Source organism: Kitasatospora sp. NPDC096140 (assembly GCF_040303045.1).
Taxonomy (GTDB): Bacteria; Actinomycetota; Actinomycetes; order Streptomycetales; family Streptomycetaceae; genus Kitasatospora.
This window is the reverse complement of sequence record NZ_JBEOUW010000051.1, coordinates 1-56,787: the sequence shown is the minus strand read 5'-3', so window position 1 is coordinate 56,787 and position 56,787 is coordinate 1. Positions and strand designations below refer to the sequence as shown.

Sequence of the window (56,787 nt, the reverse complement as noted above, 5' to 3'; positions counted from 1 at the left end):
GGGCGGTGACGATGGCGCCGTCCATCAGCAGGGCGAACTCCCGGGCGCGGGAGGCCGGTTCGGGGATGTCGGCGTTCCGCATGAGCTGCTCCACCAGTTCGACGACGCGCCGCTTGTGCAGCGCCGCCATCTCGCGCGCCGGGCTGGCGGGGTCGGCGATCTCGGTCATCGTGTTGATCGCGACGCAGCCGCGGTAGTCCTGCGCCGCGAACCGTTCGGCGAGCGCGTCGAAGACGTGCAGCGGGTGGCCGCCGTGGGCCGCGACCCGCTCGGCGAGCCAGGCCCGGAACCGTTCGTCACGGCCCTCCAGGACCGCCGTCACCAGGGCCTCCTTGCCGGCGAAGTGCCGGTAGAAGGACGCCCGGCCCACGCCGGACTCGGACAGGATGCGCTCCACCCCGACCGCGTGGATCCCGTTGGCGTAGAAGAGGGACTCTGCCGTGTTCAGCAGGCGCGCCCGTGCGTTGACTGCCATGCCACCGATCCTAACCGCCCTTGACGCCAAACGGCACCGATCGGTACCGTTTTCGGCGTCAGAACGGAACCGATCGGTACCGTTTCACCGGGACAGTCGTACAGCGGGGGGACGCATGAACGAGGACTGGGCCGAGGCCAGTGTCGAACTGGTCGACGGCTACACGGTGATGAACGGCGACGGCGGGACGGTCTCCTCGGTGCCCCGGGCGCTGGTGTCGTTCCAGGGCGGGTTCGTCAAGCTGCGAATCCCCGGCACCGGGACGGTGCAGGTGGTCTCCGCCCCCGCCGTCCGGCTGATCACCCTCACCACCTGGTGACCCCGGCGGTCGGACACCCGACCGCCCCCACGGACCGGCGGCTGCACGGCCGCCCGCGCCGGGACGCCACGCCACCTGCACCCGGCGCGGCCGCCCGACCCGGGACGCCGAGCAGCCGCACAGGCCTTTCCGGACCCCCGCGTCGTCCCGGCACCCCGCGCCCTCCGGACGCACCGGCCCGGCGCTACGCGCCCGCGGCGGCCGCCTCGGCGAGGGCGTCGAGGACCGGGCGGATCAGCGGGTGCCCGTCGGCGCCGGCCCGGACGGCGGCGAAGACCCTACGGGTGGCGAGCTCGCTGTCCACCGGGCGGACCGCCACCCGGGAGAGGTCCACCCCGCGCAGCGCCGAGCGCGGGACGAGCGCGACCCCGGCGCCCGCCGAGGCCAGCGCCACCACGGCGCGGAAGTCGTCGGAGGAGTGCAGCAGCCGGGGCTGGAACCCGGCGTTCTCGCAGGCCAGCAGGACCACGTCGTGGCAGGGGTTGCCCGGGTAGGGGCCGATCCAGGGCTCGTCGGCGAGCTCGGCGACGGCGAGCGGGCCGGACTCGCCGGCCAGCCGGTGGCCGAGCGGCAGGACGGCCTCGAAGGGCTCGGCGTACAGCGGCACCCGGGTCAGCCGGGCGTCGTCGGCGCGCGGTGCGCCGCGGTACTCGACGGCCACCGCGAGGTCGGCCCGGCCGTCCAGGACCATCGGCAGGCTGGCGTCGCCCTCCGCGTCCAGCACCTTGAGCCGCACGCCCGGCGCGCGCTCGCCGAGCAGCCCGATGGCGGGGGCGAGCACCAGCCCGATGCCGGTGGCGAAGGAGGCTACGGTGACCTCCCCGGAGACGCCCGCGCTGTAGGCGGCGAGGTCGGCCTCGGCCCGCTCCAGCTGGGCGAGCACGACGTCGGCGTGGCCGAGCAGGATCTCCCCGGCGGCGGTCAGCCGCACGCCGCGGCCCTCGCGGGCGAGCAGGTGGTGCCCGGTCTCCTGCTCCAGGGCGGCCAGCTGCTGGGAGACCGCGGAGGGGGTCAGGTAGAGGGCGGCCGCCGCGGCGGTCACGGTGCGGTGGTCCGCCACGGCCCGCAGGGTCCGCAGCCGTCGTGCGTCGATCACAGGCCAATTCTGCCAGCGCGGCGGAGTGCACCGGGCGCCCCGGACCGAACCCGGCACATCGGACCGGCCCCGGCGCGGCGGCCGGGCGCGGCGAGCACCCTCACCGAACCACCGCAGCGGACCGGCACCGCACCGCCGCACGGCCCGCACGGCCCGCTTCCGGCCGGAGGTACAGCCGGTGGCGTATTTCCGGACGAGATCGCTTCCGTTCGTTGACCACCGGCGCCGCCCGGCGCTTGGCTCGTGCCGAACCGGGCCGCGGGGGTCGAGCGGGCCCGGCACCGACATCTGGGGAGGATGATCGATGACCACCGCACGCACCCGTCGCCGGCTGGCCCGCACCGCCTGCGTCCTGGCCGTCGTGACCGCGGTCGGCGCCGCGATGCCCGCCGCCGAGGCCCGGCCGCCCAAGGGCGACACCGCCCGGGTCAGCGAGGGGCCCAAGGGCGAGGGGCTCGACCGCGAGTCCCTCGCGCTCGGTCTGAGCGGCGACGGCCGTCTCGCCCTGTTCTCGTCCTCGGCGAGCAACCTGCTGCCCGGCGGCGCGGGCGCCGGGGGCGACGTCTACGTCCGCGACCTGCGCAACGGGCACCTCCAGCGGGTCAGCGTCACCGACGACGGCGCCTCGCTGGACGCGGGCACCGGCGAGGCGGCGATCAGCGGCGACGGCCGGTACGTGGTGTTCGCCACCGCCGCGACCAACCTGCTGCCCGGGCTGCCGAAGCACGCCGGCGACGTCTACCTCCGGGACCTGTGGACCGGCCGCACCGAGCTGGTCACCGCCGCCGACGGCACCTCCGGCACCGGCGACGACCAGAGCATCCGCAGCGCCCACGACCCGGCGGTCAGCTGGGACGGGCGCTACGTGACCTACTCCTCCGACCGCACCGACCTCGCCCCCGGCGTGCGCCGCGGCAAGTCCAACGTCTTCGTCACCGACCGCTGGACCCACACCACCAAGGTGGTCTCCACCGGCGCCGACGGCGGCCCGGCCGACAACAGCTCCTACAGCCCGACGATCAGCGCCGACGGCAGCCGGATCGCGTTCAACTCCCGGGCCGGCAACCTGCTCCCGTCGGCCGAGACGCCACCGGCCGCCGAGGCCGCGACCGCCGACACCGCGACGGCCGACAGCCCCGAGGAACCCGACGCCGCCCGCACGACCGCCCGCACGACCGGCCGCACGACCGCCCGCAGCGCCGTCGGCGGCGCGAGCCCCCGGCTCGCCGGGCTGCGCGCCTACCCGGACTACGTGTGGGACGCCCGCACCGGCAGGATCACCGGCGCCAGCCTCGACGAGAGCGGGGCGTTGCAGGGCGGCGGCGCGGACGGGCAGATCAGCCCCTCCGGCCGGTACGTCGTCTACAACCTCTTCCAGCCGGGCGGCCGCCCCGGCTCGCACGGCCGGCACTCGGACGTCTTCCTGCACGAGCTGGCCACCGGCAGGGTCACCAAGGTCAGCACCCCGCCGCCCGGCACCACCGACCTCAGGGACTCCTTCAACGCCACGATGACCCTCGACGACCGGGTCTTCTTCGCCTCCGACGCCGACGGCCTGGTGCCGGGCGACACCAACGAGCAGACCGACGTCTTCCGCTACGACCCGCGGACCGGGCACACCGACCGCGTCTCCCTCACCCGGGACGGCACGCAGAGCACCGCCTCGTCCTACTTCCCGAGGGTCGACGCCTTCGGCACGACGCTGCTGTTCACCGCCGACGACGGCAACCTCGTCCCGGGCGACGACAACCAGAACGCGGACGTCTTCCGGCGCCTCCTCTGAGATGGCCTGATCCGTTGCCCCCGATGGCCTGACTCCCGTGCGGTTTACGTCCGTTGACGTACTTTTCCGCCGAGATCACCCGGGGGCGTTGACCGCCGTTCCCTCCCGGCGCTTGGCTCTCCCCGAGCCCGTCGCCGGGAGGGAGCCCGGCGCAGCGCCGCATCCCAGGGGAGGGCAACGCCCATGTCCGGCACCACCCGCACCACCCGTACCGTCTCCGGCACCCGCACCACCCGCACCCGCCGGTCGGCCGGCGCCGCCGGCCTCCTGGCGGCCGCCGCCGTGCTGGCCGCGACCGCCGCACCGGCCCAGGCCGCGCCCGTGCCGCGCGGCACCGTCCAGGTCAGCGTCGGCGTGAACGGCGCGGCGCCGGACAACCAGTCCCAGAGCAAGGGGATCAGCGCCGACGGCCGCTACGCCCTGTTCACCTCGTGGGCCACGAACCTGGTGGAGCAGCCCGCGAAGAGCGCCCGCGACGCCTACGTCCGCGACCTGCGCACGGGCCGCACCGAGCGGGTCAACCTGGCCGACGACGGCTCGGCGCTGAACGGCTTCACCGACTACGCCGCGATCAACGCCGACGGCCGCTACGTCGCCTTCGAGAGCGACGCCGAGAACGTGCTGCCCGGCATGCAGGTCCAGGGGCGCACCGAGGTGTACGTCCGCGACCGCAGGACCGGCCGCACCGAGCTGGTCAGCGGCGGGCTCACCAGCGGTGACACCGACCGGTTCCACGCCTCGTACGCGCCCTCGATCAGCGCGGACGGCCGCTACGTGGCGTTCGTGTCCGCCCGGACCGACCTCGTCCCCGGCCTCGTTCCCGACCGAGCCCCCGACCGCGTCCCCGGCGTGCGGCCCGGCGCCCCCTCGCTCGCCCGGCCGTACACCTGGGACTACAACATCTACGTCACCGACCGCTGGACCGGCAGGACCCGCCTGGTCTCGCTCGGCGTGGACGGCAAGCCGGGCGACAGCATGTCCCTCAACCCGACGATCAGCGCGGACGGCCGCACCGTCGGCTTCACCTCCTTCGCGTCCAACCTGGTGCCCGCCGGACAGTCCCCCGCCGCCCGGGCCGCCACCGCGCAGGCGGCCGCCGCCGACGTCGAGCCGGCCCCGGGCACCGCCCCCGCCCTGCCCCGCAGCGCCCGCGAGGGCCTGGCCGGCCCGAACCTGGCCCTGCCGACCACCGGCGCCTACTACACGTACGACGTGGACTCCGGCCGCATCTCCGCCGCGAGCCTCGACCTCGACGGCAAGCTCGGCTTCGCGAGCTTCGACGCGACGATCAGCCCGGACGGGCGGCGCGCGGTCTACGCCCTGCCCGAGCCCGGCGGGTCGACCAACGGCCACCGGTACCACCTGGTGCTGTACGTCCGGGATCTCCGGAAGGGCACCGTGACGAAGGTCAGCGGCGGCCTGCCCGGCACCACCTCGGTCGGCACCTCCGACCACGGCAGCATCACCGCCGACAACCGCTGGATCTACTTCTCCTCCGCCGCCGACAACCTGGTGGCCGGCCCGCAGCACCCGGGCTGGGAGGTCTACCGCCAGGACCTGCGCACCGGCCGCACCGAGCGGGTCGCCACCGCGCCGGACGGCTCGTTCGGCAACGGCTCCTCGACGGACCCCTTCGTGGACGCCGCGGGCGACGCCGTGGTCTTCGGCTCGACCAGCGGCAACCTGGTCGCCGGCACCGCCGGCCCGGCGACCGCGGACGCCCAGGTCTTCGCCCGCACCTCCGGCCACCACGGCGGCGACGACGACCAGGGGCAGGACCAGGGCCAGGGCCAGGACGACGACTGACCCCCGAGCACGGAGCCTCCCGGGCCGGGCCCGGGAACCGCGAACGGGGGCGGGACGTCGGCCGGGCCGGCGTCCCGCCCCCGTCACGGGAGGGTGGGGCAGGTGGTTGGGGGCCGTGCGGCGGAGAGGCATCGACGCGCCTCCGCCGCACGGCGGTCATGAGCCCGCGGGCCGGTCCGGTTCCGAGCGGACCGGCCCGCGGGCAGTCTGTGCGGGCCCCTGCCGGGCCCGCCGGGGTGCGGCTCCCGGGGTGCCGCACGCACCCGGGCACCGTCCCGGGGTGCTACTCGCCCATCGCGGCGCGCGCGTCCACGAAGGCCGCGACGGCGCGCTCGACGTCCTCGGTGGAGTGCGCGGCGGACAGCTGGACCCGGATCCGGGCCTGGCCGTGCGGGACGACCGGGTAGGAGAACCCGATCACGTACACGCCGCGCTCCAGCAGCAGCTCGGCGAGCTTGCCGGCCTCGGCCGCGTCGCCGATCATCACCGGGGCGATCGGGTGGTCGCCGGGCAGGATCTCGAAGCCGGCCTCGGTCATCTTCGTGCGGAACAGCGCCGTGTTGGCCGCCAGCCGCTCGCGCAGCTCGTTGGACTGCTCGACGAGGTCGAGCACCTTCAGCGAGGCGGCCGCGATCACCGGGGCGAGCGAGTTGGAGAACAGGTACGGCCGGGAGCGCTGGCGCAGCAGGGCGACGATCTCCCGGCGGGCGGCGACGTAGCCGCCGGACGCGCCGCCGAGGGCCTTGCCGAGGGTGCCGGTGATGATGTCCACGCGGTCCATCACGCCGTGCAGCTCGGGGGTGCCGCGGCCGCCCGCGCCGACGAAGCCGACGGCGTGCGAGTCGTCGACCATGACCATGGCGCCGTAGCGGTCGGCCAGGTCGCAGATCTCCTGCAGCGGGGCGACGTAGCCGTCCATGGAGAAGACGCCGTCGGTGACGATCAGGCGGCGGCGGGCGTCCTGGGTGTCCTGGAGCTGCTTCTCCAGGTCGGCCATGTCGCGGTTGGCGTAGCGGTGGCGGCGGGCCTTGCTGAGCCGGATGCCGTCGATGATGCTCGCGTGGTTCAGCGCGTCGGAGATGACGGCGTCGTTCGCGTCGAGGAGGGTCTCGAAGACACCGCCGTTGGCGTCGAAGCACGAGGAGTAGAGGATCGTGTCCTCCTGGCCGAGGAACGCCGAGAGGCGGTCCTCCAGCTCCTTGTGGACGTCCTGGGTGCCGCAGATGAAGCGGACCGAGGCCATGCCGTAGCCCCAGCGGTCCAGGGCGTCCTTGGCGGCGGCCAGCACCTCGGGGTGGTCGGCCAGTCCGAGGTAGTTGTTGGCGCAGAAGTTCAGCACCTCGCCCGGCTTGCCGCCGCCGGTGACGGTGACGGCGGCGCTCTGCGGGGTGCCGATCACCCGCTCGGGCTTGAACAGGCCGGCCTCGCGGATCTCGTCGAGGGTGGCGGCGACGTCGGCGCGCACGTTGTCGAACACAACAGGCTCCTTTTGCGTGGGCGGGGTGGCTCAGGCGGTCCAGTCGAGGATGATCTTGCCGCAGTTGCCGCTCGCGGCGTCGTCGAACGCGGCCTCGAAGTCGGTGGCGGCGTAGCGACCGGTGATCACCGGGCTGAGGTCCAGGCCGCCCTCCAGCAGCACGGACATCGCGTACCAGGTCTCGAACATCTCGCGGCCGTAGATGCCCTTGATGGTGATCATCGAGGTGACGACCGAGGCCCAGTCCACCGGGAACTGCTCAGCGGGCAGGCCGAGCATGGCGATCTTCCCGCCGTGGGTCATGTTGGCGATCATCGACTGCATCGCCTCGGGGCGGCCGGACATCTCCAGGCCGACGTCGAAGCCCTCGCGCAGGCCGAGCTTCTGCTGGCCCTCCTCGATGGTGTGCTCGGCGACGTTGAGCGCCAGCGTGACACCGACCTCGCGGGCCAGGTCGAGGCGGTACGGGGAGACGTCGGTGATCATCACGTTGCGGGCGCCGGCGTGCTTGGCGACGGCGGCGGCCATGATGCCGATCGGGCCGGCGCCGGTGACCAGCACGTCCTCGCCGACCAGCGGGAAGGACAGCGCGGTGTGCACGGCGTTGCCGAAGGGGTCGAAGATCGCGGCCACGTCCAGGTCGACCGGCACCCGGTGCACCCAGACGTTGGAGGCCGGCAGCGCCACGTACTCGGCGAAGGCGCCGTCGCGGTTGACGCCCAGGCCGACGGTGTTGCGGCACAGGTGGCGGCGGCCGGCCAGGCAGTTGCGGCACTTGCCGCAGACCAGGTGACCCTCGCCGCTGACCAGGTCGCCGATCGCGATGTCCGCGACGCCGGCGCCGAGCTCGGCGACCTCGCCGACGAACTCGTGGCCGAGCACCAGCGGGGTCCGGATGGTCTGCTGCGCCCAGCCGTCCCACTTGCGGATGTGCAGGTCGGTGCCGCAGATGCCGGTCCGCAGCACCTTGATCAGCACCTCGCCGGGGCCGATCTCGGGCTTCGGGACATCGATCATCCAGAGGCCGGGCTCGGCCTGCTGCTTGACGAGTGCCTTCACGGGCGGCGGCTCCTGACGTGCGGGGGGACGGCCTTCGGGGGTCGGGCAGGCCGGGGCGGCCCGGTTCGGCCGGTCCTGACGGACGCACTCCGGGCAGGCAGAAATCTGCCTGGTGGGAGGGGGTGCGGTCCATCGAGGAATTCTTAACGGCGGCCACAGCTGGGCTGAACGATCGTGCCCGAGCAGCGGCCGACGGCGGGTGCGGCGTGCCGGTGCTCACCCTTCCGGCCGAGCGCGGAGCTCCTCGCACGACACCAACCGACGCGCGGGCCCCGGTACTTGACAGCGCCTGGGCGCCGGCGAAGCCACCGCCCCGCCACTCGGGTGGGGTTTGGTCCGTTCGGGCCAGCCCGGCCGCAGCCGACGCGCGGGCGTTCGAGTGCGGTGCTTACGGTGGCGACGCTTCCCCGCGGCCCCGTGGAGCAGCGCTCCGGGCCCGGGCCCCGTCGCCCCGGAGGACCGCCCGGAGGACCACCCAGAGAATCGCCCAGAGAGGCGCGTCGACACATGACCGAGACCCGACGGCCGCGCCCGGCCGCTCCCCGCTCCGCCGGCCGCGCGACCGCCGCCCTGGCCCTCGCCGGGCTGCTGGCCGTCTCCGCCTGCTCCGGGGACCCCGGGCCCGCCCGGCAGGCCGGCGATCCCGCCGTCACCGCCGAACCGGCCGCGCTCAGCCCGACCGCGACCGGCACCGGCGGAGCGCGCGGCACCGCCGCCGCGACCGCGTCCGGGGGCGTGGTGCCGATCACCCCCGCCGTCGCCGCCCACCTCGACGCCGCGATCAAGCAGGTGATGAACGAGGTCAACATCCCCGGGGTGATCGTCGGCTACACCACCCCCGACGACAGCTACGTGCGCTCGTTCGGCACCGCCGACAAGGTCGCCGACACCCCGATGTCGCCGGACCTCTACATGCGGATCGGCAGCGTCACCAAGACCTTCACGACCACGGGCGTCCTGCGGCTGGTGGACCAGGGCAAGGTGGGCCTGGACGACCCGATCTCCAAGTACATCCCGGGCGTGCCCGGCGGCGACAACATCACCATCCGCGAGCTCGGCGACATGCGCAGCGGCCTGTACAACTACACCCTGGACCCGGACTTCCAGCAGGCGTTCTTCAACAACCCGGACCGCCCCTTCACCCCGGAGGAGCTGCTCGCGTACTCGTTCAAGCACCCGGCGAACTTCGCGCCGAACGCGAAGTTCGAGTACTCCAACACCAACCTGATCCTGCTCGGCCTGGTCGTCGAGAAGGTCGGCGGGCAGCCGCTCCAGGACTTCCTGGAGCAGCAGGTGTTCACCCCGGCCGGGCTGGACCGGACGAGCCTGCCGACCGACGCGGCCTTCCCGACCCCGCACGCCCACGGCTACACCAACCAGACGCTCAGCGGCGCGGTCGAGGACTCCACCGACTGGAACCCGTCCTGGGCCTGGGCCGCCGGTGCCGTGATCTCCAACCTCCCCAACCTGCAGACCTGGTCGAAGGTGCTGGCCACCGGCGTGCCGCTGATCAGCGCCGCCACCCAGGCGGAGCGGCTGAAGACCGTGAGCGTCGGCACCCCCGACCTCGGCTACGGCTTCGGGGTGTTCACCACGCACGGGTGGGTCGGCCACAACGGCTCGCTGCCCGGGTACGAGAGCGTGGTGATCTACCTGCCGCCCGCGCAGGCCAGCCTGGTCCTCCTGCTCAACACCGACATCCTGCACGACGGTTCGGAGCCGTCGACGTTCCTCGCGCGGGCGATCACGCAGATCGTCTCGCCGAACAACGTCTACACCCTGCCCACCCCGCCCGGGTCGGGATCGCCCTCGGCGTCCGCCCCGACCACCGGGGCCACGGGCTCGCCGACCTCACCCACCTCGCCGACCTCTCCCGCGTCCCCCACCTCGCCGACCGGGACGACGCCGGCCGGCGGTGCCACGCTGCACATCTCCTGACCGCGCCCGGCCCGAGCCGGCACACGTGACGCAGGTCCGACCCGGACGTCCGGGTCGGACCTGCGGTGTTCCGAAGGAGCCCCCCTCGGCTCCCCGCCGCTCAGATCCCCAGCACCTTGCCGAGGTCGTACGACACCGGCTCCTCCAGCTGCTCGTAGGTGCAGCTCTCCGGGGTGCGGTCCGGCCGCCAGCGGCGGAACTGCGCGGTGTGCCGGAACCGGGTGCCCTCCATGTGGTCGTATGCGACCTCGACCACCCGCTCCGGGCGCAGCGCGATCCAGGACAGGTCCTTGCCGCCGGTCCAGCGGCTGACCGCGCCGGGCAGCCGGCCCTCGGCGTGCGCGGCCTCCTCCGCCCAGGCGCCCCACGGGTGCCGGGAGAGGTCGTCCATCCGCAACGGGGCCAGTTCCTCGGCGAGTTCGCGGCGGCGGGCCATCGAGAAGGCGGCGCAGACGCCGACGTGCTGGAGCTTGCGGTCGGCGTCGAAGATGCCGAGCAGGAGGGAGCCGACCACCGGGCCGCTCTTGTGCTCGCGGTAGCCGGCCACCACGCAGTCGGCGGTGCGCTCGTGCTTGATCTTGTACATGGTCCGCTCCCCCGGCCGGTACGGCTGGTCCAGCGGCTTGGCGACCACCCCGTCCAGCCCGGCGCCCTCGAACTCGGCGAACCAGGTCCGCGCGAGGTCCCGGTCGGTGGCGGCGGGGGCGGTGAACACCGGGTCGGCGGCGTCGGCGAGCGCCGCCTCCAGAGCCGGGCGGCGCACCGACAGCGGCTCGTCCAGCAGGGACTCGTCCCCGAGGGCGAGCAGGTCGAAGGCGACGAAGGAGGCCGGGGTCCGCTCGGCGAGGAGCTTCACCCGGCTCGCGGCGGGGTGGATGCGCTCCAGCAGTTCCTCGAAGCGCAGCCGGCCGTCGCGGGCGATGACCACCTCGCCGTCCAGCACGCAGCGCGGCGGCAGCTCACGCCGCAGGGCCTCGACCAGTTCGGGGAAGTACCTGGTCAGCGGCTTGCCGGTGCGGCTGCCGAGCTCCACCTCCGCGCCGTCGCGGAACACGATGGTGCGGAAGCCGTCCCACTTGGCCTCGTACTGCATCCCGGGCGGGATCTCGGCCACCGACTTGGCGAGCATCGGCGACACCGGCGGCATCACGGGCAGGTCCATGCGTCCGATCCTCGCCCCGATGGTCTCGGGGCGCGCGCCGGGCCCCGCGCGCTTAGCGTGAGGGGCATGGGCTCAGCCGTGGAACTGGAAGTCGCCGGGCGCACCGTCCGGCTGTCGAACCCGGACAAGGTGTACTACCCGGAGCGCGGCTTCACCAAGCTGGACGTCGCGCAGTACTACCTCGCCGTGGCCGACGGGGTGCTGCGCGGCCTGCGCGACCGCCCGACCACGCTGCAGCGCTTCCCGGACGGCGTCGACGGCGAGTTCTTCTACCAGAAGCGCGCCCCCAAGGGCCTGCCGGACTGGCTGCCCACCGCCCGGATCGAGTTCCCCAGCGGCCGCTCCGCCGACGAGATCTGCCCCACCGAGCCCGCCGCCGTCCTGTGGGCCGCCAACCTGGGCTGCCTCACCTTCCACCCCTGGCCGGTCCGGCGCTCCGACACCGATCACGTCGACGAGCTGCGCATCGACCTCGACCCGCAGCCCGGCACCGACTTCCACGACGCCGCCCGCGTCGCCCACGAGCTGCGCGCCCTGCTGGAGGAGCACGGGCTGCGCGGCTGGCCCAAGTCCTCCGGTGGGCGCGGCCTGCACGTCTACGTGCCGCTGGTGCCGGAGTGGACCTTCACCGACGGACGGCACGCGGTGATCGCCCTCGGCCGGGTCCTGGAGCAGCGGATGCCGGGGCAGGTCACCACCGCGTGGTGGAAGGAGGAACGCGGCGAGCGGATCTTCGTCGACTACAACCAGATGGCCCGCGACCGCACCATCGCCTCCGCCTACTCGCTGCGCGCCCGCCCCCGCGCCACCGCCTCCACCCCGCTGCGCTGGGACGAGGTCGACGACGCCTCGCCCGAGGACTTCGACCTGCGCACCGTCCCCGCCCGCTTCGCCGAACTCGGCGACCTCAACGCGGAGATGGAGGGCCAGGCGTTCCGCCTGGACGGCCTGCTGGAGCTCTACGAGAAGCAGCTGCACGACGAGGGCCTCGGCGAACTGCCCTACCCGCCCGACCACCCCAAGGCCGCGGGCGAGCCCACCCGCGTCCAGCCGAGCCGGGCCCGCAAGAAGTAGGGACGGCGTACCCTGACGGTCTTCAAGGGGTTGGGGGCACCGGTGGGTGTGCGGGGGCTGGCGGGGATCCTGGCGGACGCGGCGGGCGGGGTGTTCCCGCCGCCGGACGGATCGGTGACGGTGCTGCCGCAGCCGTCGCCGCGCGAGGCCGGGGTGATCGCCTTCGCCGCGCACACGGTCGTCTTCACCGACGAGGACCCGGCCTGGGTGCGCGCCGCGGTCGCCGCCGCCCCGGGCGACCCGCTGTCCGCGCCGCTCTGCCCGCCCTTCCTGACCGCCTTCACCGGACGCACCGGGCGCACCGTCAACAACATCGACCTGCTGACCGCCGCCGACCGCCTCCCGGGCGGGCCGCCGCTGCCGCTCTCCGAGGTGCGCGACCGCGAGCACCCGCGGGTGGTCCGGGCCCTGCGCTACCGCGAGGACGTCCGGGTGTTCACCGCCGACGGCGGCGTCCTGATCCTCGGCCGCGGCGTGGCCGGCCGCTGGGAGTGCGCCGTCGAGGTCGACCCGATCGCCCAGGGCCGCGGCCTCGGCCGCGCCCTCGCCACCGCCGCCCGCCACCTCGTCCCCGAGGGCGGCGCCCTCTGGGCCCAGCAGGCCCCCGGCAACGCCCCCAGCGTCCGCGCCTTCCAGGCCGCCGGCTACCGCCCGGTCGGCGCGGAGGCCCTCCTGGTGACGGGCCGGCCGTAGCGCTCCCCGGTCACCCGTCCACCGCCGTCCACAGCACCCGGACGCCGTCGGCCTCGACGTCGTACCCGAGGAACGGCGCGCCCGTGTCGCCCTCGAAGTACATCGGCACCGGCTTGCCCAGCCGGCGCCCGATCGCGGCCAAGAACCCGCACAGCACGTCGAGCCGTTCCTGGCCCTGCAGCTCCCACAGCGAGACGTCGAAGTCGATCTGCTCGTCCCCGAGGAACCGGAAGATCGCGCACACCTCGGCGACCGGCCACACGCGCAGGTTCGGGCACTCCGCGTCGGCCGGGCGCGACAGTACCGCCGCGGCCCTCGGGAGCGGGAGGACGGTGCGCCCCTCGGAGTACTCGTACGACCAGCCCCGCTCGACGACGAGGTCGAGCACCGCCTGCCAGTCCGCGGCCGTGGTGTCGGCGATGTAGACGTCCGGCAGCGTGTCCCCGCCCGAGGGGTCGAGCAGCCGGGCGACGTCGTCCCACAGCGGATCCGGCAGGTCGCCGTCCGGCCCGCCCGTCCTCGCCCGCCGGGCGGTCATCCGCGCCGGGCGCCTGCCGGGGCCAGGTCCGCGATGATCCGGACCGCCTCGGCGATCTGCCCGTCGGTGAGGTCGCCGCGGGCGGTCAGGCGCAGGCGGGAGATGCCGTCCGGGACGGACGGGGGGCGGAAGCAGCCGACGGCGAGGCCGGCGCGGCGGCAGTCGGCGGCCCAGGCGACGGCGGCCTCGGGGCCCGGGGCGCGGACCGAGACCACGGCGGCGTCCGGCTCGCAGGCGTGCAGGCCGGTGGCGGTGAGCTGCCGGGCGAGGGTGCGGGCCACCTCGCGGGCGCGCTCGGCCCGGGCGGGTTCGGCGCGCAGCAGCCGCAGGGCGGCGAGGGCGGCGCCGGCGGCGGCCGGGGCGAGGCCGGTGTCGAAGATGAAGGTGCGGGCGGTCTCGGTGAGGTGGCGGATCACCCGGCGCGGCCCGAGGACGGCGCCGCCCTGGGAGCCGAGGGACTTGGAGAGCGTCACGGTGGCGACGGTGTCCGGCCGCCCGGCGAGCCCGGCGGCGGCGAGGGCGCCGGTGCCGCCGGGGCCGAGCACGCCCAGCCCGTGCGCGTCGTCCACCAGCAGGGCCGCCCCGTGTGCGCGGACGGCCTCGGACAGCGCGGCCAGCGGGGCGGCGTCGCCGTCCACCGAGAACACCGAGTCGGTGACCACCAGCGCCCGGCGCCGGGCCCGGCCGGCGAGCACCTCGGCCACGGCCGCCGGGTCGCTGTGCGGGGCGCGGTGGACGTCGGAGCGGGAGAGCCGGCAGCCGTCGATCAGCGAGGCGTGGTTGTAGGCGTCGGACACGATCAGGGTGTCCGGGTCGGTGAGCGCGGTGAGCGCGGCCAGGTTGGCGGTGTAGCCGGAGGAGAACACCAGCGCCGCCTCGGCCCCGTAGAACTCGGCCAGCTCCTCCTCCAGTTCGGTGTGCAGCGCGGTCGTGCCGGTCACCAGCCGCGAGCCCGTCGACCCGCCGCCCCAGCGCAGTGCCGCCTCCGCGGCGGCCTGCGTCACCACCGGGTGCCTGGTCAGCCCGAGGTAGTCGTTCCCCGCGAGGTCCAGCACCGGGTCCTCCGCCGGCCGGCTGCGCAGCGTCCGGGTCAGCCCGGCGTCGGCCCGCAGCGCGGCGGCCTCGTCGAGCCAGTCGAAGACGGCCTCGGGGGCGAGGACGGAGGGGCACGGTTCGGAGGCGAGGGGCTGGCTCATGCCCGGCACTGTCGCACGCCGTCCGAAGCGGGATCAATGTGCCGCTCGGCACATGATCGGCAGGTGTTCGGCGCGCCGGGCCGGACGGTCTGCGCGCGAGGGGGCCGTCCGCCGGGCGGCGGGCTTTGCCCGGGGTGGCGGCGAGCAGGCAAGATAGCCGGGTGACCCTCCTTGATCTGATGCCGAAGCCCGCCACGCCCGACGCGCTGTACGAGACGTTCGCCGCCTGGGCGGAGGAGCGGGGGATCACGCTGTACCCGGCGCAGGAGGAGGCGCTGATCGAGCTGGTCTCGGGGAACAACGTGATCCTGGCGACGCCGACCGGGTCGGGCAAGAGCCTGGTGGCGGCCGGGGCGCACTTCGCGGCGCTGGCGGAGGGGCAGCGGACCTTCTACACCGCGCCGATCAAGGCGCTGGTGTCGGAGAAGTTCTTCGACCTGGTGAAGATGTTCGGCACCGAGCAGGTCGGCATGATGACCGGCGACGCGAGCGTGAACCCGACCGCGCCGATCATCTGCTGCACCGCCGAGGTGCTCGCCCAGATCGCGCTGCGCGACGGCGCCCGGGCGGACATCGGCCAGGTGGTCATGGACGAGTTCCACTTCTACGCCGAGCCGGACCGCGGCTGGGCCTGGCAGATCCCGCTGCTGGAGCTGCCGCAGGCGCAGTTCCTGCTGATGTCGGCGACGCTGGGCGACGTCCGCCGCTTCGAGGAGGACCTGACCCGCCGGACCGGCCGTCCGACGACGGTGGTCCGCAACGCGACCCGGCCGGTGCCGCTGTTCTACGACTACCGCCGCACCAGCATGCACGACACGCTGGAGGAGCTGCTGCAGACCGGCCAGGCGCCGGTCTACGTCGTGCACTTCACGCAGAAGGAGGCGGTGGAGCGGGCGCAGTCGCTGATGAGCATCAACATGTGCTCGAAGGCGGAGAAGGAGGCCATCGCCGACCTGATCGGCAACTTCCGCTTCACCACCAAGTTCGGCCGCAACCTGTCCCGGTTCGTGCGCCACGGCATCGGCGTGCACCACGCGGGCATGCTGCCGAAGTACCGCCGGCTGGTCGAGCGCCTCGCCCAGGCGGGCCTGTTGAAGGTGATCTGCGGGACGGACACGCTCGGCGTCGGTGTCAACGTGCCGATCCGCACGGTGCTGTTCACGGCCCTGTCCAAGTACGACGGACAGCGTGTGCGCATCCTGCGCGCCCGTGAGTTCCACCAGATCGCCGGTCGCGCGGGCCGGGCCGGCTTCGACACCGTCGGCCAGGTGGTGGCGCAGGCGCCGGAGCACGTGATCGAGAACGACAAGGCGATCGCGAAGGCCGGGGACGACCCGAAGAAGAAGCGCAAGGTGGTGCGCAAGAAGGCGCCGGAGGGCTTCGTCGGCTGGACCGAGGAGACCTTCGAGAAGCTGATCGGCGCCGACCCGGAGCCGCTGGTCTCCCGGTTCAAGGTGAGCCACGCGATGCTGCTGTCGGTCATCGGCCGCCCGGGCAACGCCTTCGAGGCGATGCGCAAGCTGCTCACCGACAACCACGAGGACAGGACCGCGCAGCGCCGGCACATCCGCACCGCGATCGCCATCTACCGTTCGCTGCTGGAGGGCGGCGTGGTGGAGCGTCTGCCGGAGCCGGACGCCGAGGGCCGGATCGTGCGCCTCACGCTGGACCTCCAGGAGAACTTCGCGCTCAACCAGCCGCTGTCGACCTTCGCGCTGGCCGCCTTCGAACTCCTCGACCCGACCTCGCCCTCGTACGCGATGGACGTGATCTCGGTCGTCGAGGCGACCCTCGACGACCCGCGCCAGATCCTCGCCGCGCAGCAGAACAAGGCGCGCGGCGAGGCCGTCGGCGAGATGAAGCGGGACGGCATCGAGTACGAGGAGCGGATGGAGCGGCTCCAGGAGATCACCTACCCGAAGCCGCTGGAGGAGCTGCTCACCCACGCGTACGAGGTGTACCGCCGGGCGCACCCGTGGATCGGCGACCACCAGCTGCAGCCGAAGTCCGTGGTCCGCGACCTGTACGAGCGGGCGATGACCTTCTCGGACTACGTCGGCTTCTACGAGCTGGCCCGCACCGAGGGCATCGTGCTGCGCTACCTGGCGGGCGCCTTCAAGGCGCTGGAGCAGACCGTCCCCGAGGACGTGAAGACCGACGACCTGAAGGACGTCATCGCCTGGCTCGGCGAGCTGGTCCGCCAGGTCGACTCCAGCCTGCTGGACGAGTGGGAGCAGCTGGCCAACCCGACGGAGCCGCAGGCCGCCGAGGTGCGGCTGGACGACAAGCCGGCGCCGGTCACGGCCAACGCGCGGGCCTTCCGGGTGCTGGTGCGCAACGAGATGTTCCGCCGGGTCGAGCTGTGTGCGCTGGAGCACTACGAGGAGCTCGCCGAGCTGGACGGCGAGTACGGCTGGGACGCGGACCGCTGGGCGGACGCCATGGACGGGTACTGGGAGGAGTACGACGACCTCGGTACCGGCCCGAACGCGCGCGGCCCGAAGATGCTCATCATCGAGGAGGAGGACTCCGCCTGGCGGGTCCGGCAGATCTTCGACGACCCCGAGGGCGACCACGACTGGGGCATCAGCGCCGAGGTGGACCTGTTCGGCTCGGACGAGGAGGGCCGGGCGGTGGTGCGGGTGACCGCGGTGGACCGGCTCGGCGGTTGACGGCTCGTCACAACGCCCGAGGGGGCCCGGCGTTGCCGGGCCCCCTCGCGGCGTTCAACCTCGGGCGTTCACCGTCGGGCGTTCATCCCTGCGCGCCCGTCACATCCACAGGACCCGTCACATCCACATGAACTGCGAGCCCGCCGCGTAGGAGATCGCGCGGGTGGCCTCGTCCAGGGTCTGCTCGGTGCTGGGCGCAGGTGTTCCGGTCGGCGTCGGGGTCCCGCCGGTGGGCGCACCCGGCGCACCCGTGGCGCTCGCGCCGCCCGGGGTGGCGGCCGGAGCGCCCGGGGTGCCCGTGGCGGAGGCGGCCGGCCGGCCGTCGCCGGTCCGCGAGCTGGTGACCGTCACGTAGTGCCCGACCGTCTCGACCCGCGGGTCGCCGCCGGTCTTGGTGCCGGCGGGCGGCGCCGGGGCGGGGTTGGCGTCGGCGAGGATGAAGGCGACCGATCCGGGCTTGGCCCGCAGGGCTTCGGCGGCCTTGGCGGCGGACGCCTGGTCCGGGAAGCGCAGCAGCGTGACGCTGCTGAGCACCGGGCGGTCCTGGCCGCTGAAGCTGACGGCCAGGTACGACTGGCAGCCGCTGTCCTTCAGCGGGTCCTGGGCGCGGTCCTGCAGCACCTCGGCGCAGTTCTCGCCCTGCCGGGCGCCGTTGCGCCGCGCCTTGTAGGTGCCGACCTCGACCGGGCGCTGGGCCGGGAAGTAGTTGTCGACGTTGAGGCTCTCGGAGTCGGTGCGCGGCGGAGCGGCGCCGACCACCGGCGGGGTCTTGGAGGAGTCCTTGGTGGACGGGCCGAGTCCGGGTATGTAGTCGCCGGGCATCGGGCGGGTGATGATCCACCCGCCGGCCACGACCACGCCGGCCACGACGACCCAGCCCGCCGCCCGACGGCCGCTCAGCCGCCGGCCCCGCCTGCGGTCGGCGCCCTGGCCGATGCCCTCGTCGGCGCCCCCGCCGGTCCGCTGTCCTGCCCGGCCGTCCTGGCCCTCTCCCGGAGTCGGGGTGCGCTCCCCCTGCGTGGTCATGGCGCAGATTCTAAGCATCCCGGGGGTGGCGTGGATCACGGGGGCGGCAGTTGTGGATCATCGTCCGCGCGGGGCCGCGCGCACCCTCGGCCCGCCACGACGGCTACCCGCCAGTAACCTTCACTCCGGGTTCACGTCAAGCTCGTGACCAGCGGCGGAGCCGTGAGCTTCGACACTGTGGCAATCGGCACATCCTCGCACCGATCTTCTGGCGGGTTTGCTCTGGCGCCGCTCGATCACGAACAGGCAGGATCGCCCCATGGATCTGCTCGATACCCTCACCGCCAAGGGCCTGCGCGGCGAAGTCCCGACCCGCGAGGAGGCCCTGGCCGTCCTCGCCACCACCGACGACGAGCTGCTCGACGTGGTCGCCGCGGCCGGCAAGGTGCGCCGCCGCTGGTTCGGCCGCCGGGTCAAGCTCAACTACCTGGTGAACCTCAAGAGCGGGCTCTGCCCGGAGGACTGCTCGTACTGCTCGCAGCGGCTCGGGTCCAAGGCCGAGATCCTCAAGTACACCTGGCTCAAGCCGGACCAGGCCGCCGACGCCGCCCGGGCCGGCGTGGCCGGCGGCGCCAAGCGGGTCTGCCTGGTCGCCAGCGGCCGCGGCCCGACGGACCGCGACATCGACCGGGTCACCGACACCATGGCCGCCATCAAGGAGGCCGACCCCGCGGTCGAGATCTGCGTCTGCCTCGGCCTGCTCTCCGACAACCAGGCGGAGCGCCTCAAGGCGGCCGGCGCCGACGCCTACAACCACAACCTCAACACCTCCGAGAACACCTACGGGGCCATCACCAAGACCCACACCTACGCGGACCGGGTCGACACCGTGCAGAAGGCGCACGGCGCGGGCCTGTCCGCCTGCTCCGGCCTGATCGCGGGCATGGGCGAGACCGACGAGGACCTGGTCGACGTGGTGTTCGCGCTGCGCGAGCTCGGCTCGGACTCCGTCCCGGTCAACTTCCTGATCCCCTTCGAGGGCACCCCGCTCGCCAAGGAGTGGAACCTCACCCCGCAGCGCTGCCTGCGCATCCTCGCGATGGTCCGCTTCGTCAACCCGGACACCGAGGTGCGGATCGCCGGCGGCCGCGAGGTGCACCTGCGCACCATGCAGCCGCTCGGCCTGCACATCGCCAACTCCATCTTCCTCGGCGACTACCTGACCAGCGAGGGCCAGGCCGGCCAGGCCGACCTCGACATGATCAAGGACGCCGGCTTCGAGGTCGAGGGCGCCGGCGAGGCCACCCTGCCGCGCCACCGCGCCGACATCGCCGAGGCCGCCCAGGCCGGCGGCGGCTGCGGCACCGCAGCCGCGGCCTCGGCCTGCGGCAGCGGTGGCGGCTGCGGCCCCTGCGGCGGGCACTCCCACGCCCCGGCGCAGGCCGACGCCGACGCCCCGGCGGCGGAGGAACCGGAGGACGAGCTCCGCAGCGACCTCGTCAAGGTCCGCCGCCGCGGCGCCGGCACCGAACTCGCGCCCAACGCCTGATCCTCCGGAGACCCCTCATGCCCCCGCTGTCCGCGGACACGCTGCTCACCCTCGACCGCGCCCACGTCTGGCACCCGTACGGGCCCATGCCCGGCACCGTCACCCCGTACGTGGTCGAGTCCGCGTCGGGCGTACGGCTGCGCCTGGCCGAACCCGTCGCGGGCGGCCGGCGCGAGCTGGTCGACGGGATGTCGTCCTGGTGGGCGGCGATCCACGGCTACCGGCACCCGGTACTGGACGAGGCCGTGCGCGAGCAGCTGGGGCGGATGAGTCACGTGATGTTCGGCGGGCTCACCCACGAGCCCGCCGTCCGGCTGGCGGCCAGGCTGGTCGAGATCACCCCGGAGCCGCTGCAGCACGTCTTCCTGGCCGACTCGGGCTCGGTCTCGGTCGAGGTCGCGATGAAGATGTGCCTGCAGTACTGGCAGTCCATCGGGCGGCCGGCCAAGCGCCGGCTGCTCACCTGGCGCGGCGGCTACCACGGCGACACCTTCCACCCGATGTCGGTCTGCGACCCGGACGGCGGGATGCACCACCTGTGGGGCGGCGTGCTGCCCGGGCAGCTCTTCGCACCGCAGCCCCCGGCCGGCTTCGACGCCCCGCTCGACGCCGGATACGCCGCGCAGTTCGAGGAGTTGATGGCGCGTCACGCCGACGAGCTGGCCGCCGTCATCGTCGAGCCGGTCGTCCAGGGCGCGGGCGGCATGCAGTTCCACTCCCCCGCGTACCTGCGGATGCTGCGCGAACTCTGCGACCGGTACGGGGTGTTGCTCGTCTTCGACGAGATCGCCACCGGATTCGGCCGCAGCGGCGCCCTGTTCGCCGCCGACCACGCGGGCGTCTCGCCGGACGTGATGTGCCTCGGCAAGGCGCTCACCGGCGGGTACCTGACGCTCGCCGCCGCGCTGTGCACCGGCGAGATCGCGGACGGGATCAGCCGCGGCGAGATGCCCGTGCTCGCCCACGGCCCGACCTTCATGGGCAACCCGCTGGCCTGCGCGGCCGCCAACGCCTCGCTCGACCTGCTGCTCGGGCAGGACTGGGCTCTGGAGGTCAAGCGGATCGAGGGCGGGCTGCGGGACGGCCTCGCGGCCGCCGCGGACGTGCCCGGCGTGCACGACGTACGGGTCCGAGGTGCCATCGGCGTCGTGCAGTTGGACCACCCGGTGGACGTCGCCGCGGCGACCGAGGCGGCCGCGCGGGAAGGCGTCTGGCTGCGCCCCTTCCGGGACCTGATCTACACGATGCCGCCCTATGTGACGGAGGACGAGGACGTGGCACGCATCGCGGCCGCCGTGACCGCCGCGGCGGTGGCGGGATGAGCGCGCAGGACGACGGGATGACCGCGCAGAACGGCGGCACGGGAACGCAGGACCGCGGGGCGGGCACGCGCGTCCTCTTCGTGACCGGCACGAACACGGACGTCGGCAAGACCGTCGCCACCGCGGCCGTCGCCTCGGCGGCGCTGCGGGCCGGGCTGAAGGTCGCCGTGCTCAAGCCCGGACAGACCGGCGTGACCGGCGACGAGCCGGGCGACGCCGCCGAAGTCCGACGCCTGGCAGGCGAACTGACGTACCGTGAGCTCGTCCGCTACCCCGAGCCGCTGGCCCCCGACACCGCCGCCCGGCGGGCCGGGATGCCCTGCCTCTCCCCCGCCGAGGTGGTGGCCGAGGTCGCCGACCTCGCCGCCACCCACGACCTGGTGCTGGTCGAGGGCGCCGGCGGCCTGCTGGTCCGCTACGACGACGAGGGCCGGACCCTCGCCGACCAGGCCCGCGCCGTCCTCGACGCCGGACTGCCGGCCGAGGTGCTGCTGGTGGCCTCCGCCGGCCTCGGCACGCTCAACATCGTCGCCCTCACGGCGGAGGCCCTGGCGGCGCGCGAACTCCCGCTCGCGGGCGTGCTCATCGGCTCCTGGCCCGCGGACGCCGGCCTCGCCGAACGCTGCAACCTCGCCGACCTGCCGCGCTCGGCCGGTGCCCCGCTGCTCGGCGCCCTGCCCGAACGCGCGGGCACCGCCGACGACTTCGCAGGCCTCGCGCTCGCCTCCCTGGCCCCCGAGCTGGGCGGAACCTGGGACGCGGAGCACTTCGCGGACGCCCATCGCGCGGAACGGGCCCGGCTTCGCTCGAAGGTGTGATCTCTGCGCCCGAACCATGGGAACGGGCGCTACGGGCTGCATACCGTTCCTTCCATGACAGACGGGCTCACCGTAGACGAGGCCCTGCGGGCCTTGGCCGCCCTGGAGGCGGCGTGGAAGGACGACGAGGAGGCGCTGTCCGCCCTGGCGGCGGGCAGCGTCGGTGAACAGCCGCTCCCGGCGCTGGTCGCCGCGTACGGCGAGCACGCGATGGACACGCTCATGGCGTTGGCCTTCGGTCTGCGCTCGACCATGAGCGACGAGGAGCTCGCCGAGATCTCGGACGCGGTCAGCTCCAACATCGGCGCCCGGATGAGCGCGCTGCTCACGCAGACGCTCAAGGCCTGGGGCACCCTCGCCGCGCCGGACGACCTCTCCGTCACCAAGATCATCGCCCACACCGTGATCGACGCGATGAGGGCCGTCACCGAGGACCCCACCAAGACCGAAGTCCTGCCGCTGCTGGCCACTTTCCGCACCTACGCCCTCAGCGACACCTGAGGACCGCAGGATTCGGCGCGGGCTCCGAGCCTCCCCTCGGCCGGCTCAGGACGCCATCGGCAGGCCGACAGGTGAAGGTCGGTGAGCGCATCGGGTATCCGCAGACCGACATCGTGGCGACGACACGGGTCGCTCGGCGACGATGCCACCGTGCGGGGACGAGTGCAGCCTCCCGAGCGGGCAGCGCTGCGCCTTCAGGCTCCCGGGGCGCTTGTCCGGCCGGCCCGGCCGGTCCCGTCGAGGAGGCTCTGGACCCGCTCGGCGACGATCCCCGGCCGCTCGGCCTGGATGAGGTGGCCGGAGTCCACGGTTTCGAACCGGCCGTCGGGCAGCGAACCGACCCAGCGCCGCCGGTGCTCGGTCAGGGCGGCGTGGTGCCGGCCCCGGCCCTTCTGGGGACGGGCGGCCGAGAGGAGGATGGTCGGGCACGTCGGCGGGGCGGGTGGCTCGGCGCGGAAGCGGGGAATGGCCTCGGCCACGGCCTTGATCTCCTTTCGCGTCTGCGCGATGCCCGCTGGGACGAAGTCCTCGGCGAGCATGGCCGCGTAGGTGTCCGCCGGGAAGAGGCGCCGGAGCTCCCCGCTCGCCAACCGGGCCAGCAGACGGGAGCGGAACAGTGCCTGCGTCACACCCAGGGACCGATCGACCTTCACCGCGGTCCGGTCGAAGGTGTCGTAGACGGGTGCGCTCTCCGCCGCCGGATCGAGCAGGAGCAGCCCCCGCAGCCGCGGCCCCAGCCGATTCACGGCGCGGCGGGCGACCAACCCGCCCATGCTGTGCGCGACCAGCACGAAGCCGCCCGGGACGACCGTCTCGACCAACGCGACCAGGTCCGCGGCCAGGTCGTCGATGCTCAGCCGGGTCGCCGTTCGGCCGCTGCGGCCGAAGCCGGCGCGGTCGTAGCCGATCAGTCTCGCCCGGTCCGCCAGCAGTGCGACCACCGGGTCCCAACAGGTGCGCCCCATGCCTCCGCCCGCCTCGAAGACCACCCAGTCCGTTCCGCTGCCGGATTCCTCCACGTAGAGGGTCCGGCCGTTCACCTGTACCGCCCGCCCTGCCTCCTGACGCATGCCCCCTCCAAGGCTCATCATTTCCACTTTCGATAATAGTATTGAGTATGGAATTGTGAAGCCCGTGGACACCACCGAACTTCTTCTCCACCCGGTGCGCCTGCGCGTGGTGCACGCGCTCGCCGGCGACCGGGAGCTGACCACCGCGCAGTTGTGCGAGCGCATGCCGGACGTGCCGAAGGTGACCATGTACCGGCACGTCGCCCTACTGGCCGGGGCGGGCTTCCTGGAAGTGACCGGAGAACAACGGGTGCGCGGCACCGTCGAGCGGCACTACCGGCTGCGCCAGGACCGCCCGGTCGTCGACGACGACGCCGCCACCGCGATGACGCCGGATGACCACCGCCGGGGCTTCGCGGCCGCCATGGCCGTGCTCATCGCGGAGTTCAACGCCTACCTCGACCGTGACGACGCCGACCCGGTTGCCGACGCGGTCTCCTACCGTCAGGGCACGATCTGGCTCAGCCAGGACGAACTCGCGGAGATGACGGCTCAGTTGCGCGCGGTGCTGGGCCCTCGGCTCGCCAACCGGCCGGCACCGGGCCGCGCGCCCTACCTGCTCAGCCCCGTCCACTTCCCGGTCGGTCCACGATTGCCCGACGACCGCCCCCAGGGACATTCACAGGTGCCGTAAGGCTGCGCACGTGAACTCCCGTGGTGTGTGATCGCGCTGAACCGGGGCGCACGGTCACGGGGTGCGCGGTGCGGCCCTGGTCGCCGCCGTCCCCCCACCGTTCTGACGTGGCGTGGGCTTCGAGCCGCCTCGAAGCCCACGTCCTCACCTGCCCGGCGGCGTCGCAGCGACCGGAGCGTGGCCCCAGAACGCGCGGTAGAGCAGCATGCCCGCCGTGCCGACCACGCCGACCGGCAGCCCCAGCGCCCACGGGATCAGCACGGCCTTCCACCCCACCTGCGCCGGGAAGGCCACCGTGGCGGGCTTCTGCGGGTTGACGAGCACGGTCCGCACCGCGCCCGTGGTGAGCCCGGTCGGCACGCCGCCGGCCAGGTCGCGGTCGGGCGTGACCTCCCGGCCGTCGGCCAGCGCGAGCACGATCCTGCCCGGCCGCTCCCCCATCGGGCCCGTGTACTCCGCCGTCACCACCGTGGCCTGCACCCGTTCGGCATCGGCGTAGCGGTAGTGGTAGCGCGCCTGGGCCCCGATCGCCGCCAGGCTCAGCAGGATGAAGCCGCCGAAGACGACGAGCCCGATGACCAACGCCGTTCTGTTGTACAGCGGCATTCCGGACGCTTTCCGCGCCATGATCCCCCCAGTTGCTCGGCCAGAGCATAGACCTCCCGTCCGGCAGGTCGTCCAGGGGTGGGACTACATCCACCCGGCGACGAACGCGAATCCGCCCGTCGAGACGGCGAGGAAGGCGAGGGCGAACACCAGGCCGCGCGCCGGAGCGAGGACGTCCTCGGGGATCAGCAGGAGCGCGAGGCCGGCGATCACGAGGGAGCCGACGGTGATGAGGCCGGCGGCGACTACGGGCGCATACCTCTGCGGAGGACGACGACCAGCTGCTCGATGACGTCCGGCCGGGCGGCCCCGAGGTCGATCAGGATGACGCCGGTGGCCTTGGCCGAGCGCCAGTCGATGCCGAGGGACGGGAGTTTGACGGCGGCGGCGCTCAGGACGGCCTGGAGGTCGTCGAGAATGTCGGCCGCGGCGCGACGGTCCTCGGCCGTGATCTTGTCGATCATGCTGCTCATGGGGCATCTCACTGTTCGGTGTTCGTGATCCAACGCGCTTCGGTATCCCACTCGATGCCGCCGCCGAGGGGACGGAGGAAGGCGAGTCCGTGCTGCCAGCCCATGAAGGCGGCCCAGCGGCCGGAGCGGACGTCGAAGACCCGCTCGCCGACGGAGGAGGGGCGGTAGGGGGAGGAGGGCGGAGCCACCCGTCGAACGGGCGGCGCCGCCAAGGCGATGGGATGGGAGGTCGATCGAGCCTCGGGGACGGAATCGCCGCACTGGGGGCAGAGGCAGGGCGGGAAGTTCCGCCGCAGGATCAGGCTTTCGCCAGATTGAGTGTTCGTCATATCCACCGACTAGTTCCTCTCTGTTGCCAACTCCTCACCAAGAGTGGCCAAGCGTGGCTAGCATCGGAAGGGCTTCACTTTGACAGCGCATGTTGTGGAATCGAGTGATCTCCATGCTCCAGCGGGAACTTGACCCGACCTCCTCCCCGTTCGCGGCCATCGGCGTCCAGCTTCGGCGCTTCCGCAAAGCGCGGGGACTCACCCAGGTCGAGCTGGGAAAGCTGATCAACTACAGCGACTCGCTCATCTCCATGATCGAGAACGGCGACCGTCCCGCACCCCTGAACCTCGTCCGGCGAGCCGACAAGGAGCTTGACACCTGCCAAGCACTGGAGCTCTTGTACTGGACTGCCAAGAGCAGCACCTTGATCGGTGGATTCCTCGCCTACGTCGAGCATGAGACCAAGGCCACCGCCTTCAAGATCTTCCAACTCAACGTCATTCCCGGACTGCTTCAGACCCGGGGCTACGCCTCCGCGCTCATCAATGCTGCAGCCCGGAGGGGCGAGATTCACCAGGAGAAGGCCATCGAACGCCTGAACCTCCGTATGGCGCGGCAGGCCTTGCTGTACCGAGAACCCGCTCCTTCCATCCAAATCGTCATCGAGGAAAGCTGTCTGCGGGCCGTCGGCGGCCCGTTCGTCATGGCAGAACAGCTCCGTCGTCTTGAGAGCGTGGCCGACCTTCCGCATGTCACCCTGCAGATCGCGCCGTCCAGCCTGGGCGAAGACCTCCCGGTGACCATGCCGTTCACGCTCCTGACACGCACGGACGGAACATGGATGGCCTACCTGGAGACCCTTCAACGGGGCTACGTGGAACGGGATGACGAGAACAAGATTCGTTCGCTCGCGAGGACTTACGATTGGCTCCAGGCCCAAGCCCTCTCGTGTGCGGACTCACTGAGTCTCATCCGCACCCGTCTCAAGGAGTTCGACGCCATGTTCCCCATCGCGGCCGCCAAGCCCACCTCCTGGCTCAAGTCCTCCTACAGCAACGGCGGAGGCGACTGCGTCGAGGTCGCGCCCGGTGTTCCGGGTGTCCTCCCCGTCCGTGACAGCAAGGACCCCCACGGCCCGCAGCTCACCTTCGACGCGAACGCCTGGCAGTCGTTCATCACCGGCATCAAAGCCGGCGACTTCGGCACCGTCTGATCCGCATCAACTGTCCCTCGGGGGGAATGCCTTGCCGTTAGTCGGTGATCCGAATCCGCTCAGCTTCGCGCTGCTCGGGCCGCTGCGGGTGCAGCGGGCCGCCACTGCCCTCGAACTGGGTGCGCCCCGGCAGCGGTCCGTCCTGGTCGCCCTTCTCCTCCGGCCGGACTCCGTCGTCACCGTCGACGAACTGGTCGACGACCTGTGGGGCGACCATCCGCCCGGTTCGCCCGTCGTCGCCCTGCGCTCCTACATCTCCCAACTGCGGAAGCTGCTGGAGCCGTCCCGCGACACCCCCACCGTCCTCCTCTCCCAAGCCGGTGGGTACCGTCTTGCCGTCGCACCAGACCAGATCGACCTCTGGCGGGCCAAACACCTCCACGAGCTGGCCGGCCGGTGCTCCGCCGGCCAGCCCGACCGCGCCCGCGCCCTCCTCTCCGAGGCTCTCTCGCTCTGGCACGGCGACCCGCTCGCCGGCCTGCCGGGCCCCTTCATCGACCGCGAGCGGGATCGTCTCGCCGAGCTCCGTCTCACCCTCCTGGAAGAGCGCCTCGCCCTCGACGTCACTCTGCCCGTCGCCGACCCCTCCGACTACCTCCCGGAGTTGGAGGCGCTGGCCGCCGACCACCCGTTCCGCGAGCGCCTGCAAGGGCTCCTCATCCGGGCGCTGCACCACCGGGGCCGCACGCCGGAGGCCCGCGCCGTCTACGACGCCCTGCACGCGCGACTCGTCGAGCGTCTGGGGATCGAGCCGGGCCCCGAACTCGCCGCGCTGCGCTGCGAGTTGACCGACCCGGACCAACTCCCCCCGGCCCTCCCGCACTTCACCGGCCGGGAGCACCACGTCACCGACATCACGCGAGCGCTGACCGACCACTTCGGCCCCGGCCTGCGCCTGGTGACCGTCACCGGCATGACCGGGGTCGGGAAGACGGCCCTCGCCGTCCGCGCCGCGCACACCCTCCGCCCCGGCTTTCCCGGCGGCCGCCTCCACGCGGACCTGCGGGGCGCCGACCTGGTGCCCGCCAGCGCGTCCGACATCCTGGCCGACTTCCTGACCACCCTGGGCGTCCGGCCCGCCGCCGTCCCCAAGGATCTTCCCGGCAGGTCGGCGCTCTTCCGCACGGCCAGCGCCGGCAAGCGCCTGCTCATCCTCCTCGACAACGCCCGCGATGACGCCCAGATCCAGCCGCTCCTGCCCGGTTCGCCCGACTGCGCGGTGATCGTCACCAGCCGCACGGTGCTCTACAGCGTGCCGTCGGTCCTGCACGTCGCACTGGACGTGTTCAGCGAGGACGAGGCGATCGGGCTGCTGGACTCCGTCATCGGCACGGCCCGCCGGTCCGCCCAGCGCGCCGACGCCGAGCTGCTGGTCGAGGCCTGCGGCCGCCTCCCGCTCGCGGTACGGATCGCGGCCGCCCTCCTCGCCGCGACCCCGGACCAGCCGATCGGCGATCTCGTCGCCCGCCTGGCCGACGACCGCGAGGGCATCACCGCTCTCCGCACCCGCGACGTCGCCATCGAGCAGGTCTTCGAGCTCAGCTACCGGCTCCTCGAACCGGCCCTCGCGACGGCGTTCCGGATGCTCTCCTGGATCGAGCCGGACATCGGACTGGCGTCGGCCGCCGCCGTCCTGGGCCTCACCGAGGACCGGGCGGAGCACCTCGCGGAAGCGCTGGTGGACCAGGCGCTGCTGGAGTCGATCGGCGCCGGACGCTACCGCTACCACGACCTGGTGCGCGCCTTCGCCCGCCGGACGTCGCTGCGCCTCGACACCGCCGAACGAACCACCGCCCACCAGCGGCTGCTGGCCCTGCTGCTCGGTGCCGCCCGTACGGCCTTCGCGCTCGCCGTCCCCGGCGACCCGGTGGCCGACGTCTTCGGCGAGCCGCTACCGCTGCCCGCCGCACCGCGCCCGGTCTTCGCCGACCTGGCGGACGCCCGCCGGTGGGCGCGCGCCGAGACTCCGAGCGCGGTGGCACTCGCCGCGGCCGTCGCCACGGGCGACCCCATTGACTCCGCCTCCGAACTCCGCTCCGCCATCGACCTGTTGATCGCTCTCAGCCCGCTCGGCCTCGGCGCCTTCGGCGGCCGGGCGGAGGAGGCGGCCCGGCTCCTGGTCGCCGCCGCCGTGGCCTGCGGCGACCGTGCCGCGGAGGGCCGTTCCCGCTTCCTGCTCGGCACGATCCTGCTGGCCCGGGCCCGGCTCGACGAGGCCGGCGTCGAGGCCCGGCTGGCGGCCCGGGCCTGCCACGACGCGGCGGATCCGGCGGTGCTCCGGCAGGCCCTGAACGACCTGGGCCTCATCGCGCAGGCCGAGGGCCGGCACGACGAGGCGATCACCGCCTTCGACGAGGCGGCGGCGCTCGCCCGGCGCCTCGGGCACCGCTCCGGCGAGGTGGCGAGCACCGCGAACGCGGCGCTGTCCCGGATCCGCAGCGGCCACGCGGCCGCGGCGGTGGAGACCTGCCACCGGCTCCTCGCCGAGCCGGCCGACGGGGCCGCCGACGCCGCGATGGCCGCCTACGTGCACTACGTCCTCGGGCTGGCCCACCAGGTGCTGGGCCGGCTGGACGACGCCGCCGCGCAGCTGCGGTGCTGCATCGACCGTGCGAACCCCGCCGGGGACCTGGACCGCGAGTCGGCGGCCCGCAGCCGGCTGGCGGACGTCCTGCGCCTGCTCGGACGGGTCGACGAGGCCGTGCACGAGGCGCAGCGGGCGCTGGGCCTCGCAACGCAGGGTGGGCGACAGCGCGAACGCGCTCTCGCCCACCTGGTGCTGGCCCATGCGATGACCGCCCGCGGCGACCACCTCGACGCGCGGACTCACGAGGAGCAGGCGCACCTGCTGCTCAGCCGGCTGAGCGCGCCGGAGTCCGCCGCCGCCACCACGTCGCTGCTGACCGGGCTGGCCACCGCCGACGGCGGCCTCACGGCTTCGGAGTGACGGTCGGGGCGACGGTCGGAGTGACGGTCGGGGCGACGACGAGACCGGTCCCGTTCCAGGCGACCTTGCTCGCCAGACACTGCACGTCGTCGTCCGGCCCGCCGCAGAGCTGCGCGGCCGGGACGGTCGACCCGGCCGGTGAGCCGTGCCGCACCGGCCCTCCCGCACCGACGGCGAGGGCACCCACGACCGACACCAGGACCGCCGCACCGGCAACGGCCGCGCGGACGACAATCTTTCCAGGCACTGCTGACGCTCCCTACTCGCGTGTGATCAAGCGTCCGCACGCTCGCAGGGTCCGGTAGACAGCCGATCAACGCAGCGGCCCCGGTGTGCCTCAGCCGGCTCCCGCGACCCGGAACGGACCGGAGTGCCAGTGGAGGCTGGCCGGGCCACCGGTGGGCCAGTCGTGGTCCAGGTGGCGGCGGTCGCGGCCGAGCGCGCCCAGGTCGAGGGGGCGCAGCGTGCCGGCGGTCAGGCCGGTGGCCTCGGCGGCGGTCAGCGGCATGACCGTCACGTGCCGGGAGTCGTCACCGCCCATCCAGTCGACGGACTCGGTGAAGATCCAGACGAACCGCTGCGAGCAGCCGCGGCAGCGCCGGACGTCCACGGCGAAGCGTGAACCGTCCACCACGTCGGTCTCGTGCTCGAACCCCTCCCGCTGCCCGCGCCACACCGCCTGCGCATCCCCGCCGTAGCACTTCACGCAGCCGAACTCCACCATCGGCCTTCTCATCGGTCGACTCCTGTTCCGCCCGTTCCGCGAGGTCCCGTCGCGGCCCATGATGCCCGCCCCGGCGGCGGGCGGCAGGGGCATCCGTGCAACGCCCGGTACCGGTCGCAGGGTTCCGACGGGGGTCCGCCGGGGCGGGTCGGCCCTCGGTGACGGCCGGGGAGCTGCGCGGCGAAGGGCGGCGCTCATGGCCCGTACGCAGGGCCGATGCCCCGCCGGGCCCGCCGGGCGGCTCCACCGGCGCGGTCAGCGCCCACGGCCGCGCACCCGCCGTCGACCGGCTCGACGGGGCCGGCCGAACGACACCCCTGGGGAGGAACAATTCACGGCCCGTTTCCACACCGTTCGTGCACCCGGGCGGACAGCGGGACGCCCCGGTTGACGGGCCGTCCCTGAGCGGCCACCTCCCTCGGTCCCTCGGCCTCCCGGATTGGGCCCCCTCAGCGCGCCATGCTCCGAAGCAGTTCCGGCACCCGCTCGCGCAGCTGCGGGTCGGACACGTCCTCGCCCCACGCGGTGCCCGCGCGATCGGCCAGGGCCAGGACCGCCACCACGAATCCCTCGGAGAGGGCGCGCAGCACGGGGTGGTGCAGCCCCTGGTACCAGGCCGACAGGGCCTTGACGAAGGCGCCGAACGCGACCGCGTCGAGCTCGCTCTCGTCCCCGGTCATCGGCCCGATGCCCGAGGGCAGGCCCAGCTCGGCCTCGAAGTCGGCCACTTGGCGCAGGAACAGCCGGGACACCCCGGTGGCCGGGTTCCACAGCGTCTCGCCGTCCATCTCGTAGTACTGGCTCATGCGGCCCCCCGCTCTCCTCGCCACTCGAATCGGCCCGCGTCGACACCCTCGCAGGTGGACGGGCCGTCGCCCACGCGCCCCGGCCGGGGCGGGATCGTCACATCGCCGCCCGGGCGAGGCGGAGCAGACCGGTGCGCATCCGCGGTTCGCCGATCTCCGGCAGGAGCGCCGCGACGTGATCGGCCGCCAGGGGGGCGAGCAGGGCGTGGGCGGTGTGGTCGGGGTCCGGTGTGGCGGCGAGCAGGATCGCCACATGGCGGTGCCAGAACCGGTAGGCCCCGATCCGGTACCGGGCCCCCGGAGTGGCGGTCTCGGACATGCGGACGAGCGCCAGGTGTTCCAGCAGGTAGTCGAGGTAGGCGTCGAGGAACGCCGCCAGTCGCTCGTCGGCCGGGGCCCCCGGGCCGAGTGGGGGCGGCCCGGACAGGACCGCCCCCTGCAGCACCCGCTCCCGGGCGTCCAACAGGGCGACGGCCAACCCCGACTTGTCACCGAACCGGCGGAACAGGGTGCCCTTGCCGACGCCCGCGGCTGCGGCCACCTGATCCATGGACACGGCCTCGACACCGTGCTCGGCGAAGAGCCTGGCGGCCGCCTCCAGCACCGCGGCCCGGTTCCGGGCCGCGTCCGCGCGTTCCTTGGGCGGCGGCGTCCGCAGCAGTTCCAGCGGCACTGGCGAAGTGGACTGCAGTCCGCTACTGTCTTGAGTCATAACAGGACTGTAGTCCGATTCCCTGGAAGGACGTGGCATGACCGCACTCATCACCCGCGACGACCTGGCGACGGCGATCGAGGCCGACACCGTGACCGTCGTCGACACGCTCGGCGGCGAGTACTATGCCCGGCAGCACCTGCCCGGCGCTCTGGCGCTGACCCCGGCCGACGTCGACGTCCGGGCGGCCGCCCTGCTCCCCGACCGCGACGCCGCGATCGTCACCTACTGCTCCAACCCGGCGTGCCCCAACAGCGGACAGGTCGCCGACCGACTCACCCGCCTCGGCTACACCAACGTCCGCAAGTACCGGGAGGGCATCCAGGACTGGGTCGAGGCCGGCCTCCCCACCGAAACCGCCTGACCTCCGGGCACAGGGCGAGGACTCCCCACCGAGTCCTCGCCCTGCCGCACCGACGGACCACCGCATCGGCCACCGACACGAACGCAGCACCGCACGGCCGCCGCCGAGCCGCGCCGCCACGGCTCACGCGGCGGGTGCCGGGGGCGCCGGGTTGTCGAGCAGGAGGTCGTGGCCGACGTCGGTGAGGGTGTGGCGGACCTGCTTGCCCTCGCGCCGGGTGACGATCAGGCCGGCTCCGCGCAGGGCGGTGGCGTGGGCGGAGGCGGAGGGCGGGGTGACGCCGAGTCGGCGGGCGAGTTCGGTGGTCGAGCAGGGGCTGCCCGCGACGGCGCGCAGCACCCGGGCCCGGGCGGGGCCGAGGACGGCGGCGAGACCGTCGGCGGCTGGCGGCCGGGCCGGGGGCTCGGCCGGCGGGGAGCCGACCGGGTGGAGCAGCAGGCTCTGTCGGTCCTGTCCGGCGAGCAGCCCGAGGCCTTGCTGGAGGAAGTAGTTGGGCCGCAGCTCCAGACCCCGGCCGTCCAGGTCGAAGGTGCCCTCCAGGTCGGCGAGGGTGCACTCCAGGACGCCCTCGTCCCGCCAGACCGCGTTGGGGTGCAGCGAGCCGAGCACCGCGCCGATGCCGGAGCGGGCGGCGGTGCGGGCACGGGCGGCGATGTCGGCCTCCAGGACGCGGCGGATCTCGGGCCAGTCCGGGGCCAGGCAGGAGCGGAACAGCGCCCAGGCGCCGTCGCTGACCTCACGCATTCCCCGGGAGCCGTCGTCGCGCAACCTGGCCAGGGCGGAGGGGAGTTCGGTCTCGCCCGCGAACACCGCAAGGTCGTCGTCGACGGCCTGTTGCGGTAGGGCGAGGATCGCGTCGAGCTCGTCGGTCAGCTGCCGACGGACGGCGTCGAGGTCCGCCGCCATGAAGCTGGGGACGCCGACCGCGCTCGCGTTGACGAGGTCGAGGAAGCGCCCGGAGCGGTGCGGCACATGGCGGCGGACGTCGCGCCACCAGCGCTCGCTGCGCGGCCCGACGCACTGGCGCACGCCCAACTGGGCGGTGCCGGCCATCAGGTGGTCGAGCGGCGAGATGACGAACCGGGTCCTCGCGAGGTCCGCGACCCCGAACCTCAGTGTGATCACGAACCGCCCCCCGGCTCCCCGCCACCGCCGTGACCTGGCGCTTTCCCGACCAGCTCGACCGTCTTCACCATTAGGCCCAGAGGCTAATGCATGGCGACGGCCCGGCCGCGCTTGGCATGCTCTCCCGGGTCGGCGCGGCACGGGCTCGCTCCGGCCCCCACCACGAGGGGAGTGGGGGCCGGAGCGCCACCCGGTGGTTCGGTAAACCGAACGGTCGGGGCCGCCCAGCGAACCGGCTCCGCAGCCCTGTCGGTGGTCGCCGGCTCTGTCGGTGGTCCTCGGTCCTGCCAAGGGTCGCCGACTCTGTCAGTGGTCGCCGGCTCCGTCAGTGGTCGCCGGCTCCGTCAGTGGTCGTCGTGGCCCGGCGAGGACCCCAGCGCCGGTCGTGCGACGGCCGGCAGTGCCGAGTCACCCGCCGGCCCGCCCGCCGGCTCACCCACCGGCTCCTCGGCGTCGGCCAGGTGCAGCCGCTGCTCCGCGCGGTACTGCAGCAGGAGCACCGAGCGCACCGGCTCGCCGCCCACCGCGGTGTAGGAGTGCGGCAGCGAGGCGTCGAAACCGACGTAGTCGCCGGGGCCGAGCTCGACCTCCCGGCGGCCCGCCCGCACGCGCAGCCGGCCGGCCTGGACGATGGTGTGCTCGGTGCCGATGTGGCCGCCGGAGATCTGGGTGCCGTCGGTGCGCACCTGCTGGTCGTAGACCTCGAACACCACGTCCCCGGACTCGATCCGGCGCAGCGGGCGCAGGTCGACGCCCCGGCCGCTCAGCACCTCGACGTCGGCCGCCCGCACCACCGTCACCTCGTCGGCGGGCCGCGCCTCCACCAGGTCGGAGATCGGCACGCCGAGCACCCGGGAGAGTCCGAGCACGGTCTCCAGGGTCGGGTTGCCGGCGCCGGCCTCCAGCTGGGAGAGCGTCGCCTTGCCGATCCCGGCCCGCCGGGACAGCTCGGACAGCGAGAGCCCGTGCTGCGCCCGCACCCGCTTCAGGTTGGCGGCGAGCACACTCCGGACGGATTCCCCGCCCCCGGCGGCCTCCCCGCCGTGGACGGACCGCCCGCCCCGGACGGATTCCCCGGCGTCGTTCACGCTCGACCTCTTCTCTCCCGGCACCGTTCGATATACCGTACGGGACGCATGCCGACGGACGGGGCAGCGTAGCGGAGCACACCGCATCCACCACCCTCACCAGGAGACCGTAGTGACCGAGCCCGCCGACACCATCAAGTACCGGAAGAACGGCCTGACCCGTGGCGTCACGGACGAACTCGCCGAGAACATGAAGCAGGGCTGGGCCGACACCGAGCGCACCGCGCTGGAGCCGGTCCCGCAGGCCGCGCACACCGCCCGCCGCCGCGCCGAGCTGTCCGCCGCCTTCCCCGGCGAGCTGCTGGTGGTCCCGTCCGGCAACCCCAAGGTGCGGGCCAACGACACCGACTACCCGTTCCGCCCGTCCTCCGACTACGCCTACCTGACCGGCGACCAGTCCCAGGACGCCGTGCTGGTGCTGGAGCCCGCCGGCGCGAGCGGCCACACCGCCGTGCTCTACCTGCGCAACCGCTCGGAGATCGACAACGGCGAGTTCTGGCTGGACACCCACGGCGAGCTGTGGGACGGCCGGCGCAACAGCCTGACCGAGAGCGAGCGGCTGCTCGGCCTGCCCTGCCGGGACGTCCGCACCGTGCACGCCGACCTGCGCGCGGCCACCGGCCCGGTGCGGGTGCTGCGCCGCCACGACGCGGGCGTGGAGGCGGCGCTGGACGGCCGGGCGGTCGCCGAGCGGGACGAGGAGTTCGAGACCTTCCTGTCCGGACTGCGCCTGGTGAAGGACGAGTTCGAGATCGCCGAGCTGCGCTTCGCCTGCGCGGCCACCGCCCGCGGCTTCGAGGACGTGGTGCGCGTGCTCGGCACCGACACCGCGACGGCGGAGCGGCTGATCGAGGGCACCTTCTTCGTCCGGGCCCGGGTCGAGGGCAACGACGTCGGGTACGGCACCATCGCCGCGGCCGGGCCGCACGCCACCACGATGCACTGGGTGCGCAACGACGGCCAGGCCAGGCCCGGCGACCTCCTGCTGCTCGACGCGGGCGTGGAGACCAACCACCTCTACACCGCCGACATCACCCGCACCCTGCCGGTCAGCGGCCGCTTCACCGACCTGCAGCGCAAGGTCTACGACGCCGTGTTCGCGGCGCAGGAGGCCGGCATCGCCGCGGTGAGGCCGGGCGCGGACTTCCGCGACTTCCACCGCGCCGCCCAGCGCGAGCTCGCCGAACACCTCACCTCCTGGGGCCTGTTCGGCGACCTGACCGCCGACAAGGTGTACGAGCTGGGCCTGCACCGCCGCTTCACGCTGGCCGGCACCGGCCACATGCTGGGCATCGACGTCCACGACTGCGCCCACTCCCTCACCGGGATCCACGTGGACGGCCCGCTGAAGCCGGGCATGGTGCTCACCGTCGAGCCGGGCATCTACTTCCAGCTGAACGACCTGACCGTGCCCGAGGAGTACCGCGGCATCGGCGTGCGGATCGAGGACGACATCCTGGTCACCGAGGACGGCAACGAGAACCTCTCCACCGCCCTCCCCCGCCGTTCCGACGAGGTCGAGGCCTGGCTGGCGGCCCTGCGCGGCTGACGGCCGACGTCCCCGCGGGGCCGGGCCCAGACCCGGGTACCGGCCCCGGGGCCCGGCCGCGCGGGGTCAGCCCGCCAGCGGCTTGACCCAGCGGCTCCACTGCGGCTGCGGCCGGTAGCCGGCGGCCTGCCAGGTGCGGTGGCCGAGGGGGTTGTCGTCCAGCACCATGGCGTCGACGCGGCGGCCGCCGAGCTCGGCGAAGCGCTCCTCGGCGGCGGCGATCAGCGCGGCGCCGATGCCCCGGCGGCGGTGTTCGGGGTCGACGGCGAGGCGGTAGAGGTGGCAGCGCCAGCCGTCCCAGCCGGCGATCACGGTGCCCAGGAGGGTCGCCGGGTCGTCGGCCGGGGTGGCGACGATCAGGCACGCGGGGTCGCGGGCGAGCAGGGCGGCCACGCCCGCCGCGTCGTCCGTGATGCTGGTGCCCTTGGCTGCCCGGGCCCAGAGGGCGAGCAGGGCGGGGATCTCGTCGGGGCTGGCGGGGCGCAGGGTTATCCGATCGGTCATGGGGGTCTGTCTAGCAGTCACTCCCGTCCCGTCACCGGGATTTCCACTCCCCGGACGGCCCATGTCCGCATGCCCCCATGTCCCCATGTCCCCACCGTCCCCCGACGGCCCGTGTCCCCGCGACGGAACGACGGCGCCGCCCGCCCCGGCCCGACGAGCGGGCGGGGCGGGCGGCGTCGACCGACGGGCGTGCCTCAGAAGTGGTGCGAGGTCTCGCGGTCGGCCTTCTCGATCTGGTCGATCCGGCGCTGCAGCGCGTCGGCCTGGGCGCGGGCCTTGCGGGCGGCGGCGTGCTCGCCCTCGTGGTCCAGGCGGTTGGCCTTCGCGCGCAGGTCGGCGACCTGCTGGCGCATCTTGTTGAGGTCAACGGTGATCGAGGCGGCGGCCGCGGGCTGCGCGGTGGCGACCTGGGCGACCGTCGCCAGAGCGCCGCCGGCCAGGGCTGCGGTCAGGACGAGGGCGGAGATGCGTCGACGCATGGTGACTCCTTACGGTGGTGCGGTTTCGCTGGCTGGACATCATCGGATTACCAGCCGGTAACCATGGTGGCATGACTGTTCGTCACCGATCGCACCGGAGCCGCTCGGACACCACACCCGCACCGCACCCGCACCGGAACCCCATCGCTCCGCCGCAGGTTGAATCCCCGTCAGCCGAGCCGCCACACCGTGGTGGTCTTGACCGCGGTGTCCTCCAGGTCCGCCACGACCGGCACCTGGTACGCGGCCACCGCCGTGAACCGCTCACGCGGCAGGTAGGCCCGGCCGGGGTCGCCGACGATGACGGTGGCGCCGCGCGCGGCGGCCCGTTCCAGGAACGGCAGGAAGCGGGCGGCCATGGCCCGTTCGTAGAAGACGTCGCCCGCGAGCACCACCTCCGCCGGGGCGCCGTCCCCGTCCACCAGGTCCACCAGGGCGCCCTCCACCCGCACCCCGTTGGCCTCGGCGTTCAGGCCGATCGCGGCCACCGCGTAGGCGTCGATCTCGGCGGCGCGCACGGAGGTCGCGCCGCGCAGCGCGGCGGCCACCCCGACCAGCCCGGATCCGGCCGCGACGTCCAGCACCGTCCGGCCCGCCACCAGTTCGGGGTGGTCCAGCACGTAGCGGCTGACGGCCACGCCGCCGGCCCAGGCGAAGGCCCAGAACGGCGGCGGCAGCCCGGCCTCCCCGCGTGCCCGCTCGGTGGTCTCCCACAGGGCGATGGCGTCCTCGGCCATGTGCAGACTGATCTCGGGCACGAAGGGGACGGGCTTCAGCTCGGTCTCGCGCCGGATGAAGGCGAGGTCCTCGGCCGGCTGAAGAGTACGCAGCTCATTCGGCATGTGCGCAGCATAGAGCCCCCGCGCGGGCGCCCATGCCCACCATGGACGCCCGCGCGCGGGTGACCGGGCCCGCCGTGGAGCCCGGGTGCGGATGCTCAGGCCCGACCGGCGGCCTTCTGGGTGCGGCGGGCCAGGGAGTCGATCACGACGGCGGCCAGCAGCACCAGGCCGGTGATCATGAACTGGATGGCGTTGCTCAGGCCCTGGATGTTCATCCCGGACTGGATCGAGCCGATCACCAGCGCACCGAGCAGCGCCGACCAGGTCTTGCCGCGTCCGCCGAAGAGGCTGGTGCCGCCGATGACGGCCGCCGCGATGGCGTTCATCAGCAGGTTTCCGCCACCGGAGGTCTGGCTGGCCGACTGGATCTGCGCGGCCAGGAAGAGGCCGCCGACGGCCGCCATCGTGGAACAGATGGTGAAGACGGTGATCCGGATCCAGGCCACGTTGATGCCCGCGCGCCGGGCGCCCTCGATGTTGCCGCCGAGCGCGAACACCTGGCGGCCGTAGGAGGTGCGGCGCAGCACGAAGTCCAGCACCACGATGAAGATCAGGAAGATCAGCAGCGCGAGGGGCAGCCCCTTGTACTGGTTGAGCGTGTAGGCGGCGAGGAAGGCGACGATCGCCAGCAGGACGGTGCGCAGCACGATGTCGGTCGGCGGGCGGGACGGCACGCCCGCGGCCTGCCGCCGCCGGGCGTCGACCAGCGAGGCGAACAGGAACAGCAGGACGCCGATCGCCGCCGCGCCGTAGGCGGCGGCCTGCTGGCCGTAGATGGTGCTGTAGAGCCTGGAGACGATGTCGTTGCCCGGGAGGTTGACGGTGCCGGTGGCGCCGAGGATCTGCAGCATCAGGCCGTTCCAGCCGAGGTTACCGGCGAGGGTGACGACGAAGGCCGGGACGCCGACCTTGGCGAAGAAGACGCCCTGGATGCAGCCGACCACGGCGCCTCCGACGAGGGCCGTGAGCAGCGCCAGCCACTGGTTGACGCCGTTGGTCACGCTCAGGACGGCGTAGATCGCGGCGCACAGGCCGCTGACCGAGCCGACCGAGAGGTCGATCTCGCCGAGCAGCAGCACGAAGACCACACCGATCGCGATCATGCCGGTGCCGACGATCTGCTGGGACAGGTTGGAGAGGTTCTGAGCGGACAGGAAGCTGCTGTTCAGGCTGCCGAACACGGCCCAGATCACGATCAGCGCCAGGACGACGGGTAGCGAGCCGAGTTCACCGCTGCTCAGGCGGCGGCGGAACTCCCCCACGTAGCCCTTGACGCCCTCCTGCCGGACGATCAGCCGGGGGTCGACGGCGGGGGTCGCCCCGGGGGCGACCGGCTCGGGGGCGTTGACGCCGCCGATGGACATGCTGTCCTCGGGCAGCGGGACGTGATGGCGTTCGGGCTCGCCGCCCGGGGGGCTCCCGGGGATGTTCTCGCTCACTCGGAACCCTCCTGGCCCCGGGCCTTCCGGCGGGTCACGGCGTTGTCCGTGGCACCGGTGATGGCCGAGATGATCTCTTCCTGGTTGGTGTAGCGCTTGTCGAAGACGCCGTTGTTGCGGCCGAGGCGCAGCACCGCGACGGTGTCCGCGACGGCCATCACGTCCGCCATGTTGTGGCTGATCAGGATCACGCCGTGGTCCTGCTCGCGCAGCCGCTCGACCAGGTCGAGCACCTGGGCGGTCTGCTCGACGCCGAGGGCCGCGGTGGGTTCGTCCAGCATCACGACCTTGGGCGAGCCGATCAGCGCGCGGGCGATCGCGACGACCTGGCGCTGACCACCGGAGAGCGAGGCGACGGGGATCCGCACGCTGGGGATGCGGATGGAGAGGGTGTCCAGAAGCGCCCGGGAGCGCTTCTCCATCGCGACCTCGTCGAGGATGGTGAAGCGCCGGATCTCGCGGCCGAGGAAGAGGTTCCCGACCACGTCGAGGTTGTCGCAGAGCGCGAGGTCCTGGTAGACCGTCGCGATGCCCAACTGCTGGGCGTCCTGGGGCCGGTGGATGGTCACCGGCCTGCCCTGCCACTCGATGACGCCCTCGTCGGGCTGGTGCACCCCGGCGATGGCCTTGACCAGGGTGGACTTGCCGGCGCCGTTGTCGCCGACCAGGGCCACCACCTCGCCGGCGTGCACCTCCAGTTCGATGTCGGTGAGCGCCTGGACGGCGCCGAACCGTTTGGAGACCCCACGCAGGGCCAGTACGGTCTCACCTGCCACAGTGACCAACTCCCTTGCCCCGCCTCCGTCGTGGAGGCGGGGCCTGATCGGGTTCGAGGGGGGACGTCGGGAGCGCGACGCCGAAGGAGCGACGCCGGACGGGCGACGCGATGGGCGACGCCGGGACGGCGAGGCCGGTTACGTGAGGCCGGCGGACTGGCAGGCGGCGGCGTAGTCCGGCGTGCAGATCTGGGCCACGGTGTAGAGGCCGTCCTGGACCACGGTGGTCTTGACGTTGTCCTTGTTGACGACGATCGGCGTGAGCAGGTTGGCGACCGCCTTGTGGTTGCTGCCGTTGGTCGCCGTCGTCGGCGCGATGGAGGCGGAGGGGGTCTGGCCGGCGGCCAGGGCGACGGCCATCTGGGCCGCGGCGTCGGCCTCCGGCTTGAACGGCTTGTAGACGGTCATGGTCTGGGTGCCGATCAGGATCCGCTGGATGGCGTCGAGCTGGGCGTCCTGGCCGGTGAGCGGGGTGTTGATCCCGGCCGCCTTCTGCGCGGTGGCGATACCGGCGGCCATGCCGTCGTTGGCGGAGTAGATGCCGACGACGTTGGCCGGGCCGATCGCGGTGATGCCCGCCGCGGCCTCCTGGTTGGCCAGGTTCGGGTCCCACTGCGGGGTGTCGTACTCCTTGCCGATCTTCAGCTTGCCGTCGATCGCGCTGTGCGCGCCGGCCTTGAAGTCGGCCGCGTTGGGGTCGGTGGGCGAGCCGTTGATCATGATGATCTGGCCGGCGTTGGCCTTGTCGCCCACCGCCGCCACCAGGGCCTGGCCCTGCAGCTGACCGACCTTGTGGTTGTTGAAGGAGACGTACGCGTCGATCGGGCCCTGGGCCAGGCGGTCGTAGGCGAGCACCTTGACGCCGGCGTCGTGGGCCTTCTGGACGGAGGACTGGATCGACTTGGAGTCCACCGGGTCCAGGATCAGCACCTTGCTGCCCTTGGTGAGGGCGGTGTCCACCTGGGTCTGCTGGACCGTCGCGTCCTGGTTGGCGTTGTAGTAGTCGATCTGGGCGTCCGGCGCGAGCTCCTTGATCTTCTGCTCGATCAGCGGGCGGTCGAACTGCTCGTAGCGGGTGGTCTTGGTCTCCGGCAGCAGCAGGGCGATCCGGACGGCCCCCACGGACGCGCTGCCGCTCCCGGCTGCCGCGGTGCCCGAGGAGCCGCCTCCTGACGACTGCTTGGCACTGCCACAGGACGCCATGCCGAGGCCGAGGGAAACCACGGCGGTGACCGCGAGGACGCGGCGAAGCCCGATGCTCATGAAGATGCCTCTCCGGTTGGGTCCACCCCCTTCTCCTCTCCGAGTCTGGGAAGCATGTGCCGAGCCCACGAATCCGGTGGTCCGAACGGGTAGCCGGGGAGGCGGCTGGACTCGCGCCCGATCGACCGTCTACATTTCTGTAGACGTCGGAGGCGTACGGCATCACCCCCCGGACAGCCGTGCGCCTCCGACCTCTCCGCATCCCCACAGCCGGGCGTCCCCGTGGCCCGGCGGGCCGCCCTCCTGCCGGGTCAGCCCCGCTCGTCCACCACCCGCTTGATCTTCCCGACCGAGCGCTCCAGGGTGTACGGCTCGACCACCTCGACCGCGACCGTCACGCCGATCCCGTCCTTCACCGCGCGGACGATCGCCTCCCGCGCCGCGTCCCGCTGCTCGGCGGGCGCGTCGGGCCGCGCCTCGACCCGGACGGTCATCCGGTCCAGCCGCCCCTCCCGGGTGAGCCGCAGCTGGAAGTGCGGCGCGACGGCCGGGGTGCGCAGCAGGATCTCCTCGATCTGGGTCGGGAAGAGGTTCACCCCGCGCAGGATGATCATGTCGTCGCTGCGGCCGGTGACCTTCTCCATCCGCCGGAAGGCCGGACGCGCGGTGCCGGGCAGCAGACGGCTGAGGTCGCGGGTGCGGTAGCGGATGACGGGCAGCGCCTCCTTGGTGAGCGAGGTGAAGACCAGCTCACCGACCTCGCCCCCGGGCAGCACCTCGTCGGTGAACGGGTCGACGACCTCCGGGTAGAAGTGGTCCTCCCAGATGTGCAGCCCGTCCTTGGTCTCCACGCACTCCTGGGCGACGCCCGGGCCGACCACCTCGGACAGGCCGTAGATGTCGACGGCGTGCAGGTCCAGCCGCTCCTCGATCTCGCGCCGCATCTCCTCCGTCCAGGGCTCGGCTCCGAAGATGCCCACCCTGAGCGAGGTTCCGCGCGGGTCGATGCCCTGCTTCTCGAACTCGTCCAGAAGGGTGAGCAGGTAGGACGGGGTGACCATGATGATCTCGGGCTCGAAGTCCTGGATCAGCTGCACCTGCCGGGCCGTCATGCCGCCGGAGGCGGGGATGACGGTGCAGCCGGCCCGCTCGGCGCCGTAGTGCGCGCCGAGGCCGCCGGTGAACAGGCCGTAGCCGTAGGCGATGTGCACCTTGTGGCCGGGCCGGCCGCCCGCCGCGCGGATCGAGCGGGCGACCACGTCGGCCCACATGGAGAGGTCGTTCTCGGTGTAGCCGACCACGGTCGGCCGGCCGGTGGTGCCGCTGGAGGCGTGGATCCGGCGGACCTGCTCCATCGGGACGGCGAACATGCCGAACGGGTAGCCCTCGCGCAGGTCGGCCTTGGTGGTGAAGGGGAAGCGGGCGAGGTCCGCCAGCGTGCGGCAGTCCTCGGGGTGCACCCCGGCCGCGTCGAACTTGCGGCGGTAGAGCTCGACGCTGTCGTACGCGTGCCGCAGGGTGGCCCGCAGCCGGGTGAGCTGGTGGGCGCGCAGCTCGTCCACGCCCATCCGCTCGCCGGCGTCCAGGAGCCCGGGCGGGATCGGCTCGCCGAGGTGTCGGCGCGGGACGGGTGCGGTGCCGCTCATCGTCGCTCCTTCGCTGATCGGCAGCCCCGGAGCCGTCGCCCTGCCGATCCGCGCCGCGGAGCGATCCGGGATCGCCGACCGATCGGGAGGTGCCGGACCGGTCCGGGATCGCCCGACCCGGGGATGCCTACCGGTCGTTCGGCCAGGCGTCGCAGTCAGGGCCAGTAATCCAGTACCCGAACCGACTGTCAAGGGATCACGCAGCACTTCCGGAATGCGAAGTTCCGACACCTTCGCGCCGACTTCGTCCCACCCCCTTGGCTGGCCGATATGAAAATCATTACCGAAGTTTGACCCATGGGCGCCCTCCCCCGCCCCAGCCGCATGGTTCAGTGGTTCGGTTTCGCCCCCGCACCCGAAAGTGATCACCGTGCCCACCACTCCTGCCCTGGTCAGCGCGCTGCGCGAGCTCGGCGACCGGCCCGCCGTCGTCGTCGCCGGACGCGCGATCAGCGGCATCGGCCTGCTGCTCGGCGTCTCCCCGCCGGGCGGCCTGCCACGGGCGCTCGCCCAGCGCGTCGCCGAGCACGCCGCACTGGCACCCTCCGCCGCCCGCGCCGCCGAACAGCGGCTGCGCTACTGGGCCGGCGTCCTCGGCCCGCCGCCCATCCGCCACACCCTGCTGCACCCCGTCACCGACCTCGCCGTCGACCTCGCCCTCGCCACCCTCCTCGCCGGCGGCACCGTCCACTGCGGCGACCCCGAGCAGCCGCCGGAGGACCAGCTCGCCGCCGTCGCCGCCAACCGCACCACCCACCTCAGCCTGCCCTCCGCCCTGCTCTGGCGCCTCAGCCGACTGCCCGGCCCCGCCGCCCGGGACGTGAACCTCGACGCACTGCGCCTCGTCCTGCACGTCGGCCCCGAACCCCGCCAGGAGGACGTGTACGCCGCCGTCGACGCGCTCGGCGCCGTCCTCGCCCACGTCCGCGCCCCCGACAGCAACACCGAAGCCGCCGACCGCCGACTGCGCGCCGCCACCGACGCGGCCACCGCCGCCGCCTGGAAGCACAGCATCGGCATCACCGCCGAACAGGTCCGCGAGTTCGGCACCCACCTCGACCGGGCCGTCCTCCACGCCCTGCTGCTCACCCTCCAGCAGGCCGGCGTCCTCACCGACCCCGAACGCGGCCACCCCGAGGCCGAACTGCTGGCCACCGCCATGGTCACCCCCGCCCAACGCCCCCGGGTCTCCCGCTGGCTCGCCGCGCTCGCCCGGCACGGCCTGATCACCCGTCACGACGGCGGCGCCCAGGGCGCGGTCTACCGCGGCGGCCCCGGACTCACCGCCGCCGAGGTCCGGGAGACCTGGCGACCGGTCGTCGAGACCTGGGCCGACGGGCTCGGCCCCGCCGCCGCCCTGGACCGGGTACGGCGCGGCGCCCTGCGACTGCCCCGGCTGATCAGCGGCGAGGAACCACCCCGCCCGGCCACCGCCCCGGTCCGCCGGGCCGCCGCCCGCGGCTACCTCGCCACCGCCCTCGGCACCCTCGTCCGCGGCACCGCCGAAGCCCACGCCGGCCCGGCGCCGCTGCGCGTCCTCGAACTCGACCTCGACCTGGACGGCGCCGAGACGGTCGTCGCCCGCGCCCTCGCCGCCCGGCCCCGGCCCGACGCCGAACACCACGTCACCCCCGACGGCGGCCGCTACGACGTCGTCGTCGCCGGCGCGACCCGGCCGCCGGAGGACGAAGTCCCGGCGCTGGTCCGCCTGCTCGCGCCCGGCGGCCGGCTCCTGCTGCTCGCGCCCACCGCCGAACACCTCGACCTGCTGATCACCGGCGACCCGCAGGCCGCCACCGCCCGGCCGGCGGAGCACTGGCAGACGGCCCTCACGGCGGCCGGCTGCCCGACCGTCCACGCGCTGCCGGAGGACGGGCACCCGATGGGGCTGCTGGGGCAGCGGCTGTTCGTGGCCCGGGTGGACTGAGCGCCTGTGGACCGAGCGCCTGTGGACCGAGCGCCGGTGGACCGAGCGCCGGTGGACCGAGCGCCGGTGGACTGAGCGCGGACGGGTGCGTGAAGGCGGGGCGCGCTCGCGGTGTCGCGGCTACAGTCAGGACTCATGACGGCTTCCGCTCACCCGGCCCGGCCCGCCCGCGACCCGCTCCGGTCCGTTGATTCGGTCCGTTCCGTCGGCTCGATCGGCTCCATCGGCTCGGCCGGATCCGTCGGCTCGATCGGTTCCCTCGGATCGATCGGCTCCATCGGCTCCCTCGGCTCTCTCGGTTCCATCGGGTCCCTCGGCTCCCTCGGCTCCATCGGCTCGATCGGGTCGGTGTTGTCGATCGGCTCCGTCGGGTCGGTCCTCTCCATCGGCTCCGTCGGCTCGGTGCTGTCGATCGGCGCCATCGGGTCCGTCCTCGGGTCCGTCTTCGGCTCGGTCCTCGGCTCGCGGCTCCCGGCGCGTTCCCGCTGGTCGGCGCGGTCCCGGCGGGCCGGGCGCGGGCCGTCCTCGGCGGGCCGCTGAACCCGGCGTCACACACCGCCACCCGATCCGTACCATTTCGATACCGAAGCCTGGGTGAGCTGCGAGGATCCTCGCCGCCCGGGCCGCTCCCCCGGTAGGCTCCGCTTGTCCTCCGGCCCCCGCGCAGGCGGCCCCGTGCCGCCGTGCCGCGTTCCGGGGACACACCCCCGCGGGCCATTCGGTGGGCACCGCGCACTCGACACCGCGCGCCAGGGCAGTCGCGCGAACGGCGAAGGGCATCGCATTGGCGGATCGGCTCACCGGAGGAGACTCCTCGCTGCTGCGGCGGATCAACGCGGCGGTCACGCTCCGGGCGCTGCGGAACGGCCACTCCGTGACCCTCACTCAGCTCGTCGGCGAGACCGGGCTGTCCCGGCCGACCGTCGAGGGCGTGATCGAGGGTCTGGTCGAGACCGGACTGGTCGCCGAGGTCGAGCAGCCCAGGGAGGACGGCCAGCCCGGCACCGGCCGCCGCGGCCGCCCGGCCCGCTGGTTCCGCTTCCGCGCCGAGGCCGGACACATCCTCGGCATCGAGATCGGCGTGCACGACGTCCGGGTCATCCTGGCCGACCTCACCGGCGAGGTGGTGGGCAGTCACTTCAAGCCGGTCGACGAGACCCTGGAGGCCGAGGACCGGCTCACCGCCGTCCGCACCGCTGTCGCCGAGGTGCTGCGCAAGGCCGGCATCTCCCGCGACAACCTCTGGGCCGTCGGCATCGGCACCCCCGGCATCGTGGACCGCGAGGGCACCGTCCGGCTCGGCACCGCCATGCCCGGCTGGACCGGCCTCGACCTCGGCGCGCGGCTGCGGCGCTCCTTCCGCTGCCCGGTCCTGATCGAGAACGACGCCAATCTCGCCGCCATCGCCGAGCACTGGCAGGGCGCGGCACTCGGCGCCGACGACGTCGTCTTCGTCATGGCCGGCCTGAGCCCGGGCGCCGGCTCCCTCATCAACGGCAGGCTGCACCGCGGCTTCGGCGGCGCGGCCGGCGAGATCGGCGCCCTGCACCTGCTCGGCCAGGAGGTCACCCCCGAGCGCCTGCTGTCCACCACCGGCAAGCCGCTCAACCCGCTGGACGAAGCCGCGGTCGCCCGCGTCCTGCGGCTGGCCCGGGAGGGCGACGAGGTCGCGAAGGTCGCCATGGACCGCTTCCTCACCCGCCTCGTCCAGGGCGTCGCCGCGCTCGTCCTGGCCATCGACCCGCAGCTGGTGGTCATCGGCGGCTGGGCGGCCGGCCTCGACGGCGTCCTGGACCCCCTGCGCGAGCGGCTCGCCCAGTTCACGCTGCGCGCGCCCGAGGTCGCCCTGGCCGCCCTCGGCTCGGAGGTCGTGGCGATGGGCGCCCTGCGCGTCGCCCTCGACCACGTCGAGGAGCAGCTCTTCGCCGTGGACCCGCCCCGGGTCTGAGGCCCACCGGGGACGTCCAAGCGCTCGGCCCCGGACGTGCCCGGACGGCAGAGGCCCGGACGGCAGAAGCCCGGACGGCAGAAGCCCGGACGCCGGTCGGCGTCCGGGCCTCGGCCTGAGGGTTTCCGGCAGATGGTTCAGGGGCGCCGCCTCTTGAGGTGGGACCTCGTCCTGAGGTGGGACCTCGGCAGGCGCTGCCTCAGGAGGCGCTACGGACCTCGGTGGTCGCGGCGGCCGGGGAGACCGGGGTGACCTCGACCAGTCCGGCCTCGCCGAAGGTCAGCTTGCAGGTGTCCGCCCGGTAGGTGGAGACGGCCACCGCGACGAGGCGGCCGGCCGAGCCGTACTGGGTGGTCATGACCAGGACCGGGGAGCCGGGCGGACGCTCCAGCAGCGCGGCCTCCTCGGCCTCGGCGACGCCGAGTTCGACCGCGCGGGACTCGCCGTCGACCTCCAGGCGCTCCAGCTGGCGCAGCACCGAACGGGCGCGGTCGCTCTCGGCACGGAAGCCGGGCAGGTGCGGCAGGGCGGCGGCCGGGACGTGCAGCGACTCGGTGGCCATCGCGCGGCCCTCCACCATGCGGACCCGGCGGACGGTGTGCACGGTGGCGCCCTCGGCGATGCCGAGGCTCTTGGCCAGCTGCGGGGTGGCGGGGGCGGTGGTGCAGTCGATCGTCCGCCAGGACTGGCTGCGGGCGGCGCCGGGCCAGCCCTCGTCCTGTCGGCTGACCGGGACGCCGACCCGGGGGGCGGCGATCAGGGTGCCGATGCCCCGGCGGCGCACCAGACGGCCCTCCAGCTCCAGCTGGTCGAGCGCCTGGCGCAGCGTGGCCCGCGCCACGCCGAAGCGGGCGGAGAGCTCGCGCTCGTTGGGCAGGATCTGCCCGGTGGAGAACTCCGAGTCGATGGCCCGCAGCAGCACCGTACGCAGGTGCCAGTACTTCGGCTCCGGCACCGCCGAGAGCTGTCCGGTAGTCCCCACCGCGTCCTCCACCTGTTTGTTCTGTCCGCCCTGCGACAAGAAGGGCGGATCCGGGCCCGCTGCCCGCTGTTGCGGCAGGTGGGAGAGCGAGCCTTTATCCGTCCTTCTTTATTAAAGGTCCTTGCAGTAAGCGACCCTAGGGTCTCGTTCCGGAGATGGTCAAGACCAATGGCGCGGCTTGATGCGACTGTCGCACATATTCATGCCGCGTTCACGACAGCTCATGTCAGCCACTGCCACAACCGCCCCGCACCGCCCCGCGGACCACCGCGCAACCCCCGACCGCCGCGCGTCACGATTCGGGTCGGGTACACCCAGTCGGTAGGCTGCCCGGGTGATCGTGGTGACGAGTGTGAACGTGAACGGAATCCGGGCGGCGGCCAAGAAGGGCTTCGTCGAATGGCTGGCCGGCACCGAGGCGGACGTCATCTGCCTGCAGGAGGTGCGCTCCGAACCGGAGCAGCTGCCCGTGGAGCTGCGCGACCTCGACGGCTGGCACGCCGTCTGGGCCCCCTCCGTCGCCAAGGGCCGCGCCGGCGTCGCCGTCCTTTCCCGGACGGAGCCGCAGCGCACCGCCGTCGGATTCGGATCGGCCGAATTCGACAATTCGGGCAGGTACCTCGAAATCGACCTCCCCGGCCTCACCGTCGCCAGCCTCTACCTCCCCTCCGGCGAAGTCGGCACCGAACGCCAGGACGAGAAGGAACGCTTCATGGCGGAATTCCTCGTCCACCTCACCGCCCTGCGCACCCGCGCCGCCGCCGACGGCCGCGAAGTCGTCGTCTGCGGCGACTGGAACATCGCGCACCGCCCCGAGGACCTCAAGAACTGGAAGGCCAACCAGAAGTCCGCCGGCTTCCTCCCCGAGGAACGCGCCTGGCTCTCCCGCGTCTACGACGAAGCCGGCTACGTCGACGTCGTCCGCGCCCTCCACCCCGACCGCACCGGCCCCTACACCTGGTGGTCCTACCGCGGCCGCGCCTTCGACAACGACTCCGGCTGGCGCATCGACCTAGTTGTCATAACTCCGGGCATTGCGGACAAATGCATCGAGGCCTACGTCGAGCGCGCCGCCTCCCACGTGGAACGGTGGTCCGACCACGCACCCGTCACCGCAGTGTTCAACCTCGGCGATAACTAACCTACAGGCACCAGCAGTTGAGCAGAACTCAGAGGCACCCCAGGCCTGAAGTACCCCCGAGCTCAGGCCCATTCGCACCAGTAAACGAGGCCTGCGATCTCGCCCGAACCCAGTTTGACAAGTCGATTCGTCTCACGGCTCCCCGCCACGGGAGTCGCAACCACTGACCAGCGGGAGGGCTTTGTGGTACCAGCACGGGATCGGCCGGGATGGCATTCCAAATCCCCGCTGGCGTACTCTCGCATGCGAGAGTACGCCAGCGGGGAACGCATCGGCTTCAAGTCACCACATCAGTACTGAACTTCTCGTCAGCGCCTGGGAGAGCGAGGGGGCGACCTCACGACGCCTATCGCCAGCCTGGCGCCAGGCCCCCGCATGCGGATCGTAATCCCAGATGGGTAGCCGATACATTCCCATCGGAGCTACCCCGAGAATGCGGGGGTTGCTACCACGCGGTGCCTCACCACACCGGCGCCGCCGCATCGGCCCCGCGCTCCCGGGGGTGCTCCCGCCGGGAATTACCCCCGAACCCCCTTTGCTGATGCGCCGGCCGCAAAGGGCTCCACACCGTTGGCGATTGTCCACCTGGTCGCGGTACTCAGGGATCGTGACGGCGATGCCCCAGAGCCGCAGCAGGTGGCAGATCACTCGACTCGCGTAGGCCTTGTCGCCCAGCAGGCGCTCCGGTGCCATGCGCGGCCCGTGCCTGCGCGCGGGACACGAACCCCGCCGCTCTCAGTCATCTTCGAACATGCTTGCCTGAAGCGAGGCCTCCGATCGCTGACGCGGAATCTGGCCTTCGAGCACGTGAACCTCAGAGGGTAGACCAGCCAACCGGACTTGCACCTGTCCAACCAGGCCCAATCTGCACGCCGGGCACCAGAAGTCGTTCACGACAAATAGCCACTGATCGGCAACGTCACCCTCCTCCTCTCGCGCCACTTTCTGCAGGTAAGAGCCGTCGAGCAAGCCAGGGTTTCCGCAGGCCGGGCATACGTGCGTTCGATGTTGCGGCGCGCGAGCTGTTGTCAGCTCCGCTCTGACCACGGACTCCTCGATTGCGGCATCACTCAACCCCTCGAAGATTTCACTCGTGTACACGATTCGCATCCTCACGTCCTCGCGGAGCTTGAGTTCTTCACCCCCCTTGACTTCAACTGCCGCTTCGAAGTACGGGCCCCAGTGGTCAATCGGGGCGATCCCGAGGTCCGCGAGGAGAGCATCAACGATTCGGACAAACGTTCCACCGAGGACTACCGGATCGACTTCCTCACCACCTCCGTGGACCGCAGAATTACGCGCGACCGCAAAGCTTTCGACGTCCCGCCCGTCGAAGTGACCTGCAGCAACACCGAGGTCCATAAGGCGCTTGAGGCCAACCTCGACCCCCACGGTATACAATCTGCTCGCTCTTCCCAGCGTGGCGGTTGGCTGGAAGCCTGCGAGCAGCATGAGCGACTTCCAGGCGTGGTCCTTGTTGGCGAAGTCAACCAAGAAGGCGGGGTTGCGAACCAACAGTGCGGCCTTCACGAGACGTTCAACACCAAGCCCAGCATGGAGCGCGAGCCCTTCCGGCTCCCTCCCCTCCAAGGACTGCATCGCCTTGAAGCAGTGCCGCCATCCATCGGAGACAAGCTCATCCCGTGTGAATCCCCGCACGGATCTTCCCTTCCTTGATCCCGCGACAAACCGGACAGATTCCTGGGCCCCGAGCCCGGTTCGTCCTCCCCTAGTCCCCGGCGGTCGTTGCTATTTCGACAGCTACACCGAGAGCTGCCTCGGCAAGATCCAGCCGGCGCATCAGCCAGCTGGCCAGCACCAGGGTTTCTGCCGCCTCCGCAAACTCGTCTGACTCGTCCGGGCCGTGGGCTCGGGTGTTCCGAAGCGCCTGCATCACGCCGCTGAAGATCGCGGCCATGCCGCGCTGCTCACTCACCAGGTTCGCGTCCGTCGATCGCGTGACCGTGATCCTCACCTTCGGGGGGCTGAGAGCATCGCCCATCAGCTGATGGCCGTTGCTCGTCAGCCCAGTCAGCTTCTGGACGCGATGCTCAACTGCTCTGTAGGCAGCCAGCACCGCATCGGCGTACTCGCCGTTCTCGATCCGTCGCGCAGCGACGGCCGTGATCTCCGAGTGCAGGACGCAGGTGAAGGCGAGATCAGGAATCGGCGCAGGTTCGGGCTGAGCCGCCTTGGGGCTGATGGCCTCTTCGACCGTCACGGCCTCCGGGCGGCCAATGAGCTGCTGGCGCAGCTTCCAGTACCCGCGCAGGTCGTCGGGGCCGAGCCCCACATACTTCCTAACCTTCTTGCCGAAGGACAGCTCCCAGCCTTCCAGGCCGTCACCCCGGGCGAGTCCCGACGACCAGGGCTCGGAGACGGCGGCGTACGCAGCGAGCGCCAGCTGACGCCGGTCGATGGTCCGCGGGTCGCGGCCAGCCACGAAGGTTTCGTAGTCGATGGTGGGCCGGGCTCCCGGTGATGAGTCCGGTCCAGGTACCCAGGCGCGCTCAATCTCGACCGCCAGCTGGAGGAGCAGGAGCATACCCTTGAGAGCGAGGCCAGCCTCGGCGCAGTTCGCCAGGCCAGCGGCGGTGAGCTGGACCTGCTGATGGTCCTGCGGCGCGATGTGCATTCCCGCGTCGATGCCCCATACCAGGTCGGGCGGCAGCTGCTGGATCGCCTTCTCCGCGTCAATGCCCTTCCGGTACAGGGCACGCTCCACGTCATCGAAGGTCGGCCATTCCCCATCCTCAGAGAACCAATCCCAGACCGTCTCCAGAAGCTCGTACCCCTCATCGCCCTCTGGGCATGGCAGACCGTCCGGAGCCATAATGCGCATGTTCCCACCCTGTCGGTCGTCCCTTTCTGGGACGGCAGGCTACCCGCCTGCGGGGCCCTGCGCACCGGGAATCATCGGCAGCTGCACGGCTAGCTAGCCCCGGCTAGCCGCTTCGCCCATGGCGTCGACACCACACCCGCCAAGACGCCCCTGAGCCGATGATCGAAGGCCAGGCTGGCGCGAAGGCAACCCGTACTCCCGAGCACGCCTTCGTCGCAGCCGAGTCGGCGGCCCGGTGAGTCAGATCCTTCACGATGACCCGCTCGACGTCCGCGTCGGTGATCTTCCGCGGGACGCCGGGGCGGGGGTCGTCGCTCAGGCCGTCCAGGCCCCGGTCGATGAAGCGGCGACGCCAGGTGCGGACCGTGTCCGGCGCGACAGCCAGCCGCCGTGGGACGTCCATGATGGAGTGCCCCTCGGCGCACTCCAGGACGATCCGCGACCTCAACGCCAGTGCCTGGGCGGTCGAACGACGACGCACCCAGGACTGCAGCACCTCCCGCTGACCATCGGTGACCGACAACGGCGGGATCTTCGGACCAGGACGACTCACACCCAACTAACGCCGAATCTCCGACTCAGGTCACTAGGTGAGGGGTTGCCGACCCGGCTGGTCAGCGCCGGAATACGCACAGCCAGTCAGTGGCCGGCAGGTCGAGGGCGATCAGGATACGGGCGAACAGCGCCGCGATGAGAGTTACGACGAGCAGGACCACCAGTTCCGGCACCTGGAAGTGTGCCAGTGCGACGACGATGGCGAGCAGGGCGAGGACCATGGATGCCTGGACCGTGACCGCCAGGACGGTGCGGCGGCGTGGAGAGTGTGACGGGTGCCATTCCGACTCGGGCTGCAAGATGGCGGGGTCGATGACCAGGACCGGGTGCAGTTCGCTTTCGTGGGGCTTGGTGGCCTGGGTGAGGATGGAGGCGCACAGGTGGGCGATGCGGTCCTTGCTGGCCTGCGGCTGCCGAAGCAGCCTGGCGCGTGCTCCCTTGAGGTTGGCGGCCAGGTCCGTTGAAACGGTGAGGATCCTCTCGCGTGTGTACGGGTCGGTGCGCGCCGAGAGAGCCCGGGCCTGGGTGAGGGCGGCTTGGCACAGGGTGCTGATGGAGGCGGACAGCGCGTTGCTGACGCCTTGGTGGTGGTGGGAGCGGCGGGTCACCTCCGGTCCTGTACCGAGGAGTTCGACCACCTCCATGGCCGCCCGGGTCGTGGACGCGAAGACGGTGCCGCGTGCGGTGATGCGGGCGTCGGCGATGGCCAGTGCCGTGGTGGTGAGGAGCATGATGTAGAGGAGGCTGGCCTCTTGTCCGGCGAGGTCGGCTGCGGCCATCGCGGCGAAGATCAGCGCGGCCGGTACTGCCCAGGTCAGTAGGACACCGGCCTTGTGGGTCGCGAAGGCCTTGGACCGCTCCGCCATCGCATCGCACCTGGGCAGCTCACCGGCTGGGATACCGTGCAGCCGCAGGATGGTCCGGACGCGGTGCGCGCTCTCCAACTGCCCGCTCAAGATGCGAGATTGCAGCGGCGGGAGGTGCTGCAGCACCCGGCCGGGGCGCCGGGCGGAGCAGAGCGAGGCAACGGCGATGAACGTCACAGTGAAGAGGACCCACAGCAGCCACGCGGTGAATACGGCTGTCAGAACTGTCATGGCCGCAACTGCATCATGTGCCTGTGACACGCGCCCGGGGGGTGGCTTCGCCGTGCGTGAGGGGCCCTTGTGCCGGTCGCCGCCGCCGTCGTAGTCGTAGTCGTAGTCGGCGCAGAGTATGAGCCACAATGGCGCGGTGGACTACGACCTGAGCCGCCTGGGCAGCCGGGAGTTCGAGCATCTCGTGCAGAGCCTGGCCAAGTGCGTGCTCGGACCCGGAGCTCGCGTGTTCGGGGACGGCCCCGACGGCGGCCGGGAAATCTCCTTCCACGGCCCGGTCCCCTACCCTCACCGCGGGCAGGAGTGGGACGGGTACGGGGTCGTGCAGGCGAAGTACCGCCAGGTGCCAGCTGCCCGTCCCTCAGACGGCGCGTGGCTGCAGCGGGAGATCCGCAAGGAGCTCGAAGACTGGGCGTCGGCGGGCTCCAAGCGTGGCGCAGTACCGGAGTTCATCGTCTTCGCCACCAACGTGCGGCTGAGCGCCGCTGCCGGGAGCGGCGGGATCGACCGCATCGAGCGGTTCATCGCCGGTGAGGCCTTCAGACGGGGAATCGCCCTCAAGGGCTGGGCTGTGTGGCACAGGGACGAGATCTGCCGCTTCCTCGACACCCATCCCCAGGTACGTCAGAGCTACCTCGCCTTCATGACAGCCAGTGATGTCATCGCCCAGCTCGTGGGCCGGGATTCCTCGCATGCCTTCCCGGCCGATGTGGCAGCCGTGATGCGTGCCCATGCCGCGGGCGAGCTCATCGCCGACCAGTGGCTGCGTCTGGGCCAGGCCGGCGCCGAACCCAGCGCCGGGAGGATCGGCCTCGGCCCGGTGGCGGTCGACTTGAACGCCGCGCGCGAAGCAGGTCCTGATGGTCCGCGGACGGTCCTGGCAGGGCAGCATGTGATCGAACGCGGGGACAGCGTCCTGCGCCCCTCCCGGCAGCCAGCCGTAAGCCGGCCGCACATCCTGCTGCTCGGCGGGCCCGGGCAAGGCAAGACCACCCTCGGCCAGCTGGTCTGCCAGGCCTACCGGGCAGCGATGTTCGACGAGGACGACCGGCTGCTGACCGCCCAGGTGCGGGATGTGCTGCACGCAATGCGCCGCGACCTCGCGGAGATGGGATTTCGAGCGCCGCGCTGCCACCGCTGGCCGCTGCGGGTCGCCCTGCACGCCTACGCCCAAGCCCTCGCTGAGCAGGACTTACCCAGCCTGCTGCAGTTCCTGGCCCGTCAGATGAGTCTGCGAACCAGCGGCGTCACCGAAGACGCGCTCAGGCACTGGCTGCAGACCTGGCCATGGCTGCTGGTCCTGGACGGCCTGGACGAGGTCGCCCGGCCCGCCCGGGAGGCCGTCCTACGGGGCATCGAGGAGTTCCTGTCCCTGGCCCGCTCCCTCGACGCCGACCTGCTGGTGGTCGCTACCACCCGGCCCCAGGACTACCGCGGCGAGTTCCACCCCGGGGACTACGAGCCGCTGACCCTCACCGACATGAACCCCGAGGAGGCGCTGCACTACGCCGGCCGGCTCGCCCAGGCACGTCACCGCAGCGACCCTGACATGCACGCGACGGTAATAGATAGGACGAAGGCCGCCGCGGGCAACCCGATGACCTGGCACCTCATGCGCTCCCCGCTCCAGGTGACGATCATGAGCCTGCTGGTGGAAAAGCGGCTGCGGATGCCGCAGAACCGCTACGAACTCTTCGACGCCTACTACGCCACCATCTACGCCCGCGAGGCCGACAAACCCGGGCCCACGGGAGAGCTCGTGGCCGAGAACCAGATCCACATCGACTGGCTGCATCAGTACGCGGGGCTCACCATCCAGACGGACGAAGTCGTCACCGAGCCGGCCGACATCCTCACCATGCCGCTGAGCGACCTCCGGGACCGTCTGCGTTCCCGGCTGCTGGAGGAGACCGAGGACCCGCTACGCGCCGACGCCCTGTCAGCCGCCCTCACCGACGCGGCCACCGAGCGCCTGGTCCTACTCGTCTCCCCGCAGGACGACGCCGTCGGTTTCGAAGTCAAGAGCCTCCAGGAGTACTGCGCCGCCCGGGCCCTCCTGTCCGGGCCTGACACCCAGATCGTTCCCCGCCTCAGCTACCTCGCCACCGACAAGGCCTGGTATCAGACCTGGCTGCTCGCCGCAGCAGGCCTGTTCACCACCCGCCCGCACCTGCGCGACAAGCTGCTCACCGTGCTCCGCGACCTGGATGGGAACAGCCCGGCCCACACGCTGCTGCTTCCCGGCGCCCATCTGGCCCTCGCGATGCTGGACGAGGACCTCGCCCGCCGGTACCCCAGGTACCACATCCACCTCGCACAGCACGCGGCCGAACTCATCACCGCACCGAACGACTTCGCGTTCGACTACGCGCTGACCTTCCGACAGCCTTGGATGGCGCAGACCCTCGCCCAAGCCGCCGACCGCAGCGACCAGGTCCGCGAACGTCTGGTGAACACCGCCAGGACCGCGCTCGGCGGGCAAGGCCTGCGAGCTGTGTTCTGCCTGCGGACCCTTGCCCGCTGGGCCCGAACCGACGGATGCCTGCAGCCTGCGGCACTGCAGTTGCTGGACTCCGCGGCCCAGAGCATGAGCGGTGAGCACCTGGCCGCTGTCAAACTCTTCACCAGCAAGGTGCTGGGGAGCACCTCCGCCCCCATGCTTCCCCAGCACACCCCGGCAGCTACGGGCAGCACGACCACTCTCGCCGCCTTCCTGCCCGGCTCGGACATGGCCCCCGCACCAGGCCACGAAACCGGCGATGCTCAGGCCGCCCTGCGATGGGTCGTGAAGTGGGCAGCCGACATCCCGGTCACCAACGAGCTCGTCGACGACGTCACGGTCCCGCTCGCCGACCAGGACGCGCTGGACCACGGCCCACTCCTCACCGAGAGCATTTGGGAATGGGACATGCTGCCCCACGCCCAACGCCTCCTGGCCGAGGCAGCTATGGCGCAGCCACCGACAGGGTGGAGTATCGCCCAGGCGTTTCTCCATGCCCTGCACGACATCGCGTCCTGGGACTTCGCTCTGGGCCCGGTCACGGTGGCGGGCATCAACGACTGAACCGCATCCAGCCCACGCCCGCACCGCCCGCGGACCCCGCCGCCGCGCGACTGCGGCGACCGTTTGCGCCGTAGGCCAGTAAGCAACCGACGCTGCGCAGCCGCTCTGCGGCAAGCGAATCCGAGTCGGTCATAGTCCTGACCGCAGGGCCGCGTCAGGCGACAGGCGACAGGCGACAGGCGACAGGCGACAGGCGACAGGACAGATATGACCACTGCCCTGAGAAGCGATTCCCAAACCGGGGGACATGGCTGCCGCTCGAACTTCCGTGCGCATCAGGCTCGTTCGGGTGATCAGTCCGCGGCCGGCGCATAGAA

The 56,787-nt window shown here is 72.5% G+C and carries 52 protein-coding genes (1 of these 52 only partly in view); 21 read left to right on the top strand and 31 right to left on the bottom strand.

Going from position 1 to position 56,787, the window contains the following annotated elements:
* Positions 1-475: the 5' portion of a TetR/AcrR family transcriptional regulator gene (locus ABT048_RS35715; RefSeq protein WP_350525768.1), read on the bottom strand. The gene continues 68 nt to the left of window position 1, outside the view; the window shows 475 of its 543 coding nt (coding positions 1-475); its start codon is at positions 473-475; the stop codon falls past the left edge of the window.
* A gap of 115 nt (positions 476-590) precedes the next feature.
* Between ABT048_RS35715 and ABT048_RS35710 the strand changes: the two genes are divergently transcribed.
* A complete protein-coding gene (locus ABT048_RS35710; protein WP_350525767.1) occupies positions 591-794 on the top strand; it encodes a hypothetical protein in 204 nt (67 codons plus the stop codon).
* A gap of 184 nt (positions 795-978) precedes the next feature.
* Here the strand turns inward: ABT048_RS35710 and ABT048_RS35705 are convergent, their stop codons facing one another.
* On the bottom strand, positions 979-1,890 hold the full coding sequence (locus ABT048_RS35705) for a LysR family transcriptional regulator (protein WP_350525766.1): 912 nt from the start codon (positions 1,888-1,890) through the stop codon (positions 979-981).
* Between the two features lie 304 nt (positions 1,891-2,194).
* Here ABT048_RS35705 and ABT048_RS35700 point away from each other — a divergent pair, with 304 nt between their 5' ends.
* Positions 2,195-3,673, top strand: coding sequence for a TolB family protein (locus ABT048_RS35700; protein WP_350525765.1), 1,479 nt, complete (start codon positions 2,195-2,197; stop codon positions 3,671-3,673).
* A 183-nt stretch (positions 3,674-3,856) separates the two neighbouring features.
* Positions 3,857-5,479, top strand: a complete 1,623-nt coding sequence (locus ABT048_RS35695; RefSeq protein WP_350525764.1) for a TolB family protein — start codon at positions 3,857-3,859, stop codon at positions 5,477-5,479.
* Between the two features lie 283 nt (positions 5,480-5,762).
* Here ABT048_RS35695 and ABT048_RS35690 read toward each other — a convergent pair whose 3' ends face one another.
* Positions 5,763-6,956 (bottom strand): glycine C-acetyltransferase, encoded by a 1,194-nt coding sequence (locus ABT048_RS35690; RefSeq protein WP_350525763.1) that lies wholly within the window; start codon positions 6,954-6,956, stop codon positions 5,763-5,765.
* A gap of 30 nt (positions 6,957-6,986) precedes the next feature.
* Positions 6,987-8,015, bottom strand: a complete 1,029-nt coding sequence (tdh, locus tag ABT048_RS35685; protein WP_350525762.1) for an L-threonine 3-dehydrogenase — start codon at positions 8,013-8,015, stop codon at positions 6,987-6,989.
* Positions 8,016-8,522: 507 nt separating this feature from the next.
* On the opposite strand from tdh, the gene ABT048_RS35680 reads away from it, so the two are divergent.
* Entirely contained in the window at positions 8,523-9,953 is a 1,431-nt protein-coding gene (locus tag ABT048_RS35680) for a serine hydrolase domain-containing protein (protein WP_350525761.1), read from the top strand.
* A 100-nt stretch (positions 9,954-10,053) separates the two neighbouring features.
* On the opposite strand, the gene ABT048_RS35675 is transcribed toward ABT048_RS35680, so the two are convergent.
* On the bottom strand, positions 10,054-11,115 hold the full coding sequence (locus ABT048_RS35675; protein WP_350525760.1) for an ATP-dependent DNA ligase: 1,062 nt from the start codon (positions 11,113-11,115) through the stop codon (positions 10,054-10,056).
* 66 nt (positions 11,116-11,181) lie between these two features.
* On the opposite strand from ABT048_RS35675, the gene ligD reads away from it, so the two are divergent.
* Together ligD and ABT048_RS35665 are read left to right on the top strand one after the other, a co-directional pair.
* Positions 11,182-12,189, top strand: a complete 1,008-nt coding sequence (gene ligD, locus ABT048_RS35670) for a non-homologous end-joining DNA ligase (RefSeq protein ID WP_350525759.1) — start codon at positions 11,182-11,184, stop codon at positions 12,187-12,189.
* A 42-nt stretch (positions 12,190-12,231) separates the two neighbouring features.
* Entirely contained in the window at positions 12,232-12,882 is a 651-nt protein-coding gene (locus ABT048_RS35665; protein ID WP_350525758.1) for a GNAT family N-acetyltransferase, read from the top strand.
* Between the two features lie 10 nt (positions 12,883-12,892).
* Here ABT048_RS35665 and ABT048_RS35660 read toward each other — a convergent pair whose 3' ends face one another.
* Both ABT048_RS35660 and ABT048_RS35655 read right to left on the bottom strand, forming a co-directional pair.
* Positions 12,893-13,378 carry a hypothetical protein gene (locus ABT048_RS35660; protein ID WP_350525777.1) on the bottom strand — a complete coding sequence of 162 codons (486 nt, stop codon included), beginning with the start codon at positions 13,376-13,378 and terminating at the stop codon, positions 12,893-12,895.
* Positions 13,379-13,416: 38 nt separating this feature from the next.
* Entirely contained in the window at positions 13,417-14,616 is a 1,200-nt protein-coding gene (locus ABT048_RS35655; RefSeq protein WP_350525757.1) for an 8-amino-7-oxononanoate synthase, read from the bottom strand.
* Positions 14,617-14,795: 179 nt separating this feature from the next.
* On the opposite strand from ABT048_RS35655, the gene ABT048_RS35650 reads away from it, so the two are divergent.
* Positions 14,796-17,288 carry a DEAD/DEAH box helicase gene (locus tag ABT048_RS35650; protein WP_502894113.1) on the top strand — a complete coding sequence of 831 codons (2,493 nt, stop codon included), beginning with the start codon at positions 14,796-14,798 and terminating at the stop codon, positions 17,286-17,288.
* Between the two features lie 117 nt (positions 17,289-17,405).
* Here ABT048_RS35650 and ABT048_RS35645 read toward each other — a convergent pair whose 3' ends face one another.
* Complete coding sequence (locus ABT048_RS35645) at positions 17,406-18,314, bottom strand: hypothetical protein (RefSeq protein WP_350525755.1); 909 nt, start codon at positions 18,312-18,314, stop codon at positions 17,406-17,408.
* A gap of 259 nt (positions 18,315-18,573) precedes the next feature.
* On the opposite strand from ABT048_RS35645, the gene bioB reads away from it, so the two are divergent.
* From bioB to ABT048_RS35625, 4 genes are read left to right on the top strand one after another with little or no spacing between them, the layout of a single operon-like run.
* Entirely contained in the window at positions 18,574-19,803 is a 1,230-nt protein-coding gene (bioB, locus tag ABT048_RS35640; RefSeq protein WP_350525754.1) for a biotin synthase BioB, read from the top strand.
* 17 nt (positions 19,804-19,820) lie between these two features.
* The gene (locus tag ABT048_RS35635) at positions 19,821-21,125 is read left to right on the top strand and encodes an adenosylmethionine--8-amino-7-oxononanoate transaminase (RefSeq protein ID WP_350525753.1); all 1,305 of its coding nucleotides are present in this window, start codon (positions 19,821-19,823) and stop codon (positions 21,123-21,125) included.
* 17 nt (positions 21,126-21,142) lie between these two features.
* A complete protein-coding gene (bioD, locus tag ABT048_RS35630) occupies positions 21,143-21,943 on the top strand; it encodes a dethiobiotin synthase (protein ID WP_350525775.1) in 801 nt (266 codons plus the stop codon).
* 54 nt (positions 21,944-21,997) lie between these two features.
* Entirely contained in the window at positions 21,998-22,444 is a 447-nt protein-coding gene (locus tag ABT048_RS35625; protein WP_350525752.1) for a hypothetical protein, read from the top strand.
* A 194-nt stretch (positions 22,445-22,638) separates the two neighbouring features.
* Here the strand turns inward: ABT048_RS35625 and ABT048_RS35620 are convergent, their stop codons facing one another.
* Positions 22,639-23,514, bottom strand: a complete 876-nt coding sequence (locus tag ABT048_RS35620) for an alpha/beta fold hydrolase (protein WP_350525751.1) — start codon at positions 23,512-23,514, stop codon at positions 22,639-22,641.
* Positions 23,515-23,578: 64 nt separating this feature from the next.
* Here ABT048_RS35620 and ABT048_RS35615 point away from each other — a divergent pair, with 64 nt between their 5' ends.
* A complete protein-coding gene (locus ABT048_RS35615) occupies positions 23,579-24,148 on the top strand; it encodes a helix-turn-helix domain-containing protein (protein ID WP_350525750.1) in 570 nt (189 codons plus the stop codon).
* A gap of 144 nt (positions 24,149-24,292) precedes the next feature.
* Here ABT048_RS35615 and ABT048_RS35610 read toward each other — a convergent pair whose 3' ends face one another.
* From ABT048_RS35610 to ABT048_RS35595, 4 genes are all read right to left on the bottom strand, one after another.
* The gene (locus ABT048_RS35610) at positions 24,293-24,754 is read right to left on the bottom strand and encodes a DUF3592 domain-containing protein (RefSeq protein ID WP_350525749.1); all 462 of its coding nucleotides are present in this window, start codon (positions 24,752-24,754) and stop codon (positions 24,293-24,295) included.
* An 84-nt stretch (positions 24,755-24,838) separates the two neighbouring features.
* Positions 24,839-24,967, bottom strand: coding sequence for a hypothetical protein (locus tag ABT048_RS35605; RefSeq protein ID WP_350525748.1), 129 nt, complete (start codon positions 24,965-24,967; stop codon positions 24,839-24,841).
* A 32-nt stretch (positions 24,968-24,999) separates the two neighbouring features.
* Positions 25,000-25,227, bottom strand: a complete 228-nt coding sequence (locus tag ABT048_RS35600; RefSeq protein WP_350525747.1) for a hypothetical protein — start codon at positions 25,225-25,227, stop codon at positions 25,000-25,002.
* Positions 25,228-25,235: 8 nt separating this feature from the next.
* The gene (locus tag ABT048_RS35595; protein ID WP_350525746.1) at positions 25,236-25,415 is read right to left on the bottom strand and encodes a hypothetical protein; all 180 of its coding nucleotides are present in this window, start codon (positions 25,413-25,415) and stop codon (positions 25,236-25,238) included.
* A 254-nt stretch (positions 25,416-25,669) separates the two neighbouring features.
* Between ABT048_RS35595 and ABT048_RS35590 the strand changes: the two genes are divergently transcribed.
* A complete protein-coding gene (locus ABT048_RS35590; RefSeq protein WP_350525774.1) occupies positions 25,670-26,710 on the top strand; it encodes a helix-turn-helix domain-containing protein in 1,041 nt (346 codons plus the stop codon).
* A gap of 31 nt (positions 26,711-26,741) precedes the next feature.
* On the top strand, positions 26,742-29,657 hold the full coding sequence (locus tag ABT048_RS35585) for an AfsR/SARP family transcriptional regulator (RefSeq protein ID WP_350525745.1): 2,916 nt from the start codon (positions 26,742-26,744) through the stop codon (positions 29,655-29,657).
* On the opposite strand, the gene ABT048_RS35580 is transcribed toward ABT048_RS35585, so the two are convergent.
* The 4 genes from ABT048_RS35580 to ABT048_RS35565 form a co-directional block, all read right to left on the bottom strand.
* Positions 29,641-29,904, bottom strand: a complete 264-nt coding sequence (locus ABT048_RS35580; protein WP_350525744.1) for a hypothetical protein — start codon at positions 29,902-29,904, stop codon at positions 29,641-29,643. The genes ABT048_RS35585 and ABT048_RS35580 overlap by 17 nt on opposite strands.
* A 90-nt stretch (positions 29,905-29,994) precedes the next feature.
* On the bottom strand, positions 29,995-30,393 hold the full coding sequence (locus tag ABT048_RS35575; RefSeq protein WP_350525743.1) for a hypothetical protein: 399 nt from the start codon (positions 30,391-30,393) through the stop codon (positions 29,995-29,997).
* A 437-nt stretch (positions 30,394-30,830) separates the two neighbouring features.
* Positions 30,831-31,187, bottom strand: a complete 357-nt coding sequence (locus ABT048_RS35570) for a DUF6086 family protein (protein WP_350525742.1) — start codon at positions 31,185-31,187, stop codon at positions 30,831-30,833.
* A gap of 97 nt (positions 31,188-31,284) precedes the next feature.
* The gene (locus ABT048_RS35565; protein ID WP_350525741.1) at positions 31,285-31,899 is read right to left on the bottom strand and encodes a TetR/AcrR family transcriptional regulator; all 615 of its coding nucleotides are present in this window, start codon (positions 31,897-31,899) and stop codon (positions 31,285-31,287) included.
* A gap of 37 nt (positions 31,900-31,936) precedes the next feature.
* Here ABT048_RS35565 and ABT048_RS35560 point away from each other — a divergent pair, with 37 nt between their 5' ends.
* A complete protein-coding gene (locus ABT048_RS35560) occupies positions 31,937-32,263 on the top strand; it encodes a rhodanese-like domain-containing protein (protein ID WP_350525740.1) in 327 nt (108 codons plus the stop codon).
* 123 nt (positions 32,264-32,386) lie between these two features.
* On the opposite strand, the gene ABT048_RS35555 is transcribed toward ABT048_RS35560, so the two are convergent.
* Positions 32,387-33,388, bottom strand: coding sequence for an ArsR/SmtB family transcription factor (locus ABT048_RS35555; protein WP_350525739.1), 1,002 nt, complete (start codon positions 33,386-33,388; stop codon positions 32,387-32,389).
* Between the two features lie 344 nt (positions 33,389-33,732).
* Entirely contained in the window at positions 33,733-34,476 is a 744-nt protein-coding gene (locus ABT048_RS35550) for a helix-turn-helix domain-containing protein (RefSeq protein ID WP_350525738.1), read from the bottom strand.
* 85 nt (positions 34,477-34,561) lie between these two features.
* On the opposite strand from ABT048_RS35550, the gene ABT048_RS35545 reads away from it, so the two are divergent.
* The gene (locus tag ABT048_RS35545; RefSeq protein ID WP_402800136.1) at positions 34,562-36,025 is read left to right on the top strand and encodes an aminopeptidase P family protein; all 1,464 of its coding nucleotides are present in this window, start codon (positions 34,562-34,564) and stop codon (positions 36,023-36,025) included.
* Positions 36,026-36,091: 66 nt separating this feature from the next.
* On the opposite strand, the gene ABT048_RS35540 is transcribed toward ABT048_RS35545, so the two are convergent.
* From ABT048_RS35540 to paaK, 7 genes are all read right to left on the bottom strand, one after another.
* A complete protein-coding gene (locus tag ABT048_RS35540) occupies positions 36,092-36,529 on the bottom strand; it encodes a GNAT family N-acetyltransferase (RefSeq protein ID WP_350525736.1) in 438 nt (145 codons plus the stop codon).
* A 194-nt stretch (positions 36,530-36,723) separates the two neighbouring features.
* On the bottom strand, positions 36,724-37,008 hold the full coding sequence (locus tag ABT048_RS35535) for a hypothetical protein (protein ID WP_350525735.1): 285 nt from the start codon (positions 37,006-37,008) through the stop codon (positions 36,724-36,726).
* Between the two features lie 170 nt (positions 37,009-37,178).
* Positions 37,179-37,850 (bottom strand): class I SAM-dependent methyltransferase, encoded by a 672-nt coding sequence (locus tag ABT048_RS35530; RefSeq protein ID WP_350525734.1) that lies wholly within the window; start codon positions 37,848-37,850, stop codon positions 37,179-37,181.
* Between the two features lie 95 nt (positions 37,851-37,945).
* Complete coding sequence (locus tag ABT048_RS35525; protein ID WP_350525773.1) at positions 37,946-39,214, bottom strand: sugar ABC transporter permease; 1,269 nt, start codon at positions 39,212-39,214, stop codon at positions 37,946-37,948.
* 71 nt (positions 39,215-39,285) lie between these two features.
* On the bottom strand, positions 39,286-40,065 hold the full coding sequence (locus ABT048_RS35520) for an ATP-binding cassette domain-containing protein (RefSeq protein ID WP_396550742.1): 780 nt from the start codon (positions 40,063-40,065) through the stop codon (positions 39,286-39,288).
* A 138-nt stretch (positions 40,066-40,203) separates the two neighbouring features.
* Positions 40,204-41,328: a substrate-binding domain-containing protein gene (locus tag ABT048_RS35515; RefSeq protein ID WP_350525732.1), complete on the bottom strand. Its 1,125-nt coding sequence runs from the start codon at positions 41,326-41,328 to the stop codon at positions 40,204-40,206.
* A gap of 251 nt (positions 41,329-41,579) precedes the next feature.
* Positions 41,580-42,914 (bottom strand): phenylacetate--CoA ligase PaaK, encoded by a 1,335-nt coding sequence (paaK, locus tag ABT048_RS35510; protein WP_350525731.1) that lies wholly within the window; start codon positions 42,912-42,914, stop codon positions 41,580-41,582.
* A 370-nt stretch (positions 42,915-43,284) separates the two neighbouring features.
* Here paaK and ABT048_RS35505 point away from each other — a divergent pair, with 370 nt between their 5' ends.
* From ABT048_RS35505 to ABT048_RS35495, 3 genes are all read left to right on the top strand, one after another.
* Positions 43,285-44,841 carry a hypothetical protein gene (locus ABT048_RS35505; protein WP_350525730.1) on the top strand — a complete coding sequence of 519 codons (1,557 nt, stop codon included), beginning with the start codon at positions 43,285-43,287 and terminating at the stop codon, positions 44,839-44,841.
* Positions 44,842-44,976: 135 nt separating this feature from the next.
* Positions 44,977-45,381: a hypothetical protein gene (locus tag ABT048_RS35500; protein WP_350525729.1), complete on the top strand. Its 405-nt coding sequence runs from the start codon at positions 44,977-44,979 to the stop codon at positions 45,379-45,381.
* Positions 45,382-45,625: 244 nt separating this feature from the next.
* Positions 45,626-46,789 (top strand): ROK family protein, encoded by a 1,164-nt coding sequence (locus ABT048_RS35495; protein ID WP_350525728.1) that lies wholly within the window; start codon positions 45,626-45,628, stop codon positions 46,787-46,789.
* Between the two features lie 199 nt (positions 46,790-46,988).
* Here ABT048_RS35495 and ABT048_RS35490 read toward each other — a convergent pair whose 3' ends face one another.
* Positions 46,989-47,771, bottom strand: coding sequence for a GntR family transcriptional regulator (locus tag ABT048_RS35490; RefSeq protein ID WP_350525727.1), 783 nt, complete (start codon positions 47,769-47,771; stop codon positions 46,989-46,991).
* Between the two features lie 343 nt (positions 47,772-48,114).
* On the opposite strand from ABT048_RS35490, the gene ABT048_RS35485 reads away from it, so the two are divergent.
* A complete protein-coding gene (locus tag ABT048_RS35485) occupies positions 48,115-48,912 on the top strand; it encodes an exodeoxyribonuclease III (RefSeq protein WP_502894112.1) in 798 nt (265 codons plus the stop codon).
* Positions 48,913-49,647: 735 nt separating this feature from the next.
* Here ABT048_RS35485 and ABT048_RS35480 read toward each other — a convergent pair.
* The 4 genes from ABT048_RS35480 to ABT048_RS35465 all read right to left on the bottom strand — a co-directional run bounded on the left by ABT048_RS35480 (position 49,648) and on the right by ABT048_RS35465 (position 53,406).
* Positions 49,648-50,571 carry a hypothetical protein gene (locus tag ABT048_RS35480; RefSeq protein ID WP_350525725.1) on the bottom strand — a complete coding sequence of 308 codons (924 nt, stop codon included), beginning with the start codon at positions 50,569-50,571 and terminating at the stop codon, positions 49,648-49,650.
* A gap of 70 nt (positions 50,572-50,641) precedes the next feature.
* Positions 50,642-51,754, bottom strand: coding sequence for a TIGR02391 family protein (locus ABT048_RS35475; RefSeq protein WP_350525724.1), 1,113 nt, complete (start codon positions 51,752-51,754; stop codon positions 50,642-50,644).
* 103 nt (positions 51,755-51,857) lie between these two features.
* Complete coding sequence (locus ABT048_RS35470; RefSeq protein WP_350525723.1) at positions 51,858-52,277, bottom strand: helix-turn-helix domain-containing protein; 420 nt, start codon at positions 52,275-52,277, stop codon at positions 51,858-51,860.
* Positions 52,278-52,368: 91 nt separating this feature from the next.
* Positions 52,369-53,406, bottom strand: coding sequence for a hypothetical protein (locus ABT048_RS35465; protein WP_350525722.1), 1,038 nt, complete (start codon positions 53,404-53,406; stop codon positions 52,369-52,371).
* 136 nt (positions 53,407-53,542) lie between these two features.
* Here ABT048_RS35465 and ABT048_RS35460 point away from each other — a divergent pair, with 136 nt between their 5' ends.
* On the top strand, positions 53,543-56,470 hold the full coding sequence (locus ABT048_RS35460; protein WP_350525721.1) for an NACHT domain-containing protein: 2,928 nt from the start codon (positions 53,543-53,545) through the stop codon (positions 56,468-56,470).
* The last annotated feature ends 317 nt before the right edge of the window (positions 56,471-56,787 follow it).

Excerpts from the sequence above, each read along its gene's own strand:
- ABT048_RS35650 (WP_502894113.1), top strand. The coding sequence starts at position 14,796 with ATGCCGAAGCCCGCCACGCCCGACGCGCTGTACGAGACGTTCGCCGCC.
- ABT048_RS35675 (WP_350525760.1), bottom strand. The coding sequence starts at position 11,115 with ATGGACCTGCCCGTGATGCCGCCGGTGTCGCCGATGCTCGCCAAGTCG.
- bioD (WP_350525775.1), top strand. The coding sequence starts at position 21,143 with ATGACCGCGCAGAACGGCGGCACGGGAACGCAGGACCGCGGGGCGGGC.
- ABT048_RS35695 (WP_350525764.1), top strand. The coding sequence starts at position 3,857 with ATGTCCGGCACCACCCGCACCACCCGTACCGTCTCCGGCACCCGCACC.
- ABT048_RS35655 (WP_350525757.1), bottom strand. The coding sequence starts at position 14,616 with ATGAGCCAGCCCCTCGCCTCCGAACCGTGCCCCTCCGTCCTCGCCCCC.
- ABT048_RS35700 (WP_350525765.1), top strand. The coding sequence starts at position 2,195 with ATGACCACCGCACGCACCCGTCGCCGGCTGGCCCGCACCGCCTGCGTC.
- ABT048_RS35645 (WP_350525755.1), bottom strand. The coding sequence starts at position 18,314 with ATGACCACGCAGGGGGAGCGCACCCCGACTCCGGGAGAGGGCCAGGAC.
- ABT048_RS35625 (WP_350525752.1), top strand. The coding sequence starts at position 21,998 with ATGACAGACGGGCTCACCGTAGACGAGGCCCTGCGGGCCTTGGCCGCC.
- ABT048_RS35590 (WP_350525774.1), top strand. The coding sequence starts at position 25,670 with ATGCTCCAGCGGGAACTTGACCCGACCTCCTCCCCGTTCGCGGCCATC.
- ABT048_RS35680 (WP_350525761.1), top strand. The coding sequence starts at position 8,523 with ATGACCGAGACCCGACGGCCGCGCCCGGCCGCTCCCCGCTCCGCCGGC.
- ABT048_RS35525 (WP_350525773.1), bottom strand. The coding sequence starts at position 39,214 with ATGTCCATCGGCGGCGTCAACGCCCCCGAGCCGGTCGCCCCCGGGGCG.
- ABT048_RS35465 (WP_350525722.1), bottom strand. The coding sequence starts at position 53,406 with ATGACAGTTCTGACAGCCGTATTCACCGCGTGGCTGCTGTGGGTCCTC.
- ABT048_RS35575 (WP_350525743.1), bottom strand. The coding sequence starts at position 30,393 with ATGAGAAGGCCGATGGTGGAGTTCGGCTGCGTGAAGTGCTACGGCGGG.
- ABT048_RS35620 (WP_350525751.1), bottom strand. The coding sequence starts at position 23,514 with ATGCGTCAGGAGGCAGGGCGGGCGGTACAGGTGAACGGCCGGACCCTC.
- paaK (WP_350525731.1), bottom strand. The coding sequence starts at position 42,914 with ATGAGCGGCACCGCACCCGTCCCGCGCCGACACCTCGGCGAGCCGATC.
- ABT048_RS35530 (WP_350525734.1), bottom strand. The coding sequence starts at position 37,850 with ATGCCGAATGAGCTGCGTACTCTTCAGCCGGCCGAGGACCTCGCCTTC.
- ABT048_RS35565 (WP_350525741.1), bottom strand. The coding sequence starts at position 31,899 with ATGACTCAAGACAGTAGCGGACTGCAGTCCACTTCGCCAGTGCCGCTG.
- bioB (WP_350525754.1), top strand. The coding sequence starts at position 18,574 with ATGGATCTGCTCGATACCCTCACCGCCAAGGGCCTGCGCGGCGAAGTC.
- ABT048_RS35560 (WP_350525740.1), top strand. The coding sequence starts at position 31,937 with ATGACCGCACTCATCACCCGCGACGACCTGGCGACGGCGATCGAGGCC.
- ABT048_RS35475 (WP_350525724.1), bottom strand. The coding sequence starts at position 51,754 with ATGCGCATTATGGCTCCGGACGGTCTGCCATGCCCAGAGGGCGATGAG.
- ABT048_RS35600 (WP_350525747.1), bottom strand. The coding sequence starts at position 25,227 with ATGAGCAGCATGATCGACAAGATCACGGCCGAGGACCGTCGCGCCGCG.
- ABT048_RS35540 (WP_350525736.1), bottom strand. The coding sequence starts at position 36,529 with ATGACCGATCGGATAACCCTGCGCCCCGCCAGCCCCGACGAGATCCCC.
- ABT048_RS35570 (WP_350525742.1), bottom strand. The coding sequence starts at position 31,187 with ATGAGCCAGTACTACGAGATGGACGGCGAGACGCTGTGGAACCCGGCC.
- ABT048_RS35635 (WP_350525753.1), top strand. The coding sequence starts at position 19,821 with ATGCCCCCGCTGTCCGCGGACACGCTGCTCACCCTCGACCGCGCCCAC.
- ABT048_RS35610 (WP_350525749.1), bottom strand. The coding sequence starts at position 24,754 with ATGCCGCTGTACAACAGAACGGCGTTGGTCATCGGGCTCGTCGTCTTC.
- ligD (WP_350525759.1), top strand. The coding sequence starts at position 11,182 with ATGGGCTCAGCCGTGGAACTGGAAGTCGCCGGGCGCACCGTCCGGCTG.
- ABT048_RS35500 (WP_350525729.1), top strand. The coding sequence starts at position 44,977 with ATGACGGCTTCCGCTCACCCGGCCCGGCCCGCCCGCGACCCGCTCCGG.
- ABT048_RS35515 (WP_350525732.1), bottom strand. The coding sequence starts at position 41,328 with ATGAGCATCGGGCTTCGCCGCGTCCTCGCGGTCACCGCCGTGGTTTCC.
- ABT048_RS35710 (WP_350525767.1), top strand. The coding sequence starts at position 591 with ATGAACGAGGACTGGGCCGAGGCCAGTGTCGAACTGGTCGACGGCTAC.
- ABT048_RS35535 (WP_350525735.1), bottom strand. The coding sequence starts at position 37,008 with ATGCGTCGACGCATCTCCGCCCTCGTCCTGACCGCAGCCCTGGCCGGC.